Genomic DNA, 57,671 nt, shown 5'->3' on the forward strand with positions numbered 1-57,671 from the left:
CCCGCCGGGGCGATGGCGCCGAGGGCGGCGAGGCAGGGGCCGAAGCCGCGGCGGCGCCGACAGAAGCCGCTGCCGAAGGCGGGCAGAAGCCAGCGGCCAAGCGTTCGCGCGGCGGCGATGCCCCGGCGCTCGTCACGGCCGACAACGAATAAAAATCCGCCAGGCGGACTTTCGACGAACCCCGTCGTCCGATCGGACGGCGGGGTTTTTCTTTGGTCCTGACGATTGTCAAGCGGTGGGCAAGGCCGCGACATTTTTGCAACGGGGCGGTCTTTAAAGCCCTCAAATCGCTTCCCATATCCACATCAACGGAGCGGAAAAACGCTTCCCGGCCCGCCTCTTGAGGGGGCCTCATCTCAAGGCGCCATCTCGTGCCGCTGAAGGGCGAGAGGGAAATGGAGACAGGCTATGAACATCGAGAAATATTCCGAGCGCGTGCGCGGCTTCCTGCAGTCGGCGCAGACCCATGCGCTTTCAGAGGGTCACCAGCAGTTTACGCCCGAGCACGTTCTGAAGGTGCTGCTCGACGACGACCAGGGCATGGCGTCGTCGCTGATCACGCGCGCCGGCGGCGATCCGAAGGAGGCGCGGCTTGCCAACGATGCCGCGCTTGCCAAGCTGCCGAAGGTTTCCGGCGGTAACGGACAGGTTTATCTGGCGCAGCCGCTGGCCAAGGTGTTTTCCACCGCCGAAGACGCCGCCAAGAAGGCGGGCGACAGCTTTGTGACCGTCGAGCGCCTGCTGCTCGCACTCGCGATCGAAAGCTCGGCCTCGACTTCGGCGACGCTGAAGAAGGCAGGCGTGACCGCGCAGGGGCTCAACCAGGTGATCAACGAGGTGCGCAAGGGCCGCACTGCCGACAACGCCAATGCCGAACAGGGCTTCGACGCGCTGAAGAAGTACGCGCGCGACCTGACGACCGAGGCCCGCGAGGGTCGGCTCGATCCTGTCATCGGTCGTGACGACGAAATCCGTCGGACGATCCAGGTGCTGTCGCGCCGGACCAAGAACAATCCCGTGCTGATCGGTGAACCCGGCGTCGGCAAGACGGCGATCGCCGAGGGCCTGGCGCTCCGTATCGTCAACGGCGACGTGCCGGAGAGCCTGAAGGACAAGAAGCTGATGGCGCTCGACATGGGCGCGCTGATCGCCGGTGCCAAGTATCGCGGCGAATTCGAGGAGCGGCTGAAGGCCGTGCTCAACGAGGTGCAGGCCGAGAACGGCGAGGTGATCCTGTTCATCGACGAGATGCACACGCTGGTCGGCGCCGGCAAGGCTGACGGCGCGATGGATGCGTCGAACCTTTTGAAGCCGGCTCTTGCTCGCGGCGAGCTGCACTGCGTTGGCGCCACCACGCTCGACGAATACCGCAAGCATGTGGAGAAGGATGCGGCGCTTGCCCGTCGCTTCCAGCCTGTCATGGTGGACGAGCCGACGGTCGAGGACACGATCTCGATCCTGCGCGGATTGAAGGAAAAATACGAGCAGCATCACAAGGTGCGGATCGCCGACAGCGCGATCGTCGCGGCCGCGACGCTTTCGAACCGCTACATCACCGACCGGTTCCTGCCCGACAAGGCGATCGACCTGATGGACGAGGCCGCCTCGCGTCTTCGCATGCAGGTGGATTCCAAGCCGGAAGAGCTCGATGAACTCGATCGCCGGATCATCCAGCTGAAGATCGAGCGCGAGGCGCTGAAGAAGGAAACCGACGCGGCGTCGGCCGACCGGCTGGCACGACTCGAAAGCGAGCTCACCTCTCTGGAAGAGCAGGCCGATGCGCTGACGGCGCGCTGGCAGGCGGAAAAGCAGAAGCTCGGCCTTGCCGCCGACCTCAAGAAGCAGCTCGACGAGGCGCGCAACGATCTTGCGATCGCGCAGCGGCAGGGCGAGTTCCAGCGGGCCGGAGAGCTGGCTTATGGCGTGATCCCGAAGCTCGAGAAGGAGCTGGTCGAGGCCGAGGCACAGGATGCGTCCGGCGCCGGCAACATGGTGCAGGAGGTGGTGACACCCGATGGTATCGCGCATGTCGTTTCCCGCTGGACCGGCATTCCTGTTGACAAGATGCTGGAAGGCGAGCGTGACAAGCTTCTGAGGATGGAAGACGAACTGGCAAAGACGGTGGTCGGCCAGGGTGACGCCGTGCAGGCTGTCTCCCGCGCCGTGCGCCGGTCGCGCGCAGGGCTCCAGGACCCGAACCGGCCGATCGGCTCGTTCATCTTCCTCGGTCCCACGGGCGTCGGCAAGACGGAGCTGACGAAGTCGCTGGCGCGCTTCCTGTTCGACGACGAAACGGCGATGGTGCGGCTCGACATGTCGGAATACATGGAGAAGCATTCGGTCGCCCGGCTGATCGGGGCGCCTCCCGGCTATGTCGGCTACGAGGAAGGCGGCGCGCTGACGGAATCCGTCCGCCGCAAGCCCTACCAGGTCGTGCTGTTCGACGAGATCGAGAAGGCGCATCCCGATGTGTTCAACGTGCTCCTGCAGGTGCTCGATGACGGTCGCCTGACGGACGGCCAGGGCCGCACGGTCGACTTCAAGAACACAATCATCATCATGACCTCGAACCTCGGGGCCGAGTATCTGACCAATCTTCCGGAAGGGGCCGATACCGACCAGGTGCGCGATCAGGTGATGGATGTGGTGAAGGCGTCGTTCCGGCCGGAGTTCCTGAACCGCGTCGACGAGATCATCCTGTTCCACCGCCTGCAGCGGACGGAAATGGGCGCGATCGTCGATATCCAGATGCAGCGTCTGCTGGCGCTTCTGGCCGACCGCAAGGTCGTGCTCGAGCTCAACGGCGACGCCCGGCAATGGCTGGCCGACAAGGGTTACGACCCGGTTTACGGCGCGCGGCCCTTGAAGCGGGTGATCCAGAAGTTCGTCCAGGACCCGCTCGCCGAGCAGATCCTCGGCGGTCACATCCCGGATGGATCGACCGTCGCCGTGGATGCGGGTTCGGACCGGCTGCTGTTTCGGGTGAAGACCGCGGTCGATCAGGCGGCGTAAGCGTGGCGCCCGTTGAGAGGGCGTCCGTGATATGAAGGTGATCCGCCACGGGGCTTAGGAGGCTCCGTGGCGGATTTCTTTTGTGAAGCGACGGTGGTGGTTTTCATCGACAGGACGGATCGCCTTGTCGCGGGCGGGAATTGGTAGTAAAAATTGCTACCAATTGCGGGAGCTACACATGGCCAACGTCGAGAAGGTAAGTGTTTCGATGACATTGCAGCATGCCGAACTGCTGCGGGATGCGGTGGAGAGCGGTGCCTATGCCAGCGGCAGCGAGGTTGTTCGGGAGGCTCTTCGGGACTGGTCCCTTAAGTGGATGCAACGGCGGGCGGATATCGCCACGCTGAAAACCTTGTGGGAAGAGGGCAAGGCCAGCGGACCAGCCACTGAGGTGGACTTCGACGCGTTGCATGCGGAAGCGCGCGCCGAGTCGATGGCTGCCCGCGATGAGGACTAGGCTTCTCTGGACGCCTCGGGCTCGCGCCGACGTCAAGTCGATTTATATCCACATCAGCAAAGAGCAGCCGGCTGCCGCGGAGCGTTATCTTGAGCGCATTCGCCAGAAGGTCGGGCTGCTGGCGGATCATCCGCGCCTTGGTGAACGACATCCAGAGATTTTTCGTTCTGCCCGGATGCTGGTAGAGGCGCCTTACGTCGTCCTCTACGAAATCAATCCCGACAGCGATGATGGGCATGTGGATACGATCGTGATCGTTAGGGTCGTCGATGGTCGGCGCGATCTCTCCGCGATGTTCTGATCCGGCTATCTCTCAGCCGCTTCCCAATCCTCCCGCTTCACTTCATACCAGACCTCACCCTCTTCGCTGCCGGGAATCAGGACGGGCCAGTGCGGGTATTCGGTGCTGACGTGGCGCATGCCGAGCTTTTCCATGACGCGGCGGGAGCCGTGGTTCACGGACATGGTTGTGGCGGTGATCGTATCGTAGCGGCAGCTCGAGAAGCCGTAGTCGACGAGCACCAAGGCGCCTTCTGAGGCAAGACCCTGGCCCCAGTCGGCGCGGCGCAGGCGATAGCCGAGTTCGGCGAGCGTATCGCTCTCCGGCCAGAGGCAAAACCATCCGACGAAGGCATTGTTCATCGTGCGGCGGGCGGTCCAGACATAGGGCTCGGTGCCTCTCGGCATCAGGAAGCCGGGGTCGGCTCCGATGGTGGCGTGATCGACGGGACCGCCATTGAGGAAGCGCATGACCTCGCCATCCCGTTCGAGCGCGATGAAATCATCGCTGTCTGACGGCGTGCAAGGTGTGAGGGTTAGGCGGGAAGTGTGGAGAACTGTCATGCGGAACGTCCGTTGATCGTTCCGGCCAGTATGCCCCGATCCGCATTCCGTTTGAAATGCTTGTGTCATCGCGGCGGGAAGCCGGTTGCCGTTGCCGGCAACCGGATTTTTGTGTCAGGCCATGGCGGCACGGGCGGCCTTGCGGCGTTCGACGCGGGCGCGGATCGCCTCGACATCGGTGACCGGCGTCGCGGCGAAGAGCTGGCGGGTATAGGGGTGCTTCGGGTCGGCGAAGAGTTCCTCGCGGGTTCCCTGTTCCACCGCCTCGCCCTTGGAGATCACCATGACATCGTCGGCGATGTAGCGCACCACCGACAGGTCGTGGCTGACGAAGACGTAAGTGAGTTCGAACTCTTCCTGAAGGTCGGCGAGCAGGTTGAGGACCTGGGCCTGGACCGAGAGGTCGAGGGCGGAGACTGGCTCGTCGAGGACGAGCAGGGAGGGGTTGAGCATCAGCGCGCGGGCGATCGCGATGCGCTGGCGCTGGCCGCCGGAGAACATGTGCGGATAGCGGTTGAAGTGCTCCGGACCGAGACCGACCTTGACCAGCATGGCTTCGGCCCGCTCGCGCCGTTCGGCGGCCGGGATCCTGGTGTTGATGACCAGCGGCTCCATCAGGACGTCGCCAACTTTCTGGCGCGGGTTCAAGCTGCCATAGGGGTTCTGGAAGACCATCTGCACCTTGGAGCGCATGTCGGGTCCGGGCCGCTTGCGGGCGATATCGACGGGCTGGCCGTCGATCTTCAGCTCGCCTGACGAGGCCGGGTCGATGAGCGCGATGATGCGGGCGAGCGTGGACTTGCCCGAGCCCGACTCGCCGACGATCGCGAGCGTCTTGCCGCGCTCGACGGCGAAGTCGACGCCCTTCAGCGCCTGAACGGTCTTGGCGCCGCCGAACAGTCCGCCGGGCACGTGGTAATCGCGTGTGATCGCCTTTCCTTCGACGACTGCTGTCATTGTGCATTCTCCTGGGCCATGAAGTCCGAGACGGTTGGCAAACGGTCGCCGGTGGCATTCTCGGGGAGGGCCGACAGGAGGGCCCGCGTATACGGGTTCTTCGGGTTTTCGAAGAGGTCGAGCACGTCGGCTTCCTCCATCTTCTTGCCCTTGTATTGCACGACGACGCGGTCGGCTGTCTCGGCGACCACGCCCATGTCGTGGGTGATGAGGATCAGGCCCATGCCGTATTCCTCCTGAAGATCCATCAAGAGATCGAGGATCTGCTTCTGGATCGTCACGTCCAGAGCCGTCGTGGGCTCGTCGGCGATCAGAAGGCGCGGCTTGGAGGCGATCGCAATGGCGATCATCACGCGCTGGCACTGACCCCCCGACATCTGGTGCGGATAGGCGTCGATCTTCGTTTCGGGCTCGGGAATGCCGACGGCCTTGAAGAGCTCGATGGCGCGGGCGCGCGCCTGGCTCTTGGACATGCCGAGGTTGAGGCGCAGCACCTCCTCGATCTGGAAGCCGACCGTGAACGACGGGTTGAGCGAGGCGATCGGCTCCTGGAAGATCATGGTGATCTCCCGGCCGATCAGCTTGCGCCGTTCCGGGGCCGACATGTTGAGCAGATCGCGCCCCTCGAAGGTCATCTCGTCGGCGGTGATCGTGGCGGTGTCGGGCAGGAGGCCCATGACGGCGAGCATCGACACGGATTTGCCCGAGCCAGACTCGCCGACGATCGCCAGCACTTCATGCTTGTCGACCGAGACGTCGATGCCATCGACGGCGGTGAAGGCGCCGGCGGCGGTGGCGAACTTGACGGTGAGGTTTCTGATTTTCAGCAGGCTCATGGTGTCAGCTCCGCTTCAGCTTGGGATCGAGCGCGTCGCGCAGGCCGTCACCCATGAGGTTGATCGCCAGAACCGAGACGAGGATCGCAAGACCGGGGAAGGTTACGACCCACCAGGCGCGGAGGATGAACTCGCGGGCTTCGGCGAGCATGGTGCCCCACTCGGAGGCCGGCGGCTGGGCGCCCATGCCGAGGAAGCCGAGCGCGGCAGAATCGAGCACGGCGGACGAGAACGACAGCGTCGCCTGGACGATCAGCGGCGCCAGACAGTTCGGCAGGATGGTCTTGAACATGAGCCTGACATTGCCAGCACCGGCAACGCGGGCGGCGGTGACGTATTCGCGGCGCAGCTCGCTCATGACAGCAGCGCGCGTCAGGCGGGCGAAATGCGGCTGGTAGACGATGGCGATCGCGATCATCGCGTTGGTGAGGCCGGGTCCGAGGACGGCGACCAGCACGAGAGCCAGAAGCAGCGACGGGAAGGCGAGGATGATGTCCATCACGCGCATGATGACGGTATCGACCCAGCCGCCGAAGAAGCCGGCGATCAGGCCGATGACAATGCCGCCGACAAGGGCGATCGAGACGACGACGATGCCGATGAACAGCGAATACTGGGCGCCGTAGATAAGGCGGGACAGCATGTCGCGACCGACGGCGTCGGTTCCGAGCAGGTAGGCAGAACTGCCGCCATCCTGCCAAACCGGCGGCAAGAGCAGTGCGTCGCGATACTGGACCGTCGGGTCATAGGGGGCGATCAGCGGCGCGAAGACGGCGGTCAGCACCAGAAGGATGAAGACGGCGAGGCCGAGAACGGCACCACGATTCTGGCGGAAGTAGAACCAGAACTCGCTGATCATGCGGCGGCGGATCGCGGCGTTTGTCAGCCTCACGGCCGGGGTATTGGTGACGTCGCTCATTTGTTGCGGATCCTCGGATTGATGAGGCCATAGGTGAGGTCGACCAGAAGGTTGACGATCATGACCAGCGCGGCGACCAGAAGCAGGCCGGACTGCACGACCGGATAGTCGCGGCGGGCGATGGAATCGATCATCCACTTGCCGATGCCGGGCCACGAGAAGATGGTTTCCGTCAGGATGGCGCCGGCCATCAAAACGCCGATCTGCAGGCCGATCGTGGTGACGACCGGGATCATGGCGTTGCGCAGCGCATGCACGCCGATGACGCGGCTTGGCGGCATGCCCTTGGCACGGGCGGTGCGGACATAATCCTCGCCCATGACTTCCAGCATGGCCGAACGGGTCTGGCGGGCGATGACGGCGAGCGGGATGGTGGCGAGCACGATCGACGGCAGGATGAGGTGCGAGACAGCAGAGGCGAAGGCACCCTTCTGGCCGGAGAGCAGGCTGTCGATCAGCATGAAGCCGGTAACCTGCGGGAAGAAAAACATCAGCGAGATGCGGCCCGAGACCGGTGTCCATTGCAGGATGCCGGAGAAGAGGATGATGAGCAGCAGGCCCCACCAGAAGATCGGCATCGAGAAGCCGACAAGGGCTGTCGTCATCGAGATCTGGTCGAACCAGCTGCCCCGCTTGATGGCGGCGATGACGCCGACCGGCACCCCGATCAGGGTGGCGATGATGATGGCGCAGAGGCCAAGCTCGACCGTTGCCGGGAACAGGGCCAGGAACTCGGTCATGACAGGCTTCTTGGTGACCAGCGAATTGCCGAGGTCGCCCTGGAGCAGCCGCCCGAGGAAATCGAAATATTGCAACACCACAGGCTGGTCGTAGCCGAGCTGGGCGGAGAGTTCCGCGTGGCGCTCCGGTGTGACGCCGCGTTCCCCGGCCATCAGCAGCACCGGATCGCCGGGCAGGATGCGCACGAAGGAGAATGCGATGATGGTGATCCCCAGGAAGGTGGGCACCAGATACAAAAGCTTGGAGAGGATGAAACGGATCATGCGCCTCTTTCCCTAAAAGACACGCGGGGCACAAGCCCCGCGTGTCCAAGTTGCCCCTAGAGGACGATCACTTACTCGGTGATGTCCACGGTTTCGAAGGTGAAGTCGCCGAGCGGGCTCATGACGAAGCCCGTGACGTTCTGGCGCATCGGCACGTACTGGGTCGAGTGCGCAATGGTAAGCCACGGAGCCTGGTCCTTGAAGATGACCTGGGCTTCTTCGTAGAGCTTGGTACGCTCGGCCGGATCGGACGTGACCTTGGCCTTCTGCAGCAGGTCCGAGAATTCCTCGTTGCACCAGAAGGCGCGGTTCGCACCGCCTTCGCCGGCCGAAGCGCAGCTCAGGAGAACGGAGAGGAAGTTGTCCGGGTCGCCGTTGTCGCCGGTCCAGCCGAGGATGACGGCGCCGTCACGGCCCGGTTCCATCGACTTGGCGAGGTATTCACCCCACTCGTAGGAGACGATCTCGGCCTTGACGCCGACCTTCGACAGGTCTTCCTGCATCAGTTCGGCGGTACGGCGGGCGTTCGGCATGTACGGACGCTGAACCGGCATAGCCCAGATCTTCATCGAGAGATCCTTGACGCCTGCTTCCTCGAGCATCTTCTTGGATGCTTCCGGATCGTAGGGATCATCCTGGATGGACTCGTTGTACGACCACATGGTCGGCGGGATCGGGTTCTTGGCGGCTTCCGCGTGGCCCTGGAAGACGGCGTCGACGATGGCTTCCTTGTTGATCGCCATGTTGAGGGCCTTGCGGACCTTGACGTTGTCGAACGGAGCGACGGTCGTGTTGTAGGCGAGGTAACCGACGTTGAGGCCGGCCTGCTCGTCGAGCTTCAGGGTGGAATCGGCCTTGATGGCGTCGATGTCAGCCGGAGCCGGGTACGGCATCAGGTGGCATTCGCCGGCCTTCAGCTTCTGCAGGCGAACGGCTGCGTCCGGGGTGATTGCGAAGACCAGGTCGTCGATGAGCGGCGCGGTGCCCCAGTAGTCGGGGTTCTTCTGGTAGCGGATGACCGCGTCCTTCTGATAGGCGACGAACTTGAACGGACCGGTACCGATCGGCAGGTTGTTGAAGTCTTCCTTGGTGCCGGCAGCTTCGAGCGTATCGGCATATTCCTTGGAGACGATCGAAGCGAACGGCATCGCGATGTTGGCGAGGAACGGCGCTTCCGGCTGGTTCAGGACGAACTTGACGGTGTAGTCGTCAACCTTCTCGATCGACTTGATCAGCTTCGGCATGTCCATCGAGGTGTAGTACTCGTAGGTGATGCCGGCGATGTATTCGTGCCACGGGTTGCTGGTGTCGCCCTGGCGGCTGAAGCTGAAGATCACGTCGTCGGCGTTGAAATCACGCGTCGGGGTGAACTTCTCGTTCGAATGCCACTTTACGCCCTTGCGCAGGTGGAAGGTGTATTCGGTGCCGTCTTCCGAAACGTCCCAGCTTTCCGCCAGACCCGGTTCGGCTTCGGTCGTGCCCTTCTTGAACTCGGTCAGGCGGTTGTAGATCGGATGCGCGGAAGCGTCGAAGGTGCCGCCGGCGGTGTAAGGCGACGGATCGAAGCCTTCGGGCGATGCCTCGGAGCAGTAGACGAAGGTCTTCGCCATGGTCGGCATGGCCGAAGCCATCATGATGGCGGTGGCCGCGAGCAGGCTGCGGGTCAGCAGTTTCATGTTATTGTCCTTTCCCTCTTCACTGAGTTTTGTCGGGTCCTTTTCCGGACCTCATCCTTCTTCGTCCCTTCAGCCGCCGACCGACGGCTCATGACGAGCTCGACGGTCATCGGCCACCAGCTCCTCACGAGGATCCTGGCGCGAAGAGCCGATCGAGGCTCGTTTCCGGCGGGCAAAACCATTTCGGTCCTTCCGCCGTCATGTAGGCGATGTCTTCCAGCCTCACGCCGCATTCTCCGTAAAGGCACAGCATGGGCTCCACGGAAAAGCACATTCCGGGCTCCAGCGGCGTGGCATTGCCGCCGACGATATAGGGTTCCTCGTGAATGTCGAGTCCGAGGCCGTGGCCGGTACGGTGGGGCAGGCCAGGGACGCGATGGCCGGGACCGAAGCCGGCCTCGACGAGCACGCGGCGGGCTGCCGCATCGACGTCCGTACAAGGCGCGCCGGGACGGGCGGCTGCGAAGGCGGCTGCCTGCGCATCGCGCTCCAGGTTCCAGAGCGTGCGCTGCCTTTCGGTCGGCGTGCCGAAAACGTAGGTGCGGGTGATGTCTGAGCGGTAGCCGTGAAGGATGCCGCCGAGATCGACAAGCACCATGTCGCCATCCGACAATGTCTGCGGATACGGTACGCCATGCGGATAGGCGGTCGCCTCGCCAAACTGGACGGCGACGAACAGCGGCTTCAGACCGAGCGCGATGTGGGCGGCATTGACGAAATCGGCGACCTCGGTAGTGGCCATGCCGGGGCGAAGGCCCTCGTAAGCGGCCTTTTGGACACGGTAGCTGGCGTCCATGGCCGTCTGGATGATGGCGATTTCGGCCGCGCTCTTGATCTGGCGCTGGGCGACGATCATCCGCTGGGCGGAGACGGCCGGGCCGTCATGGAGCTGCATCAGGGCGGCGGCGAACACGAAGGGGGTGGCGGGATCGAGCGCCAGAGTTGCGCCGGGGCAATCGAGGCGGGCGATCGCGGAGGCGATCAGCGCGAATGCATCCTCGTCTTCTTCCCAGACTGCAACGTTGCCGGGGATACGCAGCATTGTGCGGAGCTTGGGCTCCTCGAAGGCGGGGCTGACATAAACGAGTTCGCCCTGGGCCGGCACGATGGCGCCATGGATGCGCTCGGACAGGCCGAGCGACAGGCCCGTGTAGTAGGTCAGCGAGGAGGAGGCATCGAGCCAGACGGCCTTGACGCCGTCGCGCAGCATCCCCTCCTGCAGCCCGGATATCCGGGCCCGCAGTTCGGCGTCTTCGATGGCCGCAGCCGTCACCGGCCGGAAAAGCCCGAGGGCTTTCTGATAATCGGTCATGTTGTCTCTGGCCTGTCCGAGACCCCCTGCTGCGTCAGCGCTGGAGTGTTCCGTCGGCGTCGGTTTCTGTCGTAGCCATTGCATAGACATTGTGCAGGCCCCGCGCAATGGGGAATCCTGCGAGTTTTTCGTGCATAAGTTATTCGAGAGCATCATTTTGCGTTGGCAGCGCTACCAGCGCAAAAAATGTGACGTCTTGGGGCGCTTTCCGGGGTCAGCCTCAGGGCTGCCAGTACGCGGCGATGGACATGGCATGGCGATCGTGACCGCATGCCTTCAGGCTCTTGCGCACGATCCGGGCTTCGTTCTTGCCGCAGCCCACCCAGACATAGGCTGCCTCTTCCATTATGGCCATTTCCCTGGCAATTGCCTCGGGAAGCAGACCTGCTGCACCGGCGGGGCGGCCATCCCTGACAAGCCATCGCACATCGAGGTGGGCAGTCGATGGCAAAGCCTGACGTTCACGGTCGTCCTCGATCTCGACCAGCGCTGTTATGGTTGTCTCGGGCGCGGCTTCGGCGGCGATGCGGGCGATGGCGGGAAGAGCGGTTTCATCGCCAGCGAGCAGCACGCGCCGCCCGGGAGGTACGCCACCGCCGCCGGGGCCGAGGAGGGCAAGCCGGTCGCCCGGACGGGCGTCGCGGGCAAAGCAGGCGCCGGGGGCGTCGTGCTCGCCGTCGTGATGTTGCAGGAAGTCGACCGTCAGCTGCCGGCGATCCGGATCGACGGCGCGGATGGTGTAGACGCGCACGGCCAGCGCATCCTCACCCTCCGGCCAGGCGATGCGGCCATCGGGACGCGGCGCGGGCCAGACGGGGGTGCGATTCTTCGGCGGAATGAGCAGGCGGACATGGAAGCCACCGCCGAGGAAGGGGTCGGGATCGGCGCAGTCAAAGACGACGCGGCGCATGCGTGGGGTGATATCCATCACCGAGACAACGGTGACTTCGTGCAGGTCCGGCAGCGCCTGCCTCTGGGTGGAGTCCGACCAGGTCAGTTCCAGCGGTTCGTCTCCGGCGAACATGAAGAGATGTTCCGCCATGACCGTGCGGATGGCTTCGAGGAGTTCGGCGGTGGGGCAGGCGATCTCGATCAGCAGCCGGCCGTCGACGGCACGGGTTTCGACGCGGCCGTACTCGCTCGACAACACGACGGTGGTTTCGCCCCGCTCGACCTCGGAGTGCTCGACGAAATGTTCGGCGATCTCGTTCAGTATGTGGGCGGTATCGGTCGGGATCGCGATGCCGGTGAGGGTGAAGGTTTCGAGGTTCGTCATCATCTTCCCCGGTGCTTTGATCCGTGTCGCCTGAAAGCGGAAACGCCCCCCGAGTGTTTCGGGGAGCGTTTCTGATGTTTTCGAACCCTGTTTACCAGGTGTAGCGGAGCGTGGCCTTCACCGCGCGGCGGTCGCCGTAGTAGGCCGTGTTGCTGAACGTATCGACATGGGAGATGTATTCCTTGTCGAAAATGTTCGTCGCGTTGACGGCGAGCGTCGCATTGTCGGTGACCTTGTAGCTGATCGAGGCGTCGACGAGAGTGCGAGACGAGAGATCGATCGTGTTGGCATTGTCGGCATAGGTGCTGCCGACATAGCGGGCGCCGAGGCCGAGGGTGAGATCGCCGAAGGTGCCGTTGCCCGGAATGGTGTAATCGACCCAGGCGGAGGCGATGTGTTCGGGCACGAGCTGGGGACGGTTGCCGATATTGGTGGCAGTGCTGTCGTCGGTGATCTCGGCGTTCCAGTAGGAATAGGCGAGCGTCAGGTTGACCTGGTCGGTCAGCGCCGCCTTCCCTTCCAGCTCGAGACCGCGAACGTTGACCTCGCCGACCTGTGTCGGAAGCGGGCCGGTCCACTGGGCGACATTGGTCTGTGTCAGGTCGAAGTAGGCAACCGAGAAGATCGCGTCAAATCCTTCCGGCTGATACTTGGCGCCGATCTCGTACTGGGTGCCTTCCTGCGGCTCGGGATTCGTCAGGTAGGTCGCGTAGATCGGTGCGACCGGCTGGAAGGATTCCGAATAGCTGGCGTAGACGGAGAGCTGATCGGTCGCCTTGAAGGTCACGCCGACACGGCCGGTGAAGGCCTCGTCGGTGCTTTCCATGGTGAAGCCGCCGCTTTCGCTGGTCTGCTCGACGAAATCGTAGCGGCCGCCAAGCGTCAGGATCCAGCGGTTATCGAGGGTCAGCTCTTCCTGCGCGTAGATGCCGGTGGTCTTCATGGTGCTGTCGGTGACCGTCGGCGCAGGAAGGGTGACGCAGGCGCGGCCGCAATAGACCGGGTCGGATGCATCGATGCCGGTGGCAGTGCCGTCAGCGCGGCTTTCGGTGGCGTCTTCCCAGGTGTAGTCGATGCCGAACAGGGTGCGGCTGTCGAAGCGGTCGAAGCTCGCATCGTATTGTAGCTGGTTGTCGATCGCGAAACGCTGGGATTCGCCGTAGACGGCGAGAGCGTTACGGTTGTCGGCCGGGTTGGTGGTGCCGCCGTAAACGGATTCATAGGTGAGGTCGAGATCGGTGTAGCGGGCGTTCTGCCGGACCTGCAGGCCGTTGCCGAAATCGTGCTCGAAGGCATAGCCGATGTTCTTCTCGACGGTGTCGAAGCTGTCGAAATCGGGTTCGCCGAGATAGGTCTCGGAATCGATGTCGGAGCCGAAAGGCACGCCGTGCGAAGTGTTGCTGTCGCGCTTGTTGTAGTCGCCCATGATGGTGAGCGAAGTGGCGTCATCAGGGCTCCAGGTCAGCGCCGGGGCGATGAAGACGCGGTCGTCCTCGCTGAAGTCGACGCCGTTGCTGCCGTCCTGCCACTTGCCGGTCAGGCGGTAGGTCCAGACACCGTCGTCGTCGATCGGGCCGCCGAAATCGGTGCCGGTTTCGATGTGGTCCTCGCCGACGGTGGTGTAGACCTCGCCAAACTTCTCCTCCTGCGGCCGCTTGGTGATGGAATTGACAAGGCCGCCCGGGTTGTTCATGCCGAACAATGTCGAGGTCGAGCCCTTCAGCACCTCGACCCGCTGCATGGCGTAGGGCTCCATGCGGCTGCCGGTAAAGCTGTTGATGCGCAGCGGCAGGCCGTCGCGGTAGTTGCCGGTGCCGCCCTGGTAGAAGCCGCGCATGAGATAGAAGTCGTAGCGGTCGTCGGAGCCGTAGATGTCGGTCGACACACCGGCGGTGTAGTTCAGGACTTCGTCGAGCTTGGCGGCGCCGCGCGTCGTCATCTCGGCCTGGGTGACGACGGAAACGGAGGCGGGCACGTCTACGAGCGGCGTGCCAGTCTTGCTGCCGGACTGTGAGCCGGTGGCGACGATGCCGGTGCCGGGGCCGATCATGGCGTTGCCGCCGGCGCCTTCTACCGTGATGGTTTCGAGAACGGTCGAGCCATCGGCGGCGGGCGCCGAAGCGGTAGCGGTCGGATCGACGAGGGCTGCCTTGGTGGCGCCGGTGACCTGAACCGTGATGCCGGTGCCGGCAAGCAGGGTCTGGAGGGCCTCAGCCGGCGGCATCGCGCCGGTAACGGCGTTCGAGGTCTTGCCGGCGACGATCGGCGAGGAATAGCCGACCTCCCAGCCGGAGGCGCGGATGAAGGCGGCAATCGCCGAGGAGAGCGGCTGGGCGGGAATCGAGAAGCTCACCGCCTGCTGGGCAAAAACGGGCATCGCCGGCAGGGTGAGCGCACCTGTCAGGACCGTGCTGGCGATGAGCCGCGTCAGAAGCCTGCCGCCCTGTCTGCCCTGGCGTTCGCGCCGCGCTCTGCTGTCTCGAACCACACCACTTTCACGCCCCATCGGGAACCCCCTTCGCACACTCGACACCACATGCGGATGCCGCTCGGGCAGCCGCTTTCAACAGTTGACGAATGGCGGAGACGGATCTCACAAAAAAAGTTGATGATTTAGCGAAGGATTATAATTCCGCCTGGAAGCCGGGTGAACGTGGCGCCGGCGGCGGTCGCCAGCGAGCGGATCGTGCCCTCCGGATCGGAGAGGCGGTAGTTGCCGCTGACGAGGGTTTGCCCGACCGTATCGTCGGCGACGATCACCGGGGCGGGGTAGTAGCGGCGGAGATCGTCGAGCACGGAAGAGAGCGTTTGCCCGTCGAAGACGATGCGGCCTTCGAGCCAGGCGAGCGAGGCCACGGTGTCAACCGGGCGGACGGAGGAGAGGGAGGTCGCCGTCGCCTTCACGGCTTCGCCGGGGTCGAGGACAGCCGTATCGGTGCGTTCGGGCAGGCGGGCGACCTCAACCTTGCCATGGTCAAGCACAACCAGATCCTCGTTCTCGCCGGTGCGGACGGAGAAGCCGGTGCCCATGACGGTCACTTCTGAATAATGACCGGCGACCGTGAAGGGGCGGATGGTATCGGGGACGACGTCGAAAAAGGCTTCGCCCTGCAGCAGGGTGACGGCGCGGCGGCCGTTTTCGAAATCGAGCGCGACCGCCGAATCCGTGTTGAGCGTCACGCGGGAGCCGTCGGGCAGGGTGATTTCGCGGGTGGCGCCGGTTTCGGTGCGGTAATCGGCCTCCCAGTCGAGGGCGAGGCGAGAGTATTGCTGGAGAGCCAACGCGAGAAGGAGGGTGGCGGCGATCGCGCCCATCCAGCGCGTCACCGGACGCTTTCGCTGCGTGGGAGACAAAGCGCGAGCCGTCGCAACCGGAGGGGCAGAATCCGCAAGCCGGCGGGTCGCAAGGTCGAGCTCCGGAAGCGTCCAAGTGCGCTTCAGGTCAGCGAAGGCCGCGGCATGGCGCGGATCCTGGCGACACCAGGCGTCGAAACCGGCACGGATCGTCGCGTCCGCCGGATGGGCGTCCAGCTTCAACAGCCAGTCAAGAGCCGAATCCGTCACCGGATCGGAATGAACATAGCCGGTCGTCGGGTCGAGGCGCTGGGCCTTGTCGTTTTCCACTTACATAACCCAGGGACAGATCTGTGACGCGCTTGCCATGTCATGATGACGATCCCGGTCGGCGGATCTCACAAAAGTGGCTTCGCTATGCTGCATGGTCCCCTCCTCCGGCCTTCGTTTCACAACCGATCGATCTTCGCGAGAGCGTCGTGGCAATGTCCTATCGCCATCTTCAGGTCGTTGTAGACCGTGTTCGGCGAGACGCCGAGATGGTCGGCGATCTTCGGATACGGCCATTTTTCGATGCGGCTCAGCACCCAGACCCTCCGGGCGCGTGCCGGCAACCGGGATAGCGCCTCATAAAGCAGAGAGAGCCGTTGGCGGTGGATCAGGCTGTCCTCAGGCGACGGCAGGTCGGCGGCCACATTGGCGACCTCGTCCGGCGACCAGTCGGGGCGGATGACATTGCCGGCGAGCACCTGTCTGCGGTGGTGGTCGATCGCCAAGTTGCGGGCGGTCTGGTGGAGGAAGGCCTCGATATGTTCGATCGGTCCGGCCTCGATCGCCTTTCGGGCCCTCAAGTAGGTTTCCTGCGCCAGATCCTCGGCCGCCTGGCGGTCACGGACGATCCGCATGACGCTAAAGATCAGCGACATGCGCTGTGAGAGGAAAGTGTCGTTGAGGGCGCCGTGCATGGTCAGCCCGCCGTCGAAGCGCGGGTCAAGCGGACGGGCGCGCGCAGGCAAGACGGCATCCGTCGCTTGTTCATCCATCCGCGTGTCGGCCCGAGCATCGGCAATCCGCATCTTTCCGTTCCGGCTGATCGTCGACCGATTAAAATATGGTCTGGAATTGTCAAGTTTTATGTTGTGCCGCCGAGACCGGGCATTCGTTCAGGTTCGGACAAGCCTGCTGCATCAAAACCATCAGCGAACATGCCGGTATGCCGATTTTCGGCGCCTGCCGCATTGGTGATTTGGGCCGGGAAGGGCTCTTCGCCACCACGCAGGCAACCGGATTATGGGGTGGCATTTCTCGTCTGCGGGGGCAGGACGCCAGGTTTTTAAAGCGATGGCATAACCTCAAAGGGCTTCGTTCATGACTTCGACAATACCTTCGATGACCACCGTCCAGATCCGCGCGCTGTCGACCGCGCAGATCGCAGCCTGGACGACGGAAGACGTTGCGGCGCTTTCGACAACGCAGATCAAGGTTCTGTCCTCGGCCCAGATCGGTGCGCTGGAAACGGAAGACCTGGCGGTCTTCTCGACGACCCAGTTGCGCGCCATCGCACCGACGTCGATCACCGGATTGACACTCGACCAGATCGCCATCCTGACGACCAACGAGATCGAAAGCCTCGTCTCAACGCAGGTTGCCGCGCTCAATACCCGCCAGGTCGCCGCGCTCGATACGGCGCAGGTCGAGGCGCTGACCTCGGCCCAGATTGCGGCGATGAGCTCGGTGCAGATCGCGACGCTGACGGCCGATGAACTTGCGACCTTCTCGACCGCGGATATTGCCGCGATGAGCACCGGCTCGGTGGCGCGTCTCGCGACCGACCGCATCGCCGTGTTGACGACGGCGCAGATCGCAGCGCTGACGACCGCGCAGATGGCCGCGATGAAGACCGCACAGATCGCCGCCTTGTCGACGGCGCAGGTGGCCGCGCTCTCAACGGCGCAGACCGCAGCGCTGAACTCGACCCAGGTGCGTGCGCTGAGCTCTTCTTCCATAGAGACGCTGTCGACGGCGCAGGTGGCGGCCCTCAGCACGCTCGCCATCCCCGGCCTGACATCGGCGCAGATTGACTTGCTATCGACGGAGCAGATCGCGGCGTTCTCCTCGACGCAGTCCGGAGCCCTGACATCGCAACAGCTCGCCGCGCTCACGTCGCAGGATATCGCTGTCTTCTCCACGTCCGATATCGCCGCGCTCAAATCGTGGGCGATTGTCGGCCTGACGGCGGACAGTATCGGCGCGCTGACCAGCGCGCAGCTTGCCGCCCTGCAGACAGGCCAGATCGCCGCCTTGCGGACGACCCAGCTTCCGGCACTCTCGACCGGGCAGATCTCCCAGCTGACCACGTCGCAGATCGCTGCACTGAACGCAGCGCAGGTCAAGAGCCTGTCGGCCGATACGCTGGCCGCGTTCACGACCGGCCAGATCGCGGCGCTCAATGCCAAGTCCATTCCCGGCCTGACCTCGGCCCAGTTGACCGGTCTTTCGACCGCGCAAGTGGCGGCGCTGACGTCCTCGCAGGTCGCCTCGCTGTCATCGGCGCAGATCGCGGCCCTGTCGGCCGAGGATATCGCGACCTTCTCGACTGACGACATGGCAGCCCTGAGCGCGTCTGCCGTGATCGGTCTTTCTTCCGACAAGCTGGCGGAACTGACCTCGGAGCAGATCGGGGCGATGAAGACGGCGCAGATCGCCGCCCTCAGATCGACCCAGATCGCCGCGCTCTCCACCGACCAGCTGGCGGCGCTGACGACGGCCCAGGTCGCGGCGCTGACCTCCGTACAGATCCCGGCGCTGTCGACCGCAAGCGTCGCTGCGCTCACCGCCGAGCAGATCGGCGTGCTCAGCAAACTGGCGGTCAAGGGGCTGACGTCGGCCCAGGTCGCGGCTCTCAGCACGGCGCAGGTCGAGGCGCTCAGCGCATCGCAGATCGGAAACATGACCGCCTCGCAGCTCGGCGCGCTCGGCGCCGACGATATCGAGCTGTTCACCACCGCCGAGATCGCGGCAATGACCACGGCGGCGATCGGCGGGCTGTCGACGGCGGCCATTGCCGCGCTCAGCTACGACCAGATCGCGGCGCTGAAGACGGCGCACATCGCGGCGCTGAAGACCAACCAGATCCCGGCGCTGACGACCGAGCAGATGTCGGCGTTGAGCGCGGCGCAGATCGGAGCCTTCACTTCGGCGCAGCTCAGGTTGATCTCATCGGAGAATATCGCGGCGCTCGCGACCGAACAGATCGCGGCGCTGAGCTCGAAGGCGATCGCCGGTCTCTCGGCCACGCAGATCGCGGCACTGACCACCGATCAGGTCGAGGCGCTCAAGGCATCGCAGATCGCCGGCATGAATTCCGCCCAGATTGCCGCGCTGAGCTCAGAGGATCTCGCGACCTTCTCCACCGACGAGATTGCCGCGATCAGCACCGCTGGCCTTGCCGGGCTCTCGACCGACACCATAGCAGCCCTGAGCGATGAACATGCCGCCGCCCTGAAAGCCGTGCAACTGGCGGCGCTGAAGACCTATCAGGTCAACGCGCTCACCAGCCAGCAGGTGATGGCACTGACGACCGCGCAGATCGCCGCACTTACCTCCGCGCAGCTCGGCGCGCTCTCGAGCGACGCGCTGGCGGCACTCACCACCGACCAGATCGCCGCGATCAGCACGCGGGCCGTCGGCGGTCTCAGCGCCACCCAGATCGCGGCGTTTACGGCCGATCAGGCCGAAGCGCTGACGCCGGCGCTTGTCGGTGCCATGACGTCGGCACAGATCGCCGCCCTCTCCTCGGCCGATCTCGCGACATTCTCGACAGCCGACATCGCGGCGATCAGTACAGCCGCGTTGGCCGGGCTTTCGACCGACAAACTCGCCTCGCTCAGCCTGGAGCAGATCGAGGCGATGAAGACGCTGCAGATCGCGGCGCTGAAGACCAACCAGGTTGCGGCACTCACCAGCGAGCAGATCGCGGCTCTCAGCACGACGCAGATCGCGGCGCTGCATTCGCTCGCGATTTCCGGCCTGCCGACCGACAAGATCGCGGCGCTTTCGACCGAGCAGGTCGCGGCTCTTGCCGCCAAGACCGTCGCCGGCATGAGCTCGGCGCAGATCGACGCGCTCTCCGATGCGCAGGTCGAAGCCCTGACGTCGGCCCAGATCGCCGGACTGACGGCGACGCAGATCGCCGGTTTCAGCAGCTCGGATCTCGCGAGCTTCACGCCGGAAGAGATTGCGGTGATCGGCACCGCGGCAATCACCGGGCTGTCGACCGACAAGATCGCGGCGCTGTCGACGGACCAGCTTGCCGCGTTGAAGGCCACGCAGATAGCTGCGCTTCGCACCGACCACATCAGCGCCCTGACCACGCTACAGCTTGCCGCTTTCGACACCGCCCAGATCGCAGCGTTCTCCTCGCTTCAGATAGGGGCGCTGTCGGAAAGCGATCTCGCCTCGTTTACGACTGAGCAGATCGCAGCGCTAAGCACACGCGCGGTTACCGGCCTGAGCTCCAGTCAGGTCGATGCACTGAGCGCGGCGCAGATCGAGGCGCTGACCGCAAGCCAGATCGCGGCCCTCAACTCGTCGCAGATCGCCGCTCTCAGCACGTCTGATCTGGCGACATTCACCACCGAGGAGATTGCCGCGATCAGCGCAGCAGGGATTTCCGGACTTTCAGCTGCCAACATCGCTCAGCTCGACACGGAACTGCTCGCCGGTCTTTCCAATTCGCAGATCGCCGCCTTCAGCACCGACCAGATTGTGGCGCTGACGACGCAGCAGCTTGCGGCGCTGAGCACGAGCCAGATCGCGGCGCTCACTTCGACACAGCTTGCGGTCCTGTCGAACAGCGCGATCGCTTCGCTGTCGACCGAGCAGATAGCAGCCATGACAAGCCTTGCGGTGACGGGGCTCAGCTCCAGCCAGATCAACGCGCTGACCACGGCTCAGGTCGAGGCGCTGACGCCGGCGCTTGTGGCGTCGATGACCTCGACCCAGGTCGGCGCGCTGTCATCCGAGGATATAGCGACCTTCTCCACCGCAGACATTGCCGCGATCACCACCGCGGCTCTCTCCGGTCTTGCCGGCGACCGGCTGGCGGCGCTGACGACCGAGCAACTGGCGGCGCTGACGACGGCACAGATCGCGGCGCTGACCTCGGCGCAGATCGATGCGCTGAGCTCCGCCCAGATCGCCAGCCTCAGCACGCTGCAGATCGCGGCCCTGAGCTCGGCTGGCGTTGCCGGTCTGTCGATTTCGGATATCAGCTCCTTCTCGACCGACCAGATCGCGGCACTCAGCACCAAGGCGATCCCGGGCCTGACCTCGGCGCAGATCGACGCCTTGTCGGCGACGCAGGTCGAGGCGCTCTCGGTGGCGCAGATCGGCGCGCTGACCTCGGCACAGGTCGCTGGTCTCGGCACGGCTGATCTTACAGGCCTGACGACGGCGCAGATCGCAGCGCTGAGTTCGGCCGGCGTGGCGGGCTTGTCTTCGGATGCGATCGCGGCCCTTTCGACAGATCAGGTCGCCGCCCTAAGCACCCGGGCGATCGCGGCACTGACGACCGGGCAGATCGATGCGCTGTCGGTCGCCCAGGCCGAAGCGCTGACCTCGGCGCAGATCGCAAGCCTGACCTCGGCGCAGATCGATGCCATGAGCACGGCCGATCTTGCGGCGTTCACCACCGCGGAACTGGCGGTGATCAGCACGGCGGCCATAGCGGGGCTGTCGGCGACCAAGATGGCGGCGCTGACGACTTTGCAGCTTGCGGCGCTGACGACGACGCAGGTGGGGGCGCTGACCTCCGCTCAGCTGAGCGCCCTTGCCACGAGCCAGGTCGCGAGCCTGTCGACCGCGCAGATCGCAGCGCTCGGCTCGAACGCGATCTCCGGCCTGCCGACCAGCGGCATCGCGGCACTGACGACCGAACAGGTTGCGGCACTCAGCACGAAGTCGGTGGCGAGCCTGACGACGGTCCAGGTCGATGCTCTGTCTTCGGCGCAGCTCGACGCGCTGACCTCGACACAGATCGGGGCGCTGACATCGCTGCAGATGACGGCGTTGACGACGGCTGACTTCGCCGTGTTCACGACCGACGACATCAAGGCGATCAGTGCCGCGGCGATCCAGGGGCTTTCGACGAGCAATATCGCCGGGTTGAGCTCGGACCAGATCGCGGTGCTCAGCACGGCGCAGATGGCGGCGCTCAGCTATCGCCAGATCAATTCCTTCGGAACGGCGCAGGTGGCGGGCTTTACCTCAGAGCAATTGGGCGCGCTCAATGCCATCCAGCTGGCGGCGCTCGGGACCGCAAGTCTTGCCGCCCTGACGACGGCGCAGATCATGGCACTGAACCCTGCCTCGCTGATCGGCCTGACCAGTGCGCAGGTGGCGGCGCTGACGCCGGAGCAGGTCGAAGCGCTAACGCCGCAGCAGGTTGCGGGCCTGAGTTCGCTGCAGATCGATGCGCTGGCGACCGAAGATCTCGCAACCTTCTCGCTGGAGGACATCGCGGCGATCAGCACGGCGGCGCTCGCGGGGCTTTCGACCAGCGATATCACCAGCCTGTCCAGCAGCCAGATCCAGGCGATCACCACAACACAGCTGCAGGCGATGAAGCCGGAGCAGGTGGCTGCGGTGATCTCTTCCTACCAGAACTTCTGACAGGCCAATCAACCAGATCGAAAAGAGTGAAGGGGACCGGTGACGGTCCCCTTATCCGTAGGCGCGCCGGCCGGGGGTGAGGGCGGAGACCGTGCGGAGGATGGCGTCGGTGTCGATGCCAAAATGCCGGTAGAGATCGGCGACGGTGCCGGTCTGGCCGAAATGCTCGACGCCAAGCGGGATCGTCCGGTGGCCATGGACGGCGCCGAGCCAGCCGAGCGTGGCGGGATGTCCGTCCGTGACTGTCACGAGCGTGCAATGGGAGGGAAGCCCGGCGAGCAGGGTTTCGACATGGCCGCTGGCATTGAAGACGCCACGCCGGCGGGCACGCTGGGCCGCGGTCCAGCCGGCGTTCAGGCGGTCGGCCGAGGTGATGGCGAGCACGCCGATGTCGCGGCGGTCCTCGCCAAGCAGGCCGGCCGCGCGGATGACCTCAGGGGCAACGCAACCCTGGTAGGCGAGAACGACCGTAGCGTTGGGGCCAGGTTTCCTCAGCCAGTAGGCGCCGTCGATGACGCCCTGCCGGAAGGCTGAATCCTCGCGGCGTACGGGCTGTTCCAGCGGACGGGTGGAAAGCCGCAGATAGACGGAGCCGCCGGTTTCGTCACGAAGCCAGGTCCGTTCGTCAGGATCACCTTCGCCGTCGCGCTGCATGTAGTCGAAAGACCAGTCCATGATGACGGAGAGTTCGTCGAGGAAGGCGGGTTCGAAGCTCGCGAGCCCATCCTGGCTCATGCCGATCAGCGGCGTGCCGATCGACTGGTGGGCGCCGCCCTCGGGCGCGAGCGTGACGCCGGAGGGCGTGCCGACGATCATGAAGCGGGCATCCTGGTAGCAGGCGTAGTTCAGCGCATCGAGGCCGCGCGAGACGAAGGGGTCGTAGACGGTGCCGATCGGCAGGATGCGTTCGCCGAAGAGCGAATGCGAGAGCCCGGCGGCGCCGAGCAAGAGGAAGAGGTTCATCTCGGCGATGCCGAGTTCGATGTGCTGGCCTTCCGGCGAGAAGGCCCATTTCTGGGTGGAAGGGACGCGTTCCTTGCGGAAGGTATCTTCCTCGTGGTCCGAGGCAAAGAGGCCGCGGCGGTTGACCCAGGGGCCGAGGTTGGTCGAGACGGTCACGTCGGGGGCAGTCGTTACAATGTGGTCCGCCAGACTGCCCCCTCGCCGTGCGACTTCATCGAGGATCTTGCCGAAACCGGCCTGAGTCGAAAGTTCCCGGTCGTCGAGCAGGACTGGACCGTCCGAGACGATCTTTTCGGCACCAAAGCGACGCCGTCCATTTTTGAAGAACGGGACCGACCTCAGAAACTCTTCCAATCCGTCGGTATCGCGGATCGCCGAGAAGCGCTCCCATTCGGTACCTTCCGCGACACCCATCGCGGCCTGGAATTCGGTCATCTGGGCCTTGGTCATCAGGCCGGCATGGTTGTCCTTGTGGCCTGCGAGCGGCGTTCCCCAGCCCTTGATGGTGTAGGCGAGGAAGACGGTCGGGCGGTCATGGTCGATCGCGTCGAAGGCTTCGGTCAGCGAGGCCAGGCAATGTCCGCCGAGATTGGCCATCAATTCGGCGAGCTCGGCGTCGGAGCGCCGTTCGATCAGCGCCGTCACATCGCCCTGGTCGCCGATCTCGTCCAACAGGCGTTTGCGCCAGGCGGCGCCACCCTGGAAGGTCAGTGCCGAATAGAGCTGGTTGGGGCAGTTGTCGATCCAGCGCCGCAGGGCTTCGCCGCCGGGCTCGGCGAAGGCGGCCTGCTGAAGGGCACCGTATTTCAGGACGCGGACGTCCCAACCGAAGGCGGTGAAGATCGCCTCGATGCGCTGCCAGAGGCCTTCGCGCACGACGCCGTCGAGGCTCTGGCGGTTGTAGTCGATGATCCACCAGGTGTTGCGGATATCGTGCTTCCAGCCTTCCTGCAGGCACTCGTAGACATTCCCCTCGTCAAGTTCCGCATCGCCGACGAGCGCGATCATGCGGCCGGTCGGCCGATCCTTCGCCCAGGGTTTCGAGCGGATGTAATCCTGCATGATGGAGGCGAAGGCGGTGATCGCGACGCCGAGGCCGACGGAGCCGGTGGAGAAGTCGACGTCGTCGATATCCTTGGTGCGGCTGGGGTAGGACTGGGCCCCTCCGAAACCGCGGAAATTCTCAAGCTTCTCGCGGGTCTGGTTGCCCATGATATATTGGATGGCGTGGAAGACCGGTGACGCATGCGGCTTGACCGCCACCCGGTCCTCGGGGCGCAGCGCGCGGAAATAGAGCGCCGTCATGATCGAGACCATGGAGGCGGAGGAGGCCTGGTGGCCGCCCACCTTGACCTCGCCCTTTTCGCGCAGGTGGTTGGCGTTGTGGATCATCCAGGACGCCAGCCAATGGGTCTGGCGTTCGAGATCCTTCAGGCGCGTCATGTCGGTCATGCCATGTCCTCCCGATCAGGGTTCAGTCGACCCGTTTTCCCGCTCCGTCAAAAATATGCAGGTGTTTTTTCGGGAAGTCGACGCGTACTTTCGAACCAGACTTCAGAACCTCGCGATCAAGCGTAAACACCTTGAACGGCAGGTCATGCACCGACAGATGCATAATGATGCCAAAGCCCGTCGGTTCGATCAGGTCGACGCCGGCCTCGATCGCTCCTGTTGTCGAGATCATGACGTGCTCGGGACGGATGCCGAGGGTGACGGGCGTGCCGCTGGCGAGGCCAGCGCGCGGCTCGACATCCGCCGTGGTGCCATCCGCGAAGACCACGGCCGTCGCGCCATTCTCGGCAACGTAACGTCCCTCGAGGAAATTCATGCCAGGCGAGCCGATAAAGCCGGCAACGAAGAGGTTGGCCGGCCGGTCGTAGAGGTCGAGCGGCGAGCCGACCTGCTGGACGACGCCGCCGTGCATGGCGACGATCCGGTCGGCGAGCGTCATCGCCTCGATCTGGTCGTGGGTGACGTAGATGGATGTGGCGCCGAGCTCGCCGTGCAGCTTCTTGATCTCGGCGCGCATCTGTTCGCGCAGGCGGGCGTCGAGGTTGGAGAGCGGTTCGTCGAACAGGAAGGCCTTCGGCTGGCGGACGATGGCGCGGCCCATGGCGACGCGCTGGCGCTGGCCGCCGGAGAGCGCCTTCGGGCGACGCGCGAGCAGCGGATCAAGGCCGAGCTTGGAGGCGGCGGCCGCGACGACAGTGGTGATCTTCTCCTTCGCCGTCTTCCGGAGCCTGAGGCTGTAGCTCATGTTATCGGCGACCGACATGTGCGGATAAAGCGCGTAGGACTGGAACACCATGGCGATGTCGCGATCCTTCGGGGCGAGATCGTTGACGCGGCGGCCCTCAATGCGGATCTCGCCTGACGTCACGTCCTCGAGGCCTGCGATCATGCGCAGCAAGGTGGACTTGCCGCAGCCGGAGGGGCCGACGAGGACGATGAACTCGCCGTCCTCTATGGTGAGATCGACGCCGTGCAGGACCGGGAAGGTGCCGTAGCTCTTGCGGATGGCGGAAATGTCGATGGAAGCCATGGAATTTAGACCTTTCAGCCTTTGACCGCGCCGGCCGTGAGGCCTTGCACGAGATAGCGCTGGATGAGGAGGAAGAAGAGGCAGGCCGGGATGAGCGCAAGCACGCCGGCGGCCATCATCTGCCCGAAGTCGACGGAGAACTTGGAGACGAAGGACAAGAGGCCGACCGGGAAGGTGGCCGCGTCGTTGCCCGAGATCAGCATCAGGGCGAAGAGCAGTTCCGACCAGGCGGCGGTGAAGACGAAGCCCAGGGTGGCGGCGATGCCCGGTAGCGTCAGCGGCAGGATGATCTGGCGGAAGGCGACGAATTGCGTGGCGCCGTCGATCATCGCGGCTTCCTCCAGGTCCTTCGGGATGCCGTCGAAGAAGGACTGCATCAGGAAGGTGGCGAATGGCACGTTGAAGGCGGAATAGACGATGACGAGGCCGGTCAGGCTGTTTGTGAGGCCGAGCGGCGACAGCATCTTGAAGATCGGCGCGACCAGCATGACCAGCGGGAACATCTGTGTCAGCAGCATCAGGGCGACGATCCAGTACTTGGCCCGGAAGGAGAAGCGCGACAGCGCGTAGCCGGAGAGCGAAGCGAGGATGGTGACGACGACGGCGGTCGATCCGGCCACGATCAGGCTGTTCTTGAAGAAGGTCGGAAAGGCGCTGTGGGCGATGACGAAGGCGAAGTGGTCGAATGTCATTTCCGACGGCCACATCCTGACCCCCTCGCTGTAGAGCAGGCGGTTCGGGGTGACGGAGACCTTGAGCAGCCAGTAGAGCGGGAAAAGCGCCACGGCGATATAGGCGAGGATCGCGAGGCGATGGGCGCCGGTCAGGATGATCTTTGACGGTCTCATGGTCTCAATCCTTGTTCAGCAGCGACTGGCGCAGGAGCACGATCAGCATGGAATAGGCGAGCAGCAGCACCAAAAGCACGAGCGCGATGGCTGAGGCATAGCCGAAATCCAGCCGCTTGAAGGCCTGGGTGAAGATGTAGGAGGCGACAATCTGGGTGCGGTCGGCCGGGCCGCCATTGGTCATGACGATGATGAGATCGGCGAAGTTCGAGATCCAGACGGTGCGCAGGAGCACGGTGATGGCGATGGTGGGTGCCAGGAACGGCAGGGTGATCGACAGGAAACGCTGGACAGGACCGGCGCCGTCGATGGAGGCCGCTTCGTAAAGGTCGCGCGGGATCGCCTGGAGAGCGGCGAGAAGCGTGATGGCGAAGAAGGGAATGCCCCACCAGACATTGGCGACAATCGGCCCCCACATCGCGAGGTCAGGATCGGCGAGGATATTGTTGGGCGCGTCGAGAATGCCCATGGCGAAGAGCCAGTGCGGCAGAGGGCCGATGACCGGGTTGAACAGCCAGGCCCAGTTGAGGCCGGCGAGGAAGCTCGGGACGGCCCATGGCAGGAAGACCAGCGCCTGGGCGAGGCCGCGGCCATAGAAGGGCTTGTCGAGGAGAAGGGCAAGGATCAGGCCGAGGACGAATTGCAGCGCGACCGAGGCGCCGGTCCACCAGAGCGTGTTTCTCAGCGCCCGGTAGAAATCCTGATCCTGGCTCAGCGTGCGAAAATGGTCGAGGCCGATGACGCCGCCGGAGAAGGGGTTGAGCAACTGGATATCGCGGAAGGCATAGGAAATGCCGAGCACCAGCGGCACCAGCATGACGGCGACGATCAGGATCAGCGCCGGCGCGCTGTAGAGATAGGGTTCCGAGGCATCGGCGAGCCGCTTCAAAAGCGGTCGTCGGTGATCGGCGCGGGCGGTCGAGGTCATCGGTCGGCTTTCCGTTCGGGCAATCGATTTCAGGTGCGGGCGGAGCGGCTGGCTCCGCCCGCACGGGAGAGATTACTGCTTGGCGAGGTGCTTCTTCTGGGCCTCGGTCAGGTAGGCGGCCCACTGGTCAGCCAGCTCCTGCGGGGTGATGTCACCGAGCAGTGCCTGCTGCGAGGTCTTGATGACCAGCGAGTCCTTGAAAAAGGCGAACTCTTCCAGATGGGTCGGCATGACCGTCGGAACCGCATCCTTGTCGGCCAGTTCCTCGAACCAGCCCTTGAACTGCGGGCTCGAATAGAACGGATCGCTTTCAGCCGACTTCAGCGCCGGAAGCGCGCCGGTGCGCTTGTTCCATTCGACGTTGCCTTCCTTGCCTTCCAACGTCGAGATCAGCTTCCAGGCGAGGTCCTTGTTCTCGCTGGCGGACATCATCGACCAGCCGGCATAGCCGATGGTCGGGAAGGTCTTGCCGTCGGGACCCTTCGGCATGGTCATGACACCATAGTCGTCCTCGCCCATGTGCTGGGCAATGGCGATGAGGGCGTCCGGATCCTGGTCGAGGAAGGCGCAGGTGCCGCTGTAGAAGCCGGCGACGATCTCGTTGAAGCCCCAGTTGACCGAATCCTTCGGCGCATAGCCGTTCTTGTAGAGGTCGATCAGCCAGGTCAGGCCCTTGACCCAGCCTTCCGAGTTGAAGGTGGAGGTTCCGTCCTCGGTGAAGAAGGCATTGTCGCCCGCCATCGAGGCGCCGAACATGACCCAGCCGTTGAGGCCGCCCGGCCCGCCGCGCAGGCAGTAGCCGTACTTGCCGGGAAGAGCGGAAACCTTCTTCGAGGCTTCCGCGAACTCGTCCATGGTCTTCGGCGGCTCGGAGACGCCGGCCTCGGCGAGCAGCTTCTTGTTGTAGAACATGGCGCGCAGGTAGAAGCCGTAGGGCAGCATGTAGGCGGTGTCATTGACATCGCGGCCGAGTTCGAGAGCGCGGTCAGACAGGTCGGCCGTCTGGTCCCAGTCCTTCAGGTAGGGCTCGAGGCTTTCGACCAGGCCGTTATTGGCGTAGAGCGAGAGCCAGGTATCGGGCATTTCCATCACGTCCGGAATTTCGCCGGCCGAGACCATGGTGGCGAACTTCTGGAAGGCTTCGCCCCACGGCAGAGAGATAATCTCGACCTTGGTGCCGGGATTGGCCGCCTCGAAGGTCGAGACGATGGACTTCAACGTCTCTGTGCGCTCGGGGCTGGTGATGACTTCAACGAGCTTCAGCGTGGTATCGGCAAAAGCCGTTCCCGCCATCAGGGCGCTCATCAGGGCAGCTGTCAAAAGGGTTTTCATTTTAGCAGTTCCTCCACTGTTTTGGTTGGTTCGACAGGAGCTTCAGGGTTGGGTGGCGGCGGCGATCGCCGTCTCCAGGTCACTCCACAACGCCTCGGTTCCCTCGAGGCCGACATGGAGACGTACGGACCGCGGATTCATGCCGAAGGCATGGGCGGAATTGGGTTGGGCCTTCTGCTGCAGCACGACTTCGCCCGGGACGATCAGGCTTTCGTGTCCGCCCCAGCTGACGCCGAGCTTGAAGAGATCGAGCGTGTCGGCGAAGACGCGGATATCGACGCCTTCACGGAAGACGAAGGAGAAGAGGCCCGACGTGCCGGTGAGGCCCGGCGGCAATTGATTGGCGAGGCCCGGATGGTTGACCTGTTCGACGACGGCGAGCGCCTTCAGACGCCTCGCAATGTCGAGGCCGGAGGCTTCATGGGCCTTCATGCGGATCGGCAAAGTGCGCAGCCCGCGGATCAGCAGCCAGGCATCGAAGGGCGACATCTTCCCGCCGAGGTAAGGCAAGGCCTCGCCACGGATGCGGTCGATCAGGGTCTTCGAGCCGGTGACGACGCCGGCGACGACGTCGCTGTGGCCGCCGAGATATTTGGAGGCGGAGTGCAGTACGAGGTCGACGCCGAGCGACAGCGGCTTCTGGAAGATCGGGCTTGCCCAGCTGTTGTCGATGACCGAGACGGCGCCGTGGCGGCGGGCTATGGCAGCCAGCGCCTTCACGTCATGGGTTTCCATGATCCAGCTGCTCGGGCTTTCCATGTAGAAGAGTTTGGCGCCGGGCATGGCCTTTTCGACGGCGTCCTCGTCAGTGCCATCGACATAGGTGACCTCGACCTTCATGCGCTTCAACAGCGTGCCGAAGAGGCGGAACGCGTCGGGGTAGAGGTGCTTCACAGCGACGATGCGGTCGCCGGGCTCGACGAAGGTCAGAACGGTGGAGGAGATCGACGCCATGCCGCTGCCGAAGGCGAGCGCGTCTTCGCCGCCTTCGAGCTTCGCCAGCATTTCCTCGAAATGGCGCACAGTGGGGTTCAGGCCGCGGGAATAGACGGGGCGGTTGATCTCGCCGCGATAGGTGGCGACCATTTCATCATAGGTCTCGAAGGTGAAGAGAGACGTCTGGACGATCGGCGGCACCACGGCCTCGAAGGCATTGGTTTCGTCGTGGGCGACGATAAGGGAGGCGTGGTCGAACGGATCGGCGCCGTTGATCATTTGGACATTTCCTTGATGTCTTCCTCGACGACGTCGAGGATCTTCAGTGTCTCGCGACGCGCCGCCTCGGTGTCTTGGGCGGCGATCGCGTTGAATAGCGTGCGATGATAGGGGAAGGACCGGCGGGCGAAGTCAGGACGGTCGAAGGGCTTTTCCCAGAAACGCTCGAAGGCCTCGCGCATCTGTTCCAGAAGCTGGCGAAACAGCGGATTATGCGTCGCATCGTAGATGGCGAGGTGGAAGGCCAGGTCTTCCGGACCGGAGCTGCCTTTCTCAAGGTGCACCCGTTCCATCTCGTCCAGCTTTCGTTCGATGTTGGCGAGGTCGGCGGCGGTGCGCTTGCGCGCGGCCACCATGCCCGCCTCGCATTCTATGCCGCGCCGGACTTCCAGTGTTTGCAGCAGCGCGTCGCGCACGCTGGCCGTATCGACCGATAGCGGCATGTGGATGGTGGCCGAGGTGATCGGCTTCAGAAGATAGGTGCCACTGCCCTTGCGGGTTTCCATGACGCCGAGCGCCTGGAAATGGCGGATCACCTCTCGGATGGTCGAGCGGCCGACACCCAGGGCCGCCATCAGTTCGCGCTCGGCAGGCAATCTGTCGCCGGCGGCCAGCCTGGCGCTGTCGATGTAGGATGCCAGCGTCTCGGTGACCTGACGGGCCCGATCCATCGGCGGGAGCGGCGCGATCGCCGGCCTGTCGTTCCGCATCCCTGACACGTCGCCTCTCCAAATTGGTCTGACATCATAGCATTTCCAAAATTCGGCGGACCGTCAACACTCTTTTCAGGTGTCCACACGCCGGCGGGACGTATCAGCGGTAAGGATTGTCAAGGGGTGCGCTCCAGAGGAATGCGCATTGCAGCCGAAGCGTGCCGGCGGCGTTAAGGGCGTTTTTCCAAGGGTCGTGGAACCCATCTGCATGGGCTGAGTACGGCAATGTTATTTGTCGGAGAACAGATGTCGCCGGCACAACATGTCGATCTACTTGAATAGCCGACCGAAATTATTTTCAGGCCGGCCGATACAACTTGCGTACTATTTTAGAAAAATGAGACGTATGCGTATTTTTCGGCGCGAGGTGCGGTTGCCACGCCAATATCGGCCTCTCAATTCTCGTCGATGATAATTTCACCAATCTACAAATTATACTGGACAATATTTCGTGTGCAAAAAGTTCGCACACTGCGACCATACATCCGGCATTCTAATCTTGGTTGAATTGATTCGGGGGCAACAGAGTCAATCGACCTTTTAAGACTTTTCCATCGGAATGGATTTTAGATTTGGGCTCCGGGGCAGGCGAAAAATCAATGAAAGTCGCGGTCGTCGACGACAGTATTTCTGTCCTCGCACAAATCGAAAACATCTTTAAAGATAGTAAGAATCTAATATTAGAATCTTTCAGATCTCCGATCCACGCACGGAACGTCTGCGGCGAGGTTACTTTCGACGCCGTCCTGGTGGACTTCATGATGCCCGAGCTCGATGGTATCGAACTGATCCGGTCGCTACGCAACCTGGACAGCTATCGCAACGTGCCGATCGTGATGCTGACGTCGGCACTGGACCGGGACGTGAAGATCCGGGCGATCGAGGCCGGCGCCACGGACTTCCTGCTGAAGCCCTTCGACCCGACTGAGCTGACCGCGCGGCTGCGCAATCTGCTGCAACTGCGCGACGCGCAACTGCGGCTCGAGGAGCGCGCCTCTGAGCTGGAGGTGAACTTCCAGGCGGCGGCGCGGGACGTCGTCGCCCGCGAGGAGGAGATCATCTGGCGGCTGGCGCTGGCGGTCGAATATCGCGACGGCCAGACGGGAAGCCACATCTCGCGTGTTGCGGAGATTTCGCAGTTGATCGCGCTCGAACTGGGCTTCGACGCGCAGCGGGCGCACATGCTTTATCTCGCCGCGCCACTGCACGACATCGGCAAGATCGGGATCGCCGATTCCATACTCTCCAAGCCGGGAACACTGACGCCGGACGAGATCACCGAGATGCGGCGCCACGTCGACATAGGGGTGAAGATTCTCGAGAACGGCACCTCGGATCTGGTGAAGGTCGCCTGCCTGGTGACGGCGGGGCATCACGAAAAATGGGACGGGACGGGCTATCCGAACGGCGTGGCCGGCGAAGCTATCCCGATCGAGGCGCGTATCGTCGCGGTGGCCGACGTGTTCGAGGCGCTCTGTTCGGAGCGTCCGTACAAACGAGCATGGCCGCTGGACGAGGCGCGTGCCGAGATCATTGCCGGTCGCGGACGGCAGTTTGACCCGGCCTGCGTCGACGCTTTCGAGCGTCGCTGGTCCGAGATCGTGAAAATCATGGGAAGTCCGTCGGCGAGCGAGGCGGATGAAGCCCAACGCCGGGAGATCGGCTTGGCGGTTTGAACAGGGCCCGGGTGGGCCGAATGCGAGGGGACACTATCATGCGAAAGAAAGCCGATCAGGGCGCGGGTGCTGCGGTGAAGCTGCCGGCGGTGCCGTCGATACGCTGCATCGACGAGATTCACGGGCTAATCTCAGGCGCGATCGCCGGCAATCCGGACGCGGTGATCGAACTGGACGCGGCGGCCGACCCGGATCTGTGTGTCATCCAGTTGCTTGAGGCCGCGCGTCTTGACGCCGAGAGACAGGGGCGTTCGCTGCGCCTTGCCCAACCCGCCAATGAAAACACACGAAGGACGCTCGACCGCGCCGGGCTTTCGGCCGGCGGCGGCGGTGCCTTCAACCGGTTTTGGTACCATCAGGAGAATAACCAGTGAGCGCCCACATCCTTACAGTCGACGATTCCGCATCCGTTCGCATGACGACGAAGATAGCGCTATCAAATGCCGGCTACCGCGTCACGGAAGCTGTCGATGGCCTCGACGGCCTGAACAAGGCGAAGGCCGACAGCTACGATCTCATCGTCACCGACCTGAACATGCCCAACATGAACGGGCTGCAGATGATCGAGGCGCTGCGCCAGTCGCCGGCCCATATGGGCGTGCCGATCATCTTTTTGACCACTGAATCCGACGCGGACATGAAGAGCCGCGCCAAGGCAGCCGGCGCAACCGGCTGGATCACCAAGCCTTTCGATCCGGAAAGCCTGGTGAAAATCGCGCGGAAGGTTCTCGGTAAATGACCTCACTCGACCCCATCGACGTCTTCCGAACGGAAGCGGCGGAACTCTTCGAGCAGATCGAGGCGGGCCTGCTCGATCTTCTCCACAATCTCTCCGACCAGGACCAGATCGACGCTGTGTTTCGCGGCCTTCATACGCTGAAGGGTTCGGGCGCGATGTTCGGCTTCGAGGCGCTGGCCGCCTTCACCCACCATTGCGAAACGGCGTTCGACCGGGTGCGCAAGGGTGAGGTCCAGGCGACGGGTGAACTGATCGCCGTCGTTCTCGAGGCGCAGGACCACATGAAGGCGCTGGTTGACCGACCGAACGGCGACCATGACGCAAAGAGCAGCGAACTGCTGGCAAAACTGCATGCCGCGGTTTCGGCTGATGGTAGCGCTAGCACGGCAGTCTCTGCTGTCGCGTCGCCGGCAAAAGCAGCACCCGAACAGCCAGCCGGACGGAGGACCGTCACGCTCAAGATGCGCCTGCCGGCCAATTCGATGGCGAACGGTACCAACCCGCTCGGGCTGCTCGACGAATTGCGCGAGCTTGGTGAGTGCGAGATCGTTGCCGATCGCTCCAAGCTGCCGGCGCTTGCCGACATGACGCCGTCCGAGCTCTATCTCGGCTGGACGGTGACGCTCACCACTGACCGGCCGCGTTCTGACATCGAGGACGTGTTCATCTTCGTCATCGACGAGATGGAGCTGGAGATCACCGAGGCTGTCACCACGGCAGTCACCGCGCCGGTCGCTGCGGTCGAAGCGATGCCCACACGCCCGGAACCCGAAAGCAAACCGGAAACCCGGAAGGCTGCGGCTGAAACCCCTGCGACCGGAGACGGCAAGCAGGCGAAGCATGTCGAAAACGTCCGTGTTCCAGCCGAACGGTTGGACGAGCTGATGGATCGCGTGGGCGAACTGGTGATCGCGCAGTCACGTCTGTCGCAGCTTGCCAATGCGACCACCGACATCCAGCTGCGCGACGTATCGGAAGACATGGAGCGTCTGTCGGGCGAGTTGCGCGATACGATGATGGTGCTGAGAATGGTGCCGATCGGCAGCATCTTCGGTCGTTTCCGCCGGTTGGTGCACGACCTGTCGCGCGAGACGGGCAAATCGATCGAGCTGATCACCGAAGGCGAGACCACCGAGGTCGACAAGACCGTGGTGGAACGGCTCGCCGATCCGCTGGTGCATCTGGTCCGCAACTCGATCGACCATGGTCTCGAAACGCCGGACGAACGCGTGGCGACCGGCAAGGACCCGGTCGGCAAGGTTATCCTCGCGGCCACCCAGACCGGCGGCGAGGTGGTGATTACCATCCGCGACGACGGGCGCGGGATCAACCGCGAGCGGGTCAGGGCCAAGGCCGAAGCGTCCGGCCTCGTGCAGCCCGGTGCCCAGCTGACTGACCAGGAACTGCTGCAGATGATCTTCCAGCCGGGCTTTTCGACGGCGCAGCAGATCACCAACCTGTCCGGCCGCGGCGTCGGGATGGACGTGGTGAAGAAGACGGTCGAGGCGCTGCGCGGTGGAATCGACATCAAGAGCGAAACGGGTGTTGGCGCCGAGGTGGCGCTCAGAATCCCGCTGACGCTCGCAATCATCGACGGCCTGCTGGTACGTGTCGGCAGCGGCCGCTACGTGATCCCGCTCTCGGCGGTGGAGGAATGCCTTGAGCTGTCGCTCGAGGACGACCTGCGCTCGCGCGGCCGCAGCTTCATCTCGCTGCGAGACAGTCTGGTGCCTTTCCTCAGGCTCCGCGAACTCTTCCGCACCGGCACGCAGCCTGATCCGCACCAGAAGGTGGTGGTGATCTCGACCGGATCGGAGCGCGTCGGGCTCGTCGTCGACCAGATCATCGGCGACCACCAGACGGTCATCAAGTCCATGTCGAAACTGCATAACGACGTCGTCACATTCTCGGGCGCGACGATCCTCGGCGACGGCAGCGTCGCCCTGATCCTCGATGTCACGCACCTGGTCGCCGTCGGGCAGCAACAGGAGGCGCAATTGCGGGCAGCATCATGAGCCAGGCGGCACGAAAACCCGATTATGAAAATATCTGGGACGGCGAAGAGGAACTCTCGGTCCTGACCTTCAACCTCAACGGCGAGACCTTCGCCATCGAGGCGACGGTGGTGCAGGAAATCCTCGACCTGCTGCCGGAAACGCATGTGCCGGGCAGCAAGCCGTTCGTGGCGAGCGTCATCAACTTCCGCGGCAAGATCATCCCGCTTGCAGACATCCGCCTCGCCTTCGGCATGGACGCGACGGAGATCACCATCGACAGCCGCATCATCGTCATCGAGCTCGAGCTCAACGGCGAACCGACGCTGTTCGGCATCCGGACCGACAAGGTCAATGAGGTGACGATGCTCACCAAGCATGCCAGCGAACCGCCGCCGAGTGTCGGCATGCGCTGGCGGGCCGACTACATCAACTGCCTCGTCAAGCGCGGCGGCGAATTCATCATTGTCCCGAACCTTCAGGCGATCTTCTCGTCGCAGCAGGATCGTTCGGGTTCGACAGTCACCCCTCTCTAGGGGACAGGAGAGACGAAAATGCGGTTCACCATCAAACTCAAACTGTTTCTCACCTTCGGCTTCATGCTGGCCGTGCTGGTCGGTACGGCGGGTTACGGGATCACCAGTCTCGGCACGCTGAACGACACGCTGGAAAATGTCCTTCAAGGACCGGCAGAGCGGCTGAAGCTGGCGCAGGAACTGAATATCCTGCAGCTGCAGCAGATCCGCCAGCAGAAGAACATGCTGGCTTCGACCAGCATGACCGAAACCAACCGCTATATCTCGAACAGTGACCAGGCCCGCACGGAGTTCGACGCGACCTTCCAGGTTATCCTCGGCAAGGCAACCGAACAGGGCAAGATTCTCTGGAACAAGCTCGATGGTCTGACGGCCGAATTCCGGCGTTCGGACAATCAGATTCGCTCACTGGCGCTTGCCGGCGACATGGCAGGGGCAACACGGATATCGACGACCGATGCCCGCACGGTCACCACGGAAATCGACCAGTTGCTCGACGAGGTGGTCAAGCTTGAGGCATCGCGGCTCAAGGAGGCCGACGAGGCTTCGGATGCGCAGTACCTCAATACCCGGGCAATCATGATCACCGCTTCGGCAATCGCGGTTGTCGTTGCCGCAGCGGCCGCGATCTGGATCGTGCTGTCGATCAACCGTGGCCTCAGCCGCGCCGTCGGCGTCGTCCAGAACGTCGCGGACGGAGACCTGACGAAGTTCGCCGAGATCACCACGAAGGACGAGATCGGCGAACTGCTGGGTAACGTCAATACCATGATCGAGCGTCTTCGCGGTGTCGTCGCCGATGCGCTTGCGGCGGCCGACAACGTCTCGTCGGGCAGCCAGGAGCTGTCGTCGAGCTCCGAGACCCTATCGCAGGGTGCCACCGAGCAGGCCTCCTCTGCCGAAGAGGCTTCCGCCTCGATGGAGGAGATGGCGGCGAACATCAAGCAGAACGCCGACAATGCCGCCCAGACGGAAAAGATCGCCCGCCAGTCATCGACGGACGCCCAGGCGAGCGGCGAGGCCGTGGGCCGTGCCGTCGGCGCGATGCGGACGATCGCCGAGAAGATCTCGATCGTTCAGGAAATCGCCCGCCAGACCGATCTGCTCGCGTTGAACGCCGCTGTGGAAGCAGCCCGTGCCGGCGAGCATGGCAAGGGCTTCGCGGTCGTTGCTTCCGAAGTGCGCAAGCTTGCCGAACGCAGCCAGGCGGCAGCGGCCGAAATCTCGGCCCTGTCCGGTGAAACGGTGACGGTCGCGACGGAAGCGGGCGAGATGCTGAACCGACTGGTTCCCGATATCCGCAAGACGGCAGAACTCGTCTCGGAAATCTCGGCGGCCTGCCGCGAGCAGGACATCGGCGCCTCGCAGATCAACGAGGCGATCCAGCAGCTCGACAAGGTGACACAGCAAAACGCCAGTGCCTCGGAAGAGATGTCGGCGACGTCGGAAGAACTGGCGGCACAGGCGGAAGAACTTCAGGCCTCCATCGCCTTCTTCCGCGTCGACAGCTCCGCGCGCGCCGAACCGAACCATGCCGAAAAGCTGAGGGCCACCGCCGCGAAGATGGCGCAGCCCGCCAAGAAGCCGGCATCGACCGCAACCCGCAAGCCCGCTCCGGCCAAGGCCGCCAAGGGCAAGGGCTTTGCACTCGATATGTCGATGGGCGGACCTGACAGCGACGACGCGGACTTCCGCGAAAGCGCGTGATGAAAACCGTACGGGGCCGCTCGTGAGGGTGTCGCTGTCGTAAGCCAATCCAGATGAGCGGAGCAACGGCTTCGCTCATCGCAAATACGCCAGGCGCCGGTCACGGGTGCCGGGCGTCGAGGCCGGCGAGTGTATACGCCGGCACCCGTGATCGTGGACCTGTGACGGCATCGGACAAGCGAATGATCATCGCGACGATCGTCACCGCCTCAATTTTGCAGCGCCTCGGGTCTGGGAGCTGTGTTGGTCATAATTTAGCGATGTATCGGGGACAAAGAACATGCGCTTCACCATAAAACTCAAACTTGCCGTGGCATTCGGCATCATTATTTTGATGATGGCCGGAACCTCTGTTTACGCAATTTCCAGCCTATCGTCCCTCAATCAGGCGATTAGTGATCTCATTGCGGGTCCTGCCGCGCGCCTGGAGGCAGCACAAAACCTGGGCAATCTTCAGCTTCGCATCGCGCGGGCGCAGATGAATCTTGCGACCGCAACCAACAGCAGCGACGTCACAAAATTTCTGGAGGCAAGCGATCGCAACCGCAAGAACTTTTCCGAGAAGCTGGAATGGCTGGTCGGAGCAGCGTCGACGGAGGCTGGTCGTCAGGCCTGGCAGGATGTGCAGAAGGAGGCAGAGCAGCTTTTCCGCCTGGACGACCGGGTTCGCAATCTCGCGACCAGCGGCAACAGCGCTGAGGCCATCAGAATTGCCACCGCTGAGGCGCGCTCCGTGATGGATAAGATCGAGGAAGTCATCAATATCCGGATCGAGTCTGCGAAGGCGCAGATGGTCGAGGCGGACGAGCAGACCAATCTGCAGTATGCGACGACCAGAGCACTCATCCTTACAATTTCCGGTGCTGCCCTGGTCCTGGCGCTCGGTGCAGCCGTCTGGATCGCACTCGGCATCAACACCGGTCTTCGCAAGGTCATGGCGGTGGCGGAGGCCGTCGCTATCGGCGATCTCAACCAGAACATCGAAATCAAGACCAATGATGAAATCAAGGATCTGGTTAACACCATCAATGTGATGACCGGTAACCTGCGCAACACGGCGCACCTCGCAAACCAGATCGCCGAGGGCGATCTGACCGTGAAGCCGAAGCCGCTGTCGGACAAGGACACGCTGGGCATGGCCTTGGAGATCATGGTGGAACGTTTGCGCGCTGTCGTCGCGGATGCCATGGCGGCCGCAACCAACGTGTCGGCTGGCAGCCAGGAACTGTCGTCCAGCTCGGAGCAGCTGTCGCAGGGTGCCACCGAGCAGGCCTCCTCTGCCGAAGAGGCTTCCGCCTCGATGGAAGAGATGGCGGCGAACATCAAGCAGAACGCCGACAATGCCGCCCAGACGGAAAAGATCGCCCGCCAGTCGTCCACGGACGCCCAGGCGAGCGGCGAGGCCGTGGGCCGTGCCGTCGGCGCGATGCGGACGATCGCCGAGAAGATCTCGATCGTTCAGGAAATCGCCCGCCAGACCGATCTGCTGGCCCTGAACGCTGCCGTGGAAGCGGCCCGTGCCGGCGAACACGGCAAGGGCTTTGCGGTCGTTGCTTCCGAAGTGCGCAAGCTTGCCGAGCGCAGCCAGGCAGCGGCAGCCGAAATCTCGGCCCTGTCCGGTGAAACGGTGACGGTCGCGACGGAAGCGGGCGAGATGCTGAACCGACTGGTTCCCGATATCCGCAAGACGGCAGAACTCGTCTCGGAAATCTCGGCGGCCTGCCGCGAGCAGGATATCGGGGCGTCGCAGATCAACGAGGCGATCCAGCAGCTCGACAAGGTGACGCAGCAGAACGCCGGCGCATCTGAAGAGATGTCAGCGACGTCGGAAGAACTGGCGGCACAGGCTGAAGAATTGCAGGCCTCCATCGCCTTCTTCCGGGTGGACAGCGGGTCGCGTACAGAGCCGAACCATGCTGAGAAACTGCGGACGACGGCCGCCAAGATGGCGGCGCCGGCAAAACGCGCGTCCTCCACCCCGGTGAAAACAACGTCGGCCTCGTCATCGCGATCCAAGGGTTTCTCCCTCGACATGTCGATGGGCGGACCCGACAGCGATGACGCCAACTTCAAGGAAAGCGCATAGCCATGGCAAGCTCGGACTCCCAATACGTCACGTTCAGTCTCGGCGAGGAGATCTTCGCCGTGCCGGTGGAAGTGGTGCGCGAGATTCTGGATCATGAGGATGTTTTCAAGATTCCTCACGGTCCCGATTATCTTCTCGGACTGAGGGATGTCCGGGGCCAGGGCGTTCCGATCATCGACCTTCGGCTGAAGCTCGGCATGGAACGCACGGTCAAGACGGAGCACACGCGTGTGCTGGTGCTCGACGTCCAGGCAGGGGGGCGGGCGCTTTCGCTTGGCCTCCTCGCCGACAAGGTGTTCGAGGTAACGCCGTTCCGTTGCGATCAGCTTGAACAGGCGCCTGACATCGGCACGCGATGGAACTCCGACTACATCGCCGGCGTGGTCAGGCGGGAGACGGGCTTCGTGGTGCTGATCGACCTGACGCAGCTCTTCGGCGACGAGGCCGGCGTCATCGGCGGCCAGCCAAGGCTGAAGCAGAGCGCCTGATCGGGTCGGTGGCGCGAAAGCTTCGTGCCACCTCCAAATGCTTACTGGCAAGAACGCAATCGGCGCCCCGTGAGGTCGCTTTCGCACCGAGATATACTTTACAGGAGGGGCCGATGCCGGTCATCACTTTCGCCAATACCAAGGGCGGCGCCGGAAAAACCACGGCAGTTCACCTACTGACCGGCGAACTCCTGAGACGGGGGAAATCGGTGACGGTCATCGATTGCGATCCGCAGTGCTGGATTTCACGCTGGTCCGAAAAATGCGGGCGGGTGCCCGGCCTGAAGATCGTCAGCTATGTCACGGCGCGCAACATCCAGGAGGAGGTTGAGGCCGGCAAGCGGATGAGCGATTTCGTCATCCTCGACCTGCCCGGAGCCTGCAGCCCGCTGCTGGCAACGGCGCTCGGGTTCGCCGATCATGTGATCATCCCTGTGCAGGGGTGCACCATGGATGCTCAGGGCGGGGCCCAGGTTCTGGAACTGCTTGCCTATCTCGACAAGCGGGCCAATATCAGAATTCCACATTCGGTACTGCTGACGCGCGTCAATTCGATCGTGACGACGCGGGCGCTACAGGCGGTGAAGGAATTGCTTGCCAGCCGCGGCGTGCATGTGTTTTCGACGCCGATCATCGAACGCGCTGCCTTCCGCGATATGTTCGACCACAACGGCCCGCTGCACACGATGGACCCTGAGCGGGTCACTAATCTCGCCCGCGCCCTTGAGAATGCGCAGTGTTACGCCGACGAACTGCTGCGTTTGCTGCCGGGGCAGTCGGTAATCCCCCGGACATCCGGCAAACGGGACGCCGCCTGAGCTGTAGCCGGGACTCAGAACAGGGCTTCGTCGAAGAGGTCTTCGTCACTCGTCGGCGCCGAAGCCGCCGGAGCGCTCACCTCGATCTCGGTCCCGAATATGCGCGCGTGGATCTCCCGTTCGGAGGCCATTGTGTAGGTTCGGTAGATGCGGTTTCCAACCGACTGAAGCGCCTCGGCGATGCCTGAAGCATCGGGGGTTGCATCGACGATCAGGTCCTGCGCTTGGGTGGAGCACTCCGCCAGCACGTCGCCCAGTTCGGCGCGGAAATCAAGCCCGGCAATCTTTCGCGTCACCGTGTCGGAGACGTCGGCGCCACAGGCTCGAAGGCTCGCCATATCCTCTTCCATCGCATCGCCAGCCGTTCTGATGCTTTCCAGGGCTTCCTCCAGTCGAGCATCGAGGCTCAACTCCGTCGTGCCGCCTGTGTCGCCGAGCTTGCCGGCGTCTTCTTCCAAAGAGTTCAGCGCAACGATCACGCGTTCCGCCACCTCATCAAGCCGACCGGAGAACACGCGCAGTTCCGCGGTCACGACGTTGACGGCCTTGCCTTCCTCGCCGAGCTTGCTGCAGCGGAGATTGGTGTTGAGGGCCATGTACTGGATGTCGGTGCGGACCAGCTGGATCGTGCTGATACCTTTCAGCAATTCCTGTACTGTCGCAATGGTTCCGCGGCCCAGGCCGTTCGCCTTTTCGGCTGCCTGTTCGATATCCTGCACCAGCGCGCGAGCGGATCCGATGTCGGTCTCCAGAACGCGGATGGCCTGATCGGCCGACTGGCCGCCACCCATATCGCCCTGCAGGGACAGAAGACCGTCGATATCGGCACGGAAGCTCTCGATCGTGCGAACGATCGTCATGCATTCCCGGTCGAAGTCGCGGGCGATCTCGGCGAGCTGCTCGTGGACGAGATGCTGTACGAAGGCGGTCAGCGTCTGGCGGTTTTCCGCCGTCAGGGACCTTGCTTCCTCGGATCGGAGATGATCGTCGAGGAACTCGAAGGCGGACTGGCAATGTTCGATGCGTTGGCGGGTTATGTCGCCAATCTGCATGGCTGAAAGCGTGGTTGCGGCCTTGGTCTGCACCTGTCGTGCGAGCCCCGCAACCTTCTGCGCCAGTTCGGCCAGCCGGCGGCGCTGGGTGGTCAGCTCGCCGGCATTCCTGGACAGGTTGTCAACAATCGGCGGGATGCTGCGACGGAAACTCTCGAGCGCCTCGTTTCCGCCCTTTGCGGCCTTGCCGGTGATGGCGTCAAGGGCCTTGATCTTCTCCGACAGGCCGTTCACCTGGTCGGTCCCGAACTGGATGCGTTCAAGGATCTCCTCGACGAAACTCTGGAAGTCGGGTATCGCCGCGCCGGTGATCTTGGCCGTGGTTGCGAAAGTGCGCAAATAACGCAGCGTTTCCTGCATGTCGGCGATGTAGGAGCCGAGAGAGGTTTCGGTCGTCACGACGCTCGCCAGTTTCTGCTGTCGATCGGTTTCGATGGAAGGCAGGGCCTTTAGCTGCTCCACGGTTTCGAGCAGTTTGCCGATGGTCGCTTCGGCCGTCTTTTCATCGATCGAGGCCGACAGATGTTCAAGAGAGCTAACCATTCGGTTGAGGACATCGAGCACGCCGAGAAGGACAGCTCCGCCGTCAAGAAAACGCTGTTCGATCCTGACGCGCGCGCCTTCCAGTCGCTCAACAAGATCCTGCTCGCCGGAGACCTGCTCCACGCGCAATGCCGCCGCCATGTTCTTCACGCCGTGTCCCTCGCATTCGATGGGTCGACCGTAGTAACAACAGGGTAATGCTTGGTAAAATTGTCGTCCTAAATCCCGCATCGCGGACGACTGCCTGCATTTAAGATGAATAATTGATTATAGGACTACCTATCTCGACCCCGATCTGGTCGCCTTGCGACGCTGCATTCACGGGTTGTTAAACATAACCCTCCAGTATTTTTCGGGGGAATTTCTGAAGAAGCAATTTTGAGCGGCGGCCGGCAGAAACGCTACCGAACAGGGCGGCAGGCGGCCAGAAAAAAGATGGGGAATGGCGTGGCTGCAGTAGCAAGAGTTCGCGAGGCCGAAGACCGGCTGAGCAATCGCAATTTCGAAATGCTGTCCGGCTTTATTTACGACTACAGCGGCATCAAGATGCCGTCCTCGAAGATGACGATGCTGGAAGGGCGGCTGCGGCGACGTCTTCGCGCCACGGGCATACCGACCTTCAACGATTACTGCGACTATCTGTTCAAGCATGACGGCATCGAAAAGGAAGGCATTTTCCTGATCGACGCGGTCACCACCAACAAGACCGATTTTTTCCGCGAGCCCAAACACTTCGAATACATGACGGAAACGGCGCTGCCCGAGCTCGTCGCAGCCGGACACAAACGTCTGCGGCTCTGGAGTTCGGCCTGCTCGATTGGTGCCGAGCCCTATACGATGGCGATGGTGATGCAGGATTTCGCCGAGCGCCAGGGCGGGATCGACTACAAGATCTACGCGACCGATCTTTCCACCGATGTCCTTCAGGCGGCGCGGCGGGGCATCTATTCGGCCGATATGGTGCAACCCGTTCCGCCGGAGATGCGCCGCAAATATCTGATGGTTTCCCGCGATCCGTCTCGCGCCGAGGTGCGGATTCACCCGCATCTTCGCTCGATGATCGGATTCGGACGGCTGAACCTGATGGACGATGCCTACCGCATGGGCGATCCGATGCAGATGATCTTCTGCCGCAATGTGCTCATATACTTCGACAAGCCGACGCAGGCGCGGGTGCTTTCGCGGCTGTGCGACTGCCTCGTCAAAGGCGGTTTTCTGTTCGTCGGACACTCCGAGACGGTGACCGGGATACCACTGCCGGTGAAGCAAGTTGCGAATACGGTGTTCAAGAAAGTCTGATGCCCACACTCAACAGAAAAATCCGGGTCCTGATCATCGATGACTCCGCCAGCGTCCGGCAGGTGCTGACGCAGGTGCTGGAAGAAGATCCGGAGATCGAGGTGATGGGTACCGCCGCCGATCCCTTTGTGGCGGCCAAGAAGATCCAGGAGGAGATTCCCGACGTCATCACGCTCGATGTCGAGATGCCTCGGATGGATGGTATCACCTTCCTGCGCAAGCTGATGTCACAGCGGCCGATCCCTGTCGTGATGTGCTCGTCTCTGACCGAGGCAGGATCGGAAACGTTGATGCAGGCGCTTGAGGCCGGGGCTGTCGATGTCATTCTCAAGCCGAAGATTGCCGCAGCGGACCACCTGGCGGAATCGGGTTCGCGGATTCGCCATGCGGTGAAAGGGGCTGCAATCGCGCGCCTGGACAGGAAACGGCCAATCGTTCCCGCGGGATCGCCAGCAGCGAAGCTGACTGCCGATGCGGTGCTACCGCCTCCGACCGGCCGCGCCATGGCGAAGACCACGGAGATGGTCGTCTGCATCGGGGCTTCCACAGGGGGTACCGAGGCGCTGCGCGTGCTGCTTGAGCAGATGCCGGCCAACTCGCCCGGAATGGTCATCGTCCAGCATATGCCGGAGAAATTCACCGCGGCCTTTGCCAAACGCCTGAACAGTCTCTGCGACGTAGAGATAAAGGAGGCCGTGAACGGCGACCCGGTGCTGCGCGGCCATGTGCTGATCGCCCCCGGCGACAAGCACATGATGCTGGAACGGCAGGGCGCGCGTTACGTCGTTTCCGTCAAGGATGGGCCGCTGGTCTCGCGGCACAGGCCATCGGTCGATGTGCTGTTTCGGTCGGCGGCGAGGGCCGCAGGCGCCAATGCCATGGGTGTGATCATGACCGGCATGGGCGATGATGGTGCCCGCGGCATGAAGGAAATGCACGACGTCGGCGCTTTCACCGTCGCCCAGGACGAGGCAAGCTCGGTTGTCTTCGGCATGCCGAAGGAGGCGATCGCTCACGGTGGGGTCGAGAAGACCGTATCGCTCGACCAGATTCCGCGGGAAATCCTGGCGGCTGATCGGCGGCGTTAGGGTTATAGTTGGCCAAAAGGCTGACAGGAGGACCGCGTCATTCGTCGCATTTGACGTCGGCCAAAAGTTTGACCAGCCAGTCGACGAAGACCCGCACCTTGTTGCTCAGGTGCCGGTTCGGCGGATAAACGATGTAGAGCGGGATGGGCTCCGCCTTCCAGTCGGGAAGGATTTCCACAAGTTCGCCTGACTGCAGCTTGTCCACAATCATGAAGCGGGCGACCTGGGCGATGCCCAGGCCCTGCTCCACGGCGGTGACATAGCTGCGTGCATCGTTGACGGCGACGATGTATTTTCCCGACACCTCGACTTTTTCATCATCTTTCAGAAATTCGAAGTTCATCGTCCGGCCGGTCTGCGCCATGAAATAATTGACGCAGTAATGCTTCTCCTCGATCTCGTGAGGGCTCTTCGGTATGCCGAACTTTTCGAGGTAGTGGCGCGATGCGCAGGTGACGAGGCTGAGTTCGGACACCCGGCGGGCGATCAGGGACTGATCGGCGGGAACGCCGCCACGCAAGGCGCAGTCCACGTTTTCGGCGAGATAATCGACTGTCCGATCGCCGACGCCGAGATCGATGCGGATATCCGGGTACTTCTTGTAGAAATCGACGAGCGACGGAATGACGACCATATCGGCCAGAACGCCCGCCATCTCGACGCGCAGGCGGCCGCCGGGATTGGTCTGGGAGGTCGTCAGGCTGCCGTCGAGTTCGTCGATCTCGGTAATGATCTGGGCCGCGCGTTCATAATAGAGCGCACCGTCCGTCGTGACGATCACGCGGCGCGTCGTGCGGTTGAGAAGCTTGGTCTGGAGGTGTGCCTCAAGGCCCTGGATCAGGTTTGTCACCGTGGCTTTCGGCAGGCGCAGGGCTTCCGCGGCGCGCGTGAAGTTGCCGGTTTCGACAACCCGTAGAAATGCCCTCATGGCCGAAAGCTGGTCCATAAGAACGTCCTCTCGCAGTTTGCATTGCGATATTATTCATAAATCGGAACAGTGTGGTCATATTTGATATGCTTGTTCGACCGCCAAGACAAGATAAGTTGTTATCGAGCAAGAACAACCGTGGCGGTGCTGCGGAATGGTGACGGCGGGTGGCCACGGGCGAAAAAATGCCAAGGGGTCTTTACCTGAAGTTTTGTTGAGGTTCTAGGGTGCGCTTCGCAACCGAAGAAGGTCTCCGAAATGAGCTTGTCGCCTTTCCCCGCAGAAGCCGCCATACTCGCCACCCGGCGCCGTTTGGCCGGGTGTGAAGGAGCAGCAGATGAGTGTCGAGATCATGGATATGACGCTGGACCAGGTGGCCGCAGGCCCCGTCCAGGCGCGTATCTACAAAGGCGGAGAGTTCGGCAAGGGACCGCCGGTACTGATCTACTTCCATGGCGGATCGTTCATGGAGGCTGGACTGAGGGACAGTGCTGTTGCGGCCTGCATCGCCAGTACCGGGGCTATCGTGGTCGTGCCCGACTACAACACGCCTCTCGGGGGCGTGTTTCCGAAGCCTCTCGAAGTTGGCTTTTCGCTGTTCAGCTATCTGGCAAAGAAGCGGGCAGGGCTTGGCGACCGCAAGTCGCTGTTGCTGGTCGGCGGCGAGGAGGCGGGCGGCAATGTGGCGGCGGCGGTAGCCTTGAAGGCGCGCGATTACTATGCCGACGAGCTTGACGGCCAGGTGCTGTTTTCGCCGCTTCTCGACCCGTTCATGGGCTCGCAGTCCATGAGGAAAGCGGATGCGATCGGCATGCGTGAGCGCTGGGCGGATGGCTGGAACCACTATCTCAGCGCCGGCCGGTGCCACCCTTATGCTGCGCCGAGCATGTGCTCGCGTCTGTCCGGCATGGCCCCGGCGCTGGTGATGTCGGCGGAAGACGATCCGCTGCTCGATGAGTCAGTCGGCTACTGCCAAAAATTGGCGGCGGCAGGGGTAAAGGTGAGAAAAGACATTCTGCCAGAGGGAACCGGCTGGGTCTCCATCTATGGCGGCAAGACAAATCAGGCTCCCGTCTGGGAGGAACACGTAAGGTGCGAATTCAACGGCTTCGTGAAGGAAGTCGCCATTCAGTAATCACATTTGAAAATTCGATAATCGAGCGGATCCTCCGCGGTCCGTAAGGAGAAGAAAGCCATGACATCGAAGAGCAAACGCTGGGCCCTTATGGGCACCGGCCTGGGACTTGCTGCGTCCATTTCCGCTGCTACCGTCTTTTTCGACCTGCCGACCAAGGCCTCTGCAGAAACCACCACGGCATCGGCTGAAGCGCCGGCAATCCCGGTTACGGTTGCAACGGTAGAAGGCCGTAACGTCCGAAGCTGGGAAGAGTTTTCCGGCCGTCTGGAGGCCGTGGACCGGGTACAGATCCGTTCTCGCGTCGCTGGCGCCATCCAGTCCGTCGAGTTTCGCGAGGGCGGCCTGGTGAAGGCCGGGGACTTGCTGTTCAAGATCGATCCCGCGCCCTATCAGGCAGCCGTTTCCCAGGCCCAGGGCCAGGTTGCATCGGCCGAGGCGCGGCTTGACCTTGCCCGGCTCGAACTGGAACGCGGACGTCGACTTTCGGAAAACCGCACGATTTCGCAGAGCGATCTCGATCAGCGGCAGAACGCGTTCACCGATGCGCAGGCTAATCTGCGCAGCGCCGAGGCGGCCCTGCAATCGGCTCAGCTGGAGCTCGACTACACCGAGGTGAAGGCCCCCGTCGCCGGCAAGGTCGGCAGGGTGGAGATCACCGTCGGCAACCTCGTCGCGGCCGGCTCAGCCTCCCCCGCGCTGACGACGCTCGTCTCCGTCGATCCGATCTATGCGAGCTTCAACGCGAGCGAACAGTTCGTGGCGCGGGCGCTTGCCCGGATCCCGGCGGAAAACGGCGTGCAGGACCTTGGCATGATCCCGGTCGAGATCGAGACGCTGGCTGGTGACGGCAAGGCAATCCAGGGCAAGCTGCAACTCGTCGATAACCAGGTGGACGCAGCGACCGGGACAATCGGCGTGCGCGCCATCTTCGACAATCCCGACGGCAGGCTTATTCCCGGCCAGTTCGTGCGGATCCGCATGGGCGAACCGGCTCCCGAGAGCAAGATCCTCGTCAGCGACCGGGCCATCGGTACCGACCAGGACAAGAAGTTCGTGTTCGTGGTCGATGCGGAAAACAAGGTCGGCTATCGCCCGGTCGAGCTTGGCAAGCTGATCGACGGTGAGCGGGTCGTGGAAAGCGGGCTTGCCGATGGCGACAGGATCGTCGTCAACGGCTTGCAGCGTATTCGTCCCGGCGCATTGGTCGACCCGCAGGCGCCCGAAAGCGTCGCCGCCGTCAACTGAGTGAAGCGGGCAGCACCGCTGCCCGTTGATTTCCCCAATACCGATACCGATCGCCGGTCCCTCGACCGGCGATGCGGGTTCGTTCGTCCAGATTTCATCCCGGAGAGGGACCTGACATGAATATCTCCCGTTTCTTCGTCGACAGACCGGTCTTCGCGGCCGTGCTTTCGATCCTCATCGTGGTCGCCGGCCTGATCGGCATGCGATCGCTGCCGATTTCGGAGTATCCCGAGGTCGTGCCGCCATCGATCGTGGTGCGCGCCACCTATCCTGGCGCGAACCCGGTGGTCATCTCCGAAACCGTCGCGACACCGCTCGAAGAGCAGATCAACGGTGTCGAGGACATGCTGTACATGAACAGCCAGGCGACGTCCGACGGCGTTTTGACGGTGACGGTCACCTTCAAGCTCGGGACCGACCCCGACAAGGCGCAGCAGCTGGTGCAGAACCGCGTGTCGCAGGCCGAACCGCGGCTTCCGGCCGAGGTACGGGCGCTCGGGGTGACGACGGTGAAGAGCTCGCCTGACTTCATCATGGTGGTCAACCTCGTCTCGACGACGGATCGCTACGATGTAACCTATCTGCGCAACTATGCGACGCTCAACATCCGCGACCGTCTGGCGCGCATCGAAGGCGTGGGGCAGGTCCAGGTGTTCGGCGCCGGCGACTATGCCATGCGCGTTTGGATCGATCCGCAGAAGGCAGCTCAAAACGGGCTCGCTGCAAGCGACATCACCAACGCGATCCGTTCGCAGAACGTCCAGGCGGCGGCGGGCATCATTGGTGCCTCGCCCAATCTCGACGGCGTCGACCTGCAGCTGAACGTCAATGCCCAGGGACGCCTTCGCACGCCAGAAGAGTTCGGCAACATCATCGTCAAGACCGGCGACGAGGGCCAGATTACGCGGCTGAGGGACGTCGCGCGCGTCGAAATGGGCGCGGCCGACTATACGTTGCGCTCGCTGCTCGATGGCGATCCGGCGGTGGCGATCGCCGTGCTCCAGGCCCCAGGCTCGAACGCGATCGAGATCGCCGACAACGTGCATGCCACCATGGACCAACTGCAACTGGCGATGCCGGAAGGCGTTCGCTACGAGATCGTCTACGACACTACCGAGTTCGTCCGGTCGTCGATCGAGAAGGTGGTCGACACGCTGCTGGAAGCCGTGGCGCTCGTGGTGCTCGTTGTTATCATCTTCCTGCAGACCTGGCGGGCCTCGATCATTCCGCTGATCGCCGTTCCCGTCTCGATTATCGGTACATTCGCGGTGATGTATGCCTTCGGCTTCTCGATCAACGCACTGACGCTGTTCGGCCTGGTGCTGGCGATCGGTATCGTGGTCGACGACGCGATCGTTGTTGTCGAGAACGTCGAGCGCAATATAGAGAATGGTCTCAGTCCGCGGGAGGCGACATACAAAGCGATGCGGGAGGTCTCCGGGCCGATCATCGCCATCGCTCTCGTTCTGGTCGCGGTGTTCGTGCCGCTCGCCTTCATCAGCGGTCTGTCGGGTCAGTTCTACCGGCAGTTCGCGCTGACGATCGCCATTTCCACCGTGATCTCGGCGATCAATTCGCTGACGCTGTCGCCGGCGCTGGCGGCGCTTCTGCTGAAGGGCCATCATGCGCCGAAGGATTGGCTGACGCGCGGGATGGATTTCCTGCTCGGCTGGTTCTTCCGGGGCTTCAACAGGATTTTCGGTGCTGCATCGAACGGCTATGGACGCAGCGTTGAAGGGCTCGTCTCGCGCAAGTCCTTGATCATGATCGTCTATCTGGCATTGCTCGGCGCGACCTATTCGCTGTTCACCACCGTTCCCGGCGGCTTCGTCCCGGCCCAGGACAAGCAGTACCTGATCGGCTTCGCCCAGCTTCCCGATGGCGCAACGCTCGACCGGACGGAAGAGGTGATCAAGCGGATGAGCGAGATTGCCCTCGAACAGCCGGGTGTGGCCCATGCAATTGCCTTTCCGGGTCTGTCGATCAACGGCTTCACGATCGGCTCCAACTCGGGCATCGTTTTCGCTGTGCTCGACGACTTCGAGGAGCGGACGACTCCGGAGCTTTCTGGCGGGGCGATCGCGATGCAGCTGAACCAGAAGTTCTCCGGCATCCAGGACGCCTTCATCGCGATGTTCCCGCCGCCGCCGGTCAATGGTCTTGGTTCGACGGGTGGTTTCAAGCTGCAGATCGAGGATCGCGCAGGTCTCGGCTACGAAGCACTGGACGGGGCAACCAAGGCGTTCCTCGGCCGGGCCTACCAGACGCCGGAGCTTGCGGGGCTGTTTTCCAGCTTCCAGATCAACGTGCCGCAGCTCTATGCCGATATCGACCGCGCCAAGGCGCAGCAGCTCGGCGTGGCGGTGACGGATGTGTTCGAGACTCTGCAAATCTATCTCGGTTCGCTCTACGTCAACGACTTCAACGCTTTCGGACGGACCTACAGCGTCCGGGTGCAGGCCGACGCCGCCTACCGGGCGAAGGCCGAGGATATCGGCAAGCTGGAGGTGCGTTCGCAGTCGGGCGAGATGATCCCGCTTTCGGCCCTGCTGACGGTCGACAGTACGACAGGACCGGAACGCACCACGCGTTACAACGGCTTCCTGGCGGCCGACATCAACGGCGGACCGGCGCCCGGCTTCTCGTCGGGCCAGGCACAGGCAGCCATCGAGCGGATCGCGGCGGATACGCTGCCGCCCGGCATCGAGTTCGAATGGACGGACCTGACCTACCAGCAGATCCTCGCGGGTAACTCGAGCGTCGTGGTCTTCCCGCTGGCCCTGTTGCTGGTCTATCTCGTGCTCGCCGCCCAGTACGAAAGCCTCACGCTGCCGATCGCGATCATCATGATCGTGCCGATGAGCGTGCTGGCGGCATTGACCGGCGTCTGGCTCACCGGGGGTGACAACAATATCTTCACCCAGATCGGCCTCGTCGTCCTTGTGGGACTATCGGCGAAGAACGCGATCCTGATCGTGGAATTCGCCCGCGAGCTCGAATTCGAGGGCAGGACGCCGGTTCAGGCCGCGATCGAGGCCAGCCGGTTGCGCCTGCGGCCGATCCTGATGACCTCGATGGCGTTCATCATGGGCGTGGTACCGCTCGTGCTGTCGACGGGGGCAGGGGCCGAAATGCGCGCCGCCATGGGCGTCGCCGTGTTCTCCGGCATGATCGGCGTGACATTCTTCGGCATCTTCATGACACCTGTCTTTTACGTGTTGATCCGCCGGCTGGCCGGCAACCGGCCCCTGGTGCAGCACGAGACGACGGAACCGGTTCACATCGGGGAGACGCACACCGACGAAGGCGCCGATGTCGTCTTCCGTGCGGTGGAACACCAGACGCACGCCTGATCCGCCAACAGGCGCTGCAGCGAGAGGACCCGTTCATGACGAGCGGGTCCTTTTGCGTTTCGGTCCGGATCAGACCTCCAGAATTGCCTTGATCACGCCGGCTTCGGGACGAGACCATTCGGAGAAAAGCCTGATACCGTCATCAAGACGGCCCTGATGGGTGTTGAGTGCCCGTGTCGGAACGCGGCCGGCTTCCATCTGCCGGACCACTTCGGCAAAATCATCCGGCTGGGCGTTGCGGCTCGCAATAAGCGTCGCTTCCCGCTTGTGGAATTCCGGATCGGAGAAGGTGATGTCCTGCCGGACAACAGAGAGCAGGACGTAGCGAGCACCGTGGGCCAGGAAGTTGAAGCCGCGCTGCATAGGCACCGCATTGCCGGTGGCATCAATGACGACGTCGTACCATTCGTCGCCGGTCTGGCGCGCGGCCTCCGCTTCAGCGCCGGTGTCGGCGAAGATCGTTGCGTCGGCGCCCAACCCATCGACGGCGAACGCAAGGCGATCCTCGCGGGTGTCCATGACGGTGACATGGGCGCCGCGGGCCTTGGCGAAGATGATCGCCGACATTCCGATCGGACCGGAACCGGTAACGAGCACGCGATCCGAAGCGGCGATGCCGCCACGCTTCACGCCATGCGCGCCGATCGCAAGGAATTCGATCATGGCGGCATCGATCAAGGGAATGGAACCGGTGGGAACAACATTCTGTTCCGGCACCGAAAGGTACTCTGCCATGCCGCCATCACAGTGGACGCCGAGAACGCTGATGTTTCGGCAGGCATTGGTCAGGCCGCGTCGGCACGCCTGGCAGTGGCCGCAGGATAGATAGGGTACGATGTAGACCGGATCGCCCTTGCGCAGCCGGCTGCCAGCGGGAGCTTCCTCGACGGTGCCGGAGAGCTCATGCCCCATGACCCTGGGATATTCGAGAAAGGGATGCTTGCCGGCGAAGATGTGAAAATCGGTGCCGCAGATGCCGACGTGGCGGATGCGGACGAGAACCTCGCCGTCACGCCTCACCGGCTCGGGACGCGTGACGAGGGAGAGGCTGCCGGGTTCGTTGCAGAGAAGGGCTTTCATCGGATTATCCGGTCATGGTTGTTCGCTGATGTTTGAGGTCGGTTCATGGCGGCAGGCATCGATGTCATCCTGCTTCGTCGAATGTCAGTTGTACCTTGCAGGCTACCGAGCGGTCGCCGGCCTGCTCGAAGGCCTCGACCGCACTGGCAAGGGGAAGGCTGTGGGTGATGATCGGGCGCACGTCGATGGCGCGGCGCGAGATGAGATCGACCGCAAGTGCGAATTCCCGGTCAAAGCGCTGCGAACCCCGCCACACGATTTCCTTGCTCACAAGAGCGTTGAGCGGGAAGCTCATGTCACCGGTGACGCCGAGCTGCACCAGTGTACCACGCGGCTGGATGACCGCGAAGACACTGCGGAGAGCAGGGGCGGCGGCGGAGCATTCGAAAACGACGTCGAAGAGGCCCTTGTCCTTTTCGTAGGGTGACAAGCCTGCGGGATCCCGCGCGACGTTGATGGTCTCGTCGGCGCCCATCGCCGGAGCGCGGCCGAGCGCCGCGTCGCTGAGATCGGTTACCACGATCCGGCCAGCACCTGCGTGCCGCGCGGCTGCGACCGTCAACAGGCCGATCGGACCGGCACCCGTTACGAGCACGCTCGCGCCGGAGAGGTCACCGGCCTGGGCGACTGCGTGGAGGCAGACGGCCAGCGGCTCGGAACAGGCCGCTTCCGCCGGCGTGACGCCTTTGGCGACCGGATGGCACTGGATGGCGGGAACCGTGAGACGATCCCGGAACATGCCCTGCTCGTGAGGAAGGCGCATTGCGCTGCCCATGAAACGCATCGAGAGGCAATGGATCGTCTGGCCAAGGTCGCAGAAGCGGCACTGGCCGCAGGGCTGCGAGGGATTGACGGCCACCAGCATGCCGGGCGCGAGGTGAGAAGCGCCGCTGCCGACGGTCTCGACAATGCCGCTTGCCTCATGACCGGCGATAATCGGTTCACGAACGCGAACCGGTCCGAAGCCTCCGTCCTGATAGTAATGGAGGTCAGAACCGCAGATGCCGCCAGCCGCCATGCGCAGGCGTACTTCGCCAGGCCCGGGGTCGGGACTATCGTGCGTTTCGACCCTCAGATCGCGCGTTCCGTAAAGGCGTGCCACCCGCGTCAGCATGGCGAAGTTTCTTTCCATCAGTATGGCCTGGAACCGGCCGATGGACGGCCGGCTCGGGTCAGCGAATAAGGCCGAGCTGGGTCGGCAGCCACAACGTCAATTGCGGAACGAAGGTGATCAGCAGAAGGGCTGCGAAGAGCGGTATCATCCATGGCAGGATCGCCAGCGTCGTTCGCTCGACCGATAGCTTGGAAATCCTCGACAGCACGAACAGCACCATGCCGACCGGCGGCGTCAGGAGGCCGATCATCAGGTTCAACGTGATGACGACGCCGAGATGGACGGGATCGATGCCGTATCTTGCAGCGACGGGCATCAGGATCGGAACCAGAATGCTGATCGCCGCGATCGTGTCGAGGAAGGCGCCGACGATCAGAAGCAGGATGTTGACGATGATCAGGAAGGTCCACCAGTTATCGGTGAGCGAGAACATGAAGTCGGAGAACAGCTGCGCCGCCTGGCTCACCGTCAGCAACCAGGCAAAGATGGAAGCAGCGGTGACGATGAAGAGAACCGAGGCGGTGGTCTCGATCGTGTCGAAGGATGCCTTGGCGAGGGCGCGGAAGGTCATGGTGCGGTAGCGCACAAGGCCAAGGAAGAGCGACCAGATGACGGCCGCGACAGCCGCTTCGGTCGGCGTGAACCAGCCCATGGTCATGCCGCCGATCAGCAGCACCGGCGTCATCAGCGCCATCACCGCCGAGAAATCGAAAAACCAGTCGAGAGCGATCAGGGCAGCGAGAGCTATCAACACCGCGACGTTCACCGACAGTCCCGCAAGGATCAGTATATAGACGGCGGCTGGAAAACACAGGACCACTAAGACTTCGAGTGAAGCGCCGGCGAGACGGCGGAGCTCAAAAGGCGTGTCGGAACCCCATCCCTTGCGGTGGGCAAAGAACACGACGGTCAGCATCATCAATGCGGCCATCACGATCCCGGGCAGGATGCCGGCCATGAAAAGCGCACCGATCGATGCGTTCGCCATCATTCCGTAGATGACGAAGGGAAGGGAAGGGGGAAATATGGGGCCGAGCGTCGCGGAGGCCGCAGTGACGCCGACCGCTGCCTCAACGGGGTAGCCGTGGTCCTTCATCGCCTTGATCTCGATCGTGCCAATGCCGGCAGCATCGGCAAGGGCGGTGCCTGACATGCCCGAAAAGACCACCGAGCCGATGATGTTGACCTGCGCAAGTCCGCCTTTCATCCAGCCCACAAGCGACAAAGCGAAGTGGTAGATACGGCCAGTGACGCCGGCGATGTTCATCAGGTTGCCGACAAGGATGAAAAACGGGACTGCGATCAGCGGAAAACTTTCGACACCGGCAATCATGCGCTGCGCGGTGATGATGTCCGGGGCGACGCCGTAGACGAGAAGATAGCTGAGCGAGGCGACGATCATCGAGACGGCGACAGGCGTGCCGAGGATGAGGAGAAGCAGAAATGACCCAATAAGAAGCAGCACTATTCAAACTCCCTGCGGACCGGCTTCATCAGCCTGCTCGCGAACCGTTTTCTGGCTAATCATGTCCTTGATGAAATTCTGGATCGAACGCAGCAGCATCAGAACGAAGGCGGCGAGAACCGTGTAGAAGACGATCCCGCGCGGCAGGTCGACCGTGACCATGCGTTCGCTGCCGACGATGTCCATGTAGCGCCACATCAGCCAGGTGACATAGGCGAAGGCACCGATGACGACGATGTCGACCATGACCTGCAACACACGCGATACGCCATGCGGCAAAAGGCGATGCAGCAGATCAACCTGGATGTGCCGAACCAAGCGCACACACATGACCGATCCGAGGAAGACGACGATCACCAGACAATTGGCCGCGATCTCTTCCGTCCACGCATAGCTGTTGTTGAGCGCGTAGCGCGTGAAGAACTGCAGGAACACGCAGCACGCCATGCCCCAGAAGACCAGCATGGTCAGCCAATCCTCGACAGCGTAGGGCGAGAGATCGACCGGACCGGTCTCTTCCTCGAAGGCGTGCGCCATTTCATCCACGCTGATCGGCGGGTGATCCTTATCCGACATGTGTAAAACTCCATCCCTGAGGTCCGCAGACCTGGCGCCGCTCGGCGCGGCGCCAGGTCTCTTCGTTTACTGAACCGAGCGGATGGCTTCCCAGTCGGCCTTGTTGTATCCGAACTCCTCGAAGGTCACCTTTTCGAGCACGGTGTTCTCGAAGTCAGCCCGATCGACCTCGGTGACGTTGATGCCCTTTGCCTTGAAATCGGCGACAAGACCGTTTTCACGCTCCTCGATGATCTTGGTCGCGCGCGAAGCGGCCTCCTGCATCACTTCGGTGAAGATTTGCTTGTCCTCGTCAGACAGGCTTTCCCAACGGCTCTTCGAGACGACCGTGTTCAGGTGGTCGACGATGTGGCCGGTCAAGATGATGTTCTTCTGGACCTCGTAGAACTTCTTGGCCTCGATGGTCGTCAGCGGATTTTCCTGGGCCTCGACGGTGCCGTTCTGGAGCGCCAGATAGACTTCGGCGAAGGCAATCGGCGTGGTGTTGGCGCCGCAGGCGCGCGGCATCGCCAGGTAGGCCGGCACGTCGGGCACGCGAATCTTGAGGCCCTGCATGTCGGCGCAGCTTGCGATTGGGCGGTTCGAGGTCGTGTGGCGCGTGCCGTAGTAGGTGACCGCCGTGATATGGTTTCCGGTCGCCTCCTCGTAGCCCTTCGTCAGGCGCTTGAAGATGTCGCTCTTGGTATAGGCGAGCAGGTGGCTCGGATCGCGGAAGATGTAGGGATAGTAGGTCACGCCGATCGGCTTGTAGTCGCGGGCTGCGAAGCTTGACCCCGAGATGATGATGTCGACGGTGCCGAGCTTCAGGCCCTGGTTGATGTCGGCCTCCTTGCCAAGCTGCGAGGCCGGGAAGACCTCGATCTTGTAGCGACCTTCAGTGCGTTTGGCGATTTCCTCGGCGGCCCAGACGGACTCCGTGTGGAAGGGTTCCGACGTTTCGTAGACATGTGCCCATTTGAGCAGCGTTTCCGCATGGGCGGAGAGGGTCGACGCCATGATCACAGCGGCTGCACCCATCAAGGTCTTCAATCTGAATTTCATCGTATCCTCCAAAAATGATCCCAGATATGCGTTTCCGACGGCCGGGCTGATGGTCCGGCGACCGGCATTATCTCGGCTGCTCCTCCCCGAAGCTCTCCGAGAATCTCTTTTGCGCCAGTGTCAGGTGGCGACGCATCGCTTCGCGCGCGGCGGCCGGATCGGCCGCTGCGATCGCATCGCGAATGACTATGTGTTCCTCCAGCGCGAGCCTCCAGGTGTGGGGGCCTTCGAAGTAGCTCGCGAGTTTTTCGAAATAAGGCGAGGTGCGCTTGTGGCTCAGCATGCCCATCATGTGTTGGAGAGCCGTGTTGCCGATCATGGTCGCGATGGCCCTGTGAAACGCGAAGTCCGAGGCAACGGCTTCCGAAGGGTCGGCGAGGACCTGTTCCATGCGCTCCAGGATCTCATCGAGCCGTGCTATGCCTTCTGGTGTCACATGCCGCGCAGCCTCCTCTGCCACAGCACTTTCGACGATGCAGCGGGCCTGCAGGATTTCGAATGGCCCGTCCGTGTCCTGAAAAGGCTGGATGGCGTGCGGTGTGGTCGGCTTGCTCGAGACATAGATGCCCGATCCCATGCGAATCTGCACCAGGCCTTCCACCTCCAGGACGATAAGCGCTTCCCTTATCGTCGGGCGAGATACAGCTAGACGCTCCGCGAGGTCACGCTCGGCCGGCAGCCTGGCGCCGGGCGCGAGTTCACCAGCATCGATCAGGCTACGGATCTGATCCGCGACCTGCCGATAGAGGCGACGCGGTTCCAGCGCGACAAACATCCCAGTCCTCCCCACGGCCTCCTCAAGCCGGTCTGGTAAGGTGGCCTTACCAATTGTCAGTAAACGCCGATAGTGATGTCGCGTCAACCGTCCCCTGAAAAATTCCACCGCTCCTCAATCCGATGGCCTGG

The 57,671-nt window shown here is 63.0% G+C and carries 44 protein-coding genes; 18 read left to right on the forward strand and 26 right to left on the reverse strand.

Going from position 1 to position 57,671, the window contains the following annotated elements:
• The first annotated feature begins 408 nt into the window (after positions 1 to 408).
• The 3 genes from clpB (at position 409) to J5J10_RS19150 (ending at position 3,770) form a co-directional block, all read left to right on the forward strand.
• On the forward strand, positions 409 to 3,012 hold the full coding sequence (gene clpB / locus J5J10_RS19140) for an ATP-dependent chaperone ClpB (RefSeq protein WP_211931310.1): 2,604 nt from the start codon (positions 409 to 411) through the stop codon (positions 3,010 to 3,012).
• Positions 3,013 to 3,190: 178 nt separating this feature from the next.
• Entirely contained in the window at positions 3,191 to 3,469 is a 279-nt protein-coding gene (locus tag J5J10_RS19145; protein ID WP_208554261.1) for a type II toxin-antitoxin system ParD family antitoxin, read from the forward strand.
• On the forward strand, positions 3,459 to 3,770 hold the full coding sequence (locus tag J5J10_RS19150; RefSeq protein WP_211931311.1) for a type II toxin-antitoxin system RelE/ParE family toxin: 312 nt from the start codon (positions 3,459 to 3,461) through the stop codon (positions 3,768 to 3,770). Before J5J10_RS19145 ends, J5J10_RS19150 begins: the two co-directional genes overlap by 11 nt.
• Positions 3,771 to 3,775: 5 nt before the next feature.
• On the opposite strand, the gene J5J10_RS19155 is transcribed toward J5J10_RS19150, so the two are convergent.
• From J5J10_RS19155 to J5J10_RS19205, 11 genes are all read right to left on the reverse strand, one after another.
• Positions 3,776 to 4,312 (reverse strand): GNAT family N-acetyltransferase, encoded by a 537-nt coding sequence (locus J5J10_RS19155; protein ID WP_211931312.1) that lies wholly within the window; start codon positions 4,310 to 4,312, stop codon positions 3,776 to 3,778.
• 114 nt (positions 4,313 to 4,426) lie between these two features.
• Positions 4,427 to 5,269, reverse strand: a complete 843-nt coding sequence (locus J5J10_RS19160; RefSeq protein WP_208554259.1) for an ATP-binding cassette domain-containing protein — start codon at positions 5,267 to 5,269, stop codon at positions 4,427 to 4,429.
• Positions 5,266 to 6,105 (reverse strand): ABC transporter ATP-binding protein, encoded by an 840-nt coding sequence (locus tag J5J10_RS19165; RefSeq protein ID WP_208554258.1) that lies wholly within the window; start codon positions 6,103 to 6,105, stop codon positions 5,266 to 5,268. Before J5J10_RS19165 ends, J5J10_RS19160 begins: the two co-directional genes overlap by 4 nt.
• A gap of 4 nt (positions 6,106 to 6,109) precedes the next feature.
• On the reverse strand, positions 6,110 to 7,024 hold the full coding sequence (locus tag J5J10_RS19170; protein ID WP_211931313.1) for an ABC transporter permease subunit: 915 nt from the start codon (positions 7,022 to 7,024) through the stop codon (positions 6,110 to 6,112).
• Positions 7,021 to 8,028 (reverse strand): ABC transporter permease subunit, encoded by a 1,008-nt coding sequence (locus J5J10_RS19175; protein ID WP_208554256.1) that lies wholly within the window; start codon positions 8,026 to 8,028, stop codon positions 7,021 to 7,023. Before J5J10_RS19175 ends, J5J10_RS19170 begins: the two co-directional genes overlap by 4 nt.
• Before the next feature lie 71 nt (positions 8,029 to 8,099).
• A complete protein-coding gene (locus J5J10_RS19180; RefSeq protein ID WP_208554255.1) occupies positions 8,100 to 9,704 on the reverse strand; it encodes an ABC transporter substrate-binding protein in 1,605 nt (534 codons plus the stop codon).
• A 124-nt stretch (positions 9,705 to 9,828) separates the two neighbouring features.
• The gene (locus J5J10_RS19185) at positions 9,829 to 11,016 is read right to left on the reverse strand and encodes a Xaa-Pro peptidase family protein (RefSeq protein ID WP_211931314.1); all 1,188 of its coding nucleotides are present in this window, start codon (positions 11,014 to 11,016) and stop codon (positions 9,829 to 9,831) included.
• A 220-nt stretch (positions 11,017 to 11,236) separates the two neighbouring features.
• On the reverse strand, positions 11,237 to 12,292 hold the full coding sequence (locus tag J5J10_RS19190) for a DUF2218 domain-containing protein (protein ID WP_211931315.1): 1,056 nt from the start codon (positions 12,290 to 12,292) through the stop codon (positions 11,237 to 11,239).
• 91 nt (positions 12,293 to 12,383) lie between these two features.
• Entirely contained in the window at positions 12,384 to 14,798 is a 2,415-nt protein-coding gene (locus J5J10_RS19195; protein ID WP_249116962.1) for a TonB-dependent siderophore receptor, read from the reverse strand.
• Between the two features lie 107 nt (positions 14,799 to 14,905).
• Positions 14,906 to 15,916, reverse strand: coding sequence for a FecR domain-containing protein (locus J5J10_RS19200; protein ID WP_211931316.1), 1,011 nt, complete (start codon positions 15,914 to 15,916; stop codon positions 14,906 to 14,908).
• A 119-nt stretch (positions 15,917 to 16,035) separates the two neighbouring features.
• A complete protein-coding gene (locus J5J10_RS19205) occupies positions 16,036 to 16,662 on the reverse strand; it encodes a sigma-70 family RNA polymerase sigma factor (protein WP_349252098.1) in 627 nt (208 codons plus the stop codon).
• Positions 16,663 to 16,954: 292 nt separating this feature from the next.
• Here J5J10_RS19205 and J5J10_RS19210 point away from each other — a divergent pair, with 292 nt between their 5' ends.
• Positions 16,955 to 22,258: a hypothetical protein gene (locus J5J10_RS19210; RefSeq protein ID WP_211931317.1), complete on the forward strand. Its 5,304-nt coding sequence runs from the start codon at positions 16,955 to 16,957 to the stop codon at positions 22,256 to 22,258.
• Positions 22,259 to 22,309: 51 nt separating this feature from the next.
• On the opposite strand, the gene J5J10_RS19215 is transcribed toward J5J10_RS19210, so the two are convergent.
• From J5J10_RS19215 to J5J10_RS19245, 7 genes are all read right to left on the reverse strand, one after another.
• Positions 22,310 to 24,673, reverse strand: coding sequence for a transketolase (locus tag J5J10_RS19215; RefSeq protein WP_211931318.1), 2,364 nt, complete (start codon positions 24,671 to 24,673; stop codon positions 22,310 to 22,312).
• 22 nt (positions 24,674 to 24,695) lie between these two features.
• Positions 24,696 to 25,763, reverse strand: coding sequence for a sn-glycerol-3-phosphate ABC transporter ATP-binding protein UgpC (ugpC, locus tag J5J10_RS19220; RefSeq protein WP_211931319.1), 1,068 nt, complete (start codon positions 25,761 to 25,763; stop codon positions 24,696 to 24,698).
• A 14-nt stretch (positions 25,764 to 25,777) separates the two neighbouring features.
• Positions 25,778 to 26,611 (reverse strand): carbohydrate ABC transporter permease, encoded by an 834-nt coding sequence (locus J5J10_RS19225; protein WP_211931320.1) that lies wholly within the window; start codon positions 26,609 to 26,611, stop codon positions 25,778 to 25,780.
• A gap of 4 nt (positions 26,612 to 26,615) precedes the next feature.
• Positions 26,616 to 27,539: a sugar ABC transporter permease gene (locus J5J10_RS19230; RefSeq protein WP_211931321.1), complete on the reverse strand. Its 924-nt coding sequence runs from the start codon at positions 27,537 to 27,539 to the stop codon at positions 26,616 to 26,618.
• Between the two features lie 72 nt (positions 27,540 to 27,611).
• Entirely contained in the window at positions 27,612 to 28,871 is a 1,260-nt protein-coding gene (locus tag J5J10_RS19235; RefSeq protein WP_211931322.1) for a sugar ABC transporter substrate-binding protein, read from the reverse strand.
• A gap of 42 nt (positions 28,872 to 28,913) precedes the next feature.
• On the reverse strand, positions 28,914 to 30,086 hold the full coding sequence (locus J5J10_RS19240) for a PLP-dependent transferase (RefSeq protein ID WP_211931323.1): 1,173 nt from the start codon (positions 30,084 to 30,086) through the stop codon (positions 28,914 to 28,916).
• A complete protein-coding gene (locus tag J5J10_RS19245; RefSeq protein ID WP_211931324.1) occupies positions 30,083 to 30,805 on the reverse strand; it encodes a FadR/GntR family transcriptional regulator in 723 nt (240 codons plus the stop codon). The genes J5J10_RS19240 and J5J10_RS19245 overlap by 4 nt, the downstream gene beginning before the upstream one ends.
• 593 nt (positions 30,806 to 31,398) lie before the next feature.
• Between J5J10_RS19245 and J5J10_RS19250 the strand changes: the two genes are divergently transcribed.
• The 9 genes from J5J10_RS19250 (at position 31,399) to J5J10_RS19290 (ending at position 40,843) form a co-directional block, all read left to right on the forward strand.
• Positions 31,399 to 32,475 (forward strand): HD domain-containing phosphohydrolase, encoded by a 1,077-nt coding sequence (locus tag J5J10_RS19250; RefSeq protein ID WP_211931325.1) that lies wholly within the window; start codon positions 31,399 to 31,401, stop codon positions 32,473 to 32,475.
• A gap of 38 nt (positions 32,476 to 32,513) precedes the next feature.
• Positions 32,514 to 32,849 (forward strand): hypothetical protein, encoded by a 336-nt coding sequence (locus tag J5J10_RS19255; protein WP_211931326.1) that lies wholly within the window; start codon positions 32,514 to 32,516, stop codon positions 32,847 to 32,849.
• A complete protein-coding gene (locus J5J10_RS19260) occupies positions 32,846 to 33,214 on the forward strand; it encodes a response regulator (RefSeq protein ID WP_208554241.1) in 369 nt (122 codons plus the stop codon). The genes J5J10_RS19255 and J5J10_RS19260 overlap by 4 nt, the downstream gene beginning before the upstream one ends.
• Positions 33,211 to 35,229, forward strand: a complete 2,019-nt coding sequence (locus J5J10_RS19265; protein ID WP_211931327.1) for a chemotaxis protein CheA — start codon at positions 33,211 to 33,213, stop codon at positions 35,227 to 35,229. Before J5J10_RS19260 ends, J5J10_RS19265 begins: the two co-directional genes overlap by 4 nt.
• On the forward strand, positions 35,226 to 35,744 hold the full coding sequence (locus J5J10_RS19270) for a chemotaxis protein CheW (protein ID WP_208554239.1): 519 nt from the start codon (positions 35,226 to 35,228) through the stop codon (positions 35,742 to 35,744). The genes J5J10_RS19265 and J5J10_RS19270 overlap by 4 nt, the downstream gene beginning before the upstream one ends.
• 18 nt (positions 35,745 to 35,762) lie before the next feature.
• Entirely contained in the window at positions 35,763 to 37,451 is a 1,689-nt protein-coding gene (locus tag J5J10_RS19275; protein ID WP_211931328.1) for a methyl-accepting chemotaxis protein, read from the forward strand.
• A 280-nt stretch (positions 37,452 to 37,731) separates the two neighbouring features.
• Positions 37,732 to 39,537 (forward strand): methyl-accepting chemotaxis protein, encoded by a 1,806-nt coding sequence (locus J5J10_RS19280; protein ID WP_211931329.1) that lies wholly within the window; start codon positions 37,732 to 37,734, stop codon positions 39,535 to 39,537.
• The gene (locus tag J5J10_RS19285; protein WP_349252104.1) at positions 39,534 to 40,025 is read left to right on the forward strand and encodes a chemotaxis protein CheW; all 492 of its coding nucleotides are present in this window, start codon (positions 39,534 to 39,536) and stop codon (positions 40,023 to 40,025) included. Before J5J10_RS19280 ends, J5J10_RS19285 begins: the two co-directional genes overlap by 4 nt.
• A 113-nt stretch (positions 40,026 to 40,138) precedes the next feature.
• Positions 40,139 to 40,843, forward strand: a complete 705-nt coding sequence (locus tag J5J10_RS19290) for a ParA family protein (protein ID WP_211931331.1) — start codon at positions 40,139 to 40,141, stop codon at positions 40,841 to 40,843.
• A 14-nt stretch (positions 40,844 to 40,857) separates the two neighbouring features.
• On the opposite strand, the gene J5J10_RS19295 is transcribed toward J5J10_RS19290, so the two are convergent.
• On the reverse strand, positions 40,858 to 42,579 hold the full coding sequence (locus tag J5J10_RS19295) for a type VII secretion target (protein ID WP_249116991.1): 1,722 nt from the start codon (positions 42,577 to 42,579) through the stop codon (positions 40,858 to 40,860).
• 366 nt (positions 42,580 to 42,945) lie between these two features.
• On the opposite strand from J5J10_RS19295, the gene J5J10_RS19300 reads away from it, so the two are divergent.
• Both J5J10_RS19300 and J5J10_RS19305 read left to right on the forward strand, forming a co-directional pair.
• Positions 42,946 to 43,737, forward strand: a complete 792-nt coding sequence (locus J5J10_RS19300) for a protein-glutamate O-methyltransferase CheR (protein ID WP_246746061.1) — start codon at positions 42,946 to 42,948, stop codon at positions 43,735 to 43,737.
• A complete protein-coding gene (locus tag J5J10_RS19305) occupies positions 43,737 to 44,825 on the forward strand; it encodes a chemotaxis response regulator protein-glutamate methylesterase (protein WP_211931333.1) in 1,089 nt (362 codons plus the stop codon). Before J5J10_RS19300 ends, J5J10_RS19305 begins: the two co-directional genes overlap by 1 nt.
• A 37-nt stretch (positions 44,826 to 44,862) precedes the next feature.
• Here J5J10_RS19305 and J5J10_RS19310 read toward each other — a convergent pair whose 3' ends face one another.
• A complete protein-coding gene (locus tag J5J10_RS19310; protein ID WP_208554231.1) occupies positions 44,863 to 45,771 on the reverse strand; it encodes a LysR family transcriptional regulator in 909 nt (302 codons plus the stop codon).
• Positions 45,772 to 46,090: 319 nt separating this feature from the next.
• Here J5J10_RS19310 and J5J10_RS19315 point away from each other — a divergent pair, with 319 nt between their 5' ends.
• The 3 genes from J5J10_RS19315 to J5J10_RS19325 all read left to right on the forward strand — a co-directional run bounded on the left by J5J10_RS19315 (position 46,091) and on the right by J5J10_RS19325 (position 51,489).
• Positions 46,091 to 46,888: an alpha/beta hydrolase gene (locus J5J10_RS19315; RefSeq protein ID WP_211931334.1), complete on the forward strand. Its 798-nt coding sequence runs from the start codon at positions 46,091 to 46,093 to the stop codon at positions 46,886 to 46,888.
• A gap of 60 nt (positions 46,889 to 46,948) precedes the next feature.
• Entirely contained in the window at positions 46,949 to 48,136 is a 1,188-nt protein-coding gene (locus tag J5J10_RS19320; RefSeq protein WP_211931335.1) for an efflux RND transporter periplasmic adaptor subunit, read from the forward strand.
• Between the two features lie 116 nt (positions 48,137 to 48,252).
• The gene (locus J5J10_RS19325) at positions 48,253 to 51,489 is read left to right on the forward strand and encodes a multidrug efflux RND transporter permease subunit (RefSeq protein ID WP_211931336.1); all 3,237 of its coding nucleotides are present in this window, start codon (positions 48,253 to 48,255) and stop codon (positions 51,487 to 51,489) included.
• A gap of 69 nt (positions 51,490 to 51,558) precedes the next feature.
• Here J5J10_RS19325 and J5J10_RS19330 read toward each other — a convergent pair whose 3' ends face one another.
• The 6 genes from J5J10_RS19330 to J5J10_RS19355 all read right to left on the reverse strand — a co-directional run bounded on the left by J5J10_RS19330 (position 51,559) and on the right by J5J10_RS19355 (position 57,540).
• Entirely contained in the window at positions 51,559 to 52,569 is a 1,011-nt protein-coding gene (locus J5J10_RS19330) for a zinc-binding alcohol dehydrogenase family protein (protein ID WP_211931337.1), read from the reverse strand.
• 64 nt (positions 52,570 to 52,633) lie between these two features.
• Positions 52,634 to 53,683 carry an L-idonate 5-dehydrogenase gene (locus J5J10_RS19335; protein WP_211931791.1) on the reverse strand — a complete coding sequence of 350 codons (1,050 nt, stop codon included), beginning with the start codon at positions 53,681 to 53,683 and terminating at the stop codon, positions 52,634 to 52,636.
• 58 nt (positions 53,684 to 53,741) lie between these two features.
• A complete protein-coding gene (locus tag J5J10_RS19340; RefSeq protein WP_208554226.1) occupies positions 53,742 to 55,148 on the reverse strand; it encodes a TRAP transporter large permease in 1,407 nt (468 codons plus the stop codon).
• A gap of 3 nt (positions 55,149 to 55,151) precedes the next feature.
• The gene (locus J5J10_RS19345) at positions 55,152 to 55,724 is read right to left on the reverse strand and encodes a TRAP transporter small permease (protein ID WP_211931338.1); all 573 of its coding nucleotides are present in this window, start codon (positions 55,722 to 55,724) and stop codon (positions 55,152 to 55,154) included.
• A 66-nt stretch (positions 55,725 to 55,790) separates the two neighbouring features.
• On the reverse strand, positions 55,791 to 56,765 hold the full coding sequence (locus J5J10_RS19350) for a sialic acid TRAP transporter substrate-binding protein SiaP (RefSeq protein ID WP_211931339.1): 975 nt from the start codon (positions 56,763 to 56,765) through the stop codon (positions 55,791 to 55,793).
• Between the two features lie 67 nt (positions 56,766 to 56,832).
• Positions 56,833 to 57,540: a FadR/GntR family transcriptional regulator gene (locus J5J10_RS19355; RefSeq protein ID WP_211931340.1), complete on the reverse strand. Its 708-nt coding sequence runs from the start codon at positions 57,538 to 57,540 to the stop codon at positions 56,833 to 56,835.
• Positions 57,541 to 57,671: the final 131 nt, after the last annotated feature.

It is taken from the genome of Ciceribacter sp. L1K23, from assembly GCF_018122705.1.
GTDB lineage: Bacteria > Pseudomonadota > Alphaproteobacteria > Rhizobiales > Rhizobiaceae > Allorhizobium.

What these genes read in the sequence shown, in the direction of transcription:
- clpB (WP_211931310.1), top strand. Translation starts at nt 409, where the DNA reads ATGAACATCGAGAAATATTCCGAGCGCGTGCGCGGCTTCCTGCAGTCG.
- J5J10_RS19145 (WP_208554261.1), top strand. Translation starts at nt 3,191, where the DNA reads ATGGCCAACGTCGAGAAGGTAAGTGTTTCGATGACATTGCAGCATGCC.
- J5J10_RS19150 (WP_211931311.1), top strand. Translation starts at nt 3,459, where the DNA reads ATGAGGACTAGGCTTCTCTGGACGCCTCGGGCTCGCGCCGACGTCAAG.
- J5J10_RS19155 (WP_211931312.1), bottom strand. Translation starts at nt 4,312, where the DNA reads ATGACAGTTCTCCACACTTCCCGCCTAACCCTCACACCTTGCACGCCG.
- J5J10_RS19160 (WP_208554259.1), bottom strand. Translation starts at nt 5,269, where the DNA reads ATGACAGCAGTCGTCGAAGGAAAGGCGATCACACGCGATTACCACGTG.
- J5J10_RS19165 (WP_208554258.1), bottom strand. Translation starts at nt 6,105, where the DNA reads ATGAGCCTGCTGAAAATCAGAAACCTCACCGTCAAGTTCGCCACCGCC.
- J5J10_RS19170 (WP_211931313.1), bottom strand. Translation starts at nt 7,024, where the DNA reads ATGAGCGACGTCACCAATACCCCGGCCGTGAGGCTGACAAACGCCGCG.
- J5J10_RS19175 (WP_208554256.1), bottom strand. Translation starts at nt 8,028, where the DNA reads ATGATCCGTTTCATCCTCTCCAAGCTTTTGTATCTGGTGCCCACCTTC.
- J5J10_RS19180 (WP_208554255.1), bottom strand. Translation starts at nt 9,704, where the DNA reads ATGAAACTGCTGACCCGCAGCCTGCTCGCGGCCACCGCCATCATGATG.
- J5J10_RS19185 (WP_211931314.1), bottom strand. Translation starts at nt 11,016, where the DNA reads ATGACCGATTATCAGAAAGCCCTCGGGCTTTTCCGGCCGGTGACGGCT.
- J5J10_RS19190 (WP_211931315.1), bottom strand. Translation starts at nt 12,292, where the DNA reads ATGACGAACCTCGAAACCTTCACCCTCACCGGCATCGCGATCCCGACC.
- J5J10_RS19195 (WP_249116962.1), bottom strand. Translation starts at nt 14,798, where the DNA reads ATGGGGCGTGAAAGTGGTGTGGTTCGAGACAGCAGAGCGCGGCGCGAA.
- J5J10_RS19205 (WP_349252098.1), bottom strand. Translation starts at nt 16,662, where the DNA reads ATGCGGATTGCCGATGCTCGGGCCGACACGCGGATGGATGAACAAGCG.
- J5J10_RS19210 (WP_211931317.1), top strand. Translation starts at nt 16,955, where the DNA reads ATGACTTCGACAATACCTTCGATGACCACCGTCCAGATCCGCGCGCTG.
- J5J10_RS19215 (WP_211931318.1), bottom strand. Translation starts at nt 24,673, where the DNA reads ATGACCGACATGACGCGCCTGAAGGATCTCGAACGCCAGACCCATTGG.
- ugpC (WP_211931319.1), bottom strand. Translation starts at nt 25,763, where the DNA reads ATGGCTTCCATCGACATTTCCGCCATCCGCAAGAGCTACGGCACCTTC.
- J5J10_RS19225 (WP_211931320.1), bottom strand. Translation starts at nt 26,611, where the DNA reads ATGAGACCGTCAAAGATCATCCTGACCGGCGCCCATCGCCTCGCGATC.
- J5J10_RS19230 (WP_211931321.1), bottom strand. Translation starts at nt 27,539, where the DNA reads ATGACCTCGACCGCCCGCGCCGATCACCGACGACCGCTTTTGAAGCGG.
- J5J10_RS19235 (WP_211931322.1), bottom strand. Translation starts at nt 28,871, where the DNA reads ATGAAAACCCTTTTGACAGCTGCCCTGATGAGCGCCCTGATGGCGGGA.
- J5J10_RS19240 (WP_211931323.1), bottom strand. Translation starts at nt 30,086, where the DNA reads ATGATCAACGGCGCCGATCCGTTCGACCACGCCTCCCTTATCGTCGCC.
- J5J10_RS19250 (WP_211931325.1), top strand. Translation starts at nt 31,399, where the DNA reads ATGAAAGTCGCGGTCGTCGACGACAGTATTTCTGTCCTCGCACAAATC.
- J5J10_RS19255 (WP_211931326.1), top strand. Translation starts at nt 32,514, where the DNA reads ATGCGAAAGAAAGCCGATCAGGGCGCGGGTGCTGCGGTGAAGCTGCCG.
- J5J10_RS19265 (WP_211931327.1), top strand. Translation starts at nt 33,211, where the DNA reads ATGACCTCACTCGACCCCATCGACGTCTTCCGAACGGAAGCGGCGGAA.
- J5J10_RS19270 (WP_208554239.1), top strand. Translation starts at nt 35,226, where the DNA reads ATGAGCCAGGCGGCACGAAAACCCGATTATGAAAATATCTGGGACGGC.
- J5J10_RS19275 (WP_211931328.1), top strand. Translation starts at nt 35,763, where the DNA reads ATGCGGTTCACCATCAAACTCAAACTGTTTCTCACCTTCGGCTTCATG.
- J5J10_RS19280 (WP_211931329.1), top strand. Translation starts at nt 37,732, where the DNA reads ATGCGCTTCACCATAAAACTCAAACTTGCCGTGGCATTCGGCATCATT.
- J5J10_RS19290 (WP_211931331.1), top strand. Translation starts at nt 40,139, where the DNA reads ATGCCGGTCATCACTTTCGCCAATACCAAGGGCGGCGCCGGAAAAACC.
- J5J10_RS19295 (WP_249116991.1), bottom strand. Translation starts at nt 42,579, where the DNA reads ATGGCGGCGGCATTGCGCGTGGAGCAGGTCTCCGGCGAGCAGGATCTT.
- J5J10_RS19300 (WP_246746061.1), top strand. Translation starts at nt 42,946, where the DNA reads ATGCTGTCCGGCTTTATTTACGACTACAGCGGCATCAAGATGCCGTCC.
- J5J10_RS19305 (WP_211931333.1), top strand. Translation starts at nt 43,737, where the DNA reads ATGCCCACACTCAACAGAAAAATCCGGGTCCTGATCATCGATGACTCC.
- J5J10_RS19310 (WP_208554231.1), bottom strand. Translation starts at nt 45,771, where the DNA reads ATGGACCAGCTTTCGGCCATGAGGGCATTTCTACGGGTTGTCGAAACC.
- J5J10_RS19315 (WP_211931334.1), top strand. Translation starts at nt 46,091, where the DNA reads ATGAGTGTCGAGATCATGGATATGACGCTGGACCAGGTGGCCGCAGGC.
- J5J10_RS19320 (WP_211931335.1), top strand. Translation starts at nt 46,949, where the DNA reads ATGACATCGAAGAGCAAACGCTGGGCCCTTATGGGCACCGGCCTGGGA.
- J5J10_RS19325 (WP_211931336.1), top strand. Translation starts at nt 48,253, where the DNA reads ATGAATATCTCCCGTTTCTTCGTCGACAGACCGGTCTTCGCGGCCGTG.
- J5J10_RS19330 (WP_211931337.1), bottom strand. Translation starts at nt 52,569, where the DNA reads ATGAAAGCCCTTCTCTGCAACGAACCCGGCAGCCTCTCCCTCGTCACG.
- J5J10_RS19335 (WP_211931791.1), bottom strand. Translation starts at nt 53,683, where the DNA reads ATGCTGACGCGGGTGGCACGCCTTTACGGAACGCGCGATCTGAGGGTC.
- J5J10_RS19345 (WP_211931338.1), bottom strand. Translation starts at nt 55,724, where the DNA reads ATGTCGGATAAGGATCACCCGCCGATCAGCGTGGATGAAATGGCGCAC.
- J5J10_RS19350 (WP_211931339.1), bottom strand. Translation starts at nt 56,765, where the DNA reads ATGAAATTCAGATTGAAGACCTTGATGGGTGCAGCCGCTGTGATCATG.
- J5J10_RS19355 (WP_211931340.1), bottom strand. Translation starts at nt 57,540, where the DNA reads ATGTTTGTCGCGCTGGAACCGCGTCGCCTCTATCGGCAGGTCGCGGAT.